Source organism: Polaromonas sp. P1_G1 (assembly GCF_056405595.1).
Genome location: NZ_JBFUBU010000010.1, coordinates 1 through 52,859, shown reverse-complemented (window position 1 = coordinate 52,859; position 52,859 = coordinate 1). Strand labels below are relative to the sequence as shown.

The 52,859-nt window shown below is 63.9% G+C and carries 65 protein-coding genes and 1 riboswitch (1 of these 66 running past the window's edge); of the genes, 26 read left to right on the top strand and 39 right to left on the bottom strand.

What is annotated here, in order from left to right; all coding sequences use genetic code 11:
* The 5 genes in view from AC1D1Y_RS06665 to AC1D1Y_RS06645 are tightly spaced (at most 37 nt apart) and all read left to right on the top strand, a layout consistent with a single transcriptional unit that may run on beyond the window.
* Nucleotides 1-22, top strand: partial view of a D-amino acid aminotransferase gene (locus AC1D1Y_RS06665; protein ID WP_477681644.1) — the final stretch only. 881 nt of this gene lie to the left of the window's left edge; only the last 22 of its 903 coding nucleotides appear in the window; its start codon lies off the left edge, out of view; its stop codon occupies nt 20-22.
* A 14-nt stretch (nt 23-36) separates the two neighbouring features.
* Entirely contained in the window at nt 37-363 is a 327-nt protein-coding gene (locus tag AC1D1Y_RS06660; RefSeq protein WP_477681643.1) for a YbeD family protein, read from the top strand.
* Nucleotides 364-395: 32 nt separating this feature from the next.
* A complete protein-coding gene (lipB, locus tag AC1D1Y_RS06655) occupies nt 396-1,106 on the top strand; it encodes a lipoyl(octanoyl) transferase LipB (RefSeq protein WP_477675929.1) in 711 nt (236 codons plus the stop codon).
* 37 nt (nt 1,107-1,143) lie between these two features.
* The gene (gene lipA, locus AC1D1Y_RS06650; RefSeq protein ID WP_477681642.1) at nt 1,144-2,181 is read left to right on the top strand and encodes a lipoyl synthase; all 1,038 of its coding nucleotides are present in this window, start codon (nt 1,144-1,146) and stop codon (nt 2,179-2,181) included.
* Between the two features lie 10 nt (nt 2,182-2,191).
* A complete protein-coding gene (locus tag AC1D1Y_RS06645; RefSeq protein WP_477681641.1) occupies nt 2,192-2,884 on the top strand; it encodes a helix-turn-helix domain-containing protein in 693 nt (230 codons plus the stop codon).
* On the opposite strand, the gene AC1D1Y_RS06640 is transcribed toward AC1D1Y_RS06645, so the two are convergent.
* A complete protein-coding gene (locus AC1D1Y_RS06640; RefSeq protein WP_477655772.1) occupies nt 2,878-3,078 on the bottom strand; it encodes a hypothetical protein in 201 nt (66 codons plus the stop codon). The genes AC1D1Y_RS06645 and AC1D1Y_RS06640 overlap by 7 nt on opposite strands.
* 213 nt (nt 3,079-3,291) lie before the next feature.
* On the opposite strand from AC1D1Y_RS06640, the gene AC1D1Y_RS06635 reads away from it, so the two are divergent.
* Entirely contained in the window at nt 3,292-4,131 is an 840-nt protein-coding gene (locus AC1D1Y_RS06635) for a DMT family transporter (protein WP_477681640.1), read from the top strand.
* Here AC1D1Y_RS06635 and AC1D1Y_RS06630 read toward each other — a convergent pair.
* Nucleotides 4,128-5,591, bottom strand: a complete 1,464-nt coding sequence (locus AC1D1Y_RS06630) for an MFS transporter (protein ID WP_477681639.1) — start codon at nt 5,589-5,591, stop codon at nt 4,128-4,130. The genes AC1D1Y_RS06635 and AC1D1Y_RS06630 overlap by 4 nt on opposite strands.
* A gap of 144 nt (nt 5,592-5,735) precedes the next feature.
* On the opposite strand from AC1D1Y_RS06630, the gene AC1D1Y_RS06625 reads away from it, so the two are divergent.
* Nucleotides 5,736-6,635: a LysR family transcriptional regulator gene (locus AC1D1Y_RS06625; RefSeq protein ID WP_477681638.1), complete on the top strand. Its 900-nt coding sequence runs from the start codon at nt 5,736-5,738 to the stop codon at nt 6,633-6,635.
* Nucleotides 6,636-6,669: 34 nt separating this feature from the next.
* On the opposite strand, the gene AC1D1Y_RS06620 is transcribed toward AC1D1Y_RS06625, so the two are convergent.
* From AC1D1Y_RS06620 to AC1D1Y_RS06575, 10 genes are all read right to left on the bottom strand, one after another.
* Nucleotides 6,670-7,962, bottom strand: a complete 1,293-nt coding sequence (locus AC1D1Y_RS06620) for a sensor histidine kinase (RefSeq protein WP_477681637.1) — start codon at nt 7,960-7,962, stop codon at nt 6,670-6,672.
* On the bottom strand, nt 7,959-8,642 hold the full coding sequence (locus tag AC1D1Y_RS06615; protein WP_477655777.1) for a response regulator transcription factor: 684 nt from the start codon (nt 8,640-8,642) through the stop codon (nt 7,959-7,961). Before AC1D1Y_RS06615 ends, AC1D1Y_RS06620 begins: the two co-directional genes overlap by 4 nt.
* A gap of 7 nt (nt 8,643-8,649) precedes the next feature.
* On the bottom strand, nt 8,650-9,021 hold the full coding sequence (locus AC1D1Y_RS06610; RefSeq protein WP_477655778.1) for a hypothetical protein: 372 nt from the start codon (nt 9,019-9,021) through the stop codon (nt 8,650-8,652).
* Nucleotides 9,018-9,473 (bottom strand): DUF4260 domain-containing protein, encoded by a 456-nt coding sequence (locus AC1D1Y_RS06605; protein ID WP_477681636.1) that lies wholly within the window; start codon nt 9,471-9,473, stop codon nt 9,018-9,020. Before AC1D1Y_RS06605 ends, AC1D1Y_RS06610 begins: the two co-directional genes overlap by 4 nt.
* On the bottom strand, nt 9,466-9,927 hold the full coding sequence (locus AC1D1Y_RS06600; protein WP_477655780.1) for a Spy/CpxP family protein refolding chaperone: 462 nt from the start codon (nt 9,925-9,927) through the stop codon (nt 9,466-9,468). The genes AC1D1Y_RS06605 and AC1D1Y_RS06600 overlap by 8 nt, the downstream gene beginning before the upstream one ends.
* 113 nt (nt 9,928-10,040) lie before the next feature.
* A complete protein-coding gene (ptsP, locus tag AC1D1Y_RS06595) occupies nt 10,041-11,807 on the bottom strand; it encodes a phosphoenolpyruvate--protein phosphotransferase (protein WP_477681635.1) in 1,767 nt (588 codons plus the stop codon).
* Nucleotides 11,808-11,922: 115 nt separating this feature from the next.
* The gene (locus tag AC1D1Y_RS06590; protein ID WP_477681634.1) at nt 11,923-12,192 is read right to left on the bottom strand and encodes an HPr family phosphocarrier protein; all 270 of its coding nucleotides are present in this window, start codon (nt 12,190-12,192) and stop codon (nt 11,923-11,925) included.
* The gene (locus tag AC1D1Y_RS06585; RefSeq protein ID WP_436155839.1) at nt 12,161-12,604 is read right to left on the bottom strand and encodes a PTS sugar transporter subunit IIA; all 444 of its coding nucleotides are present in this window, start codon (nt 12,602-12,604) and stop codon (nt 12,161-12,163) included. The genes AC1D1Y_RS06590 and AC1D1Y_RS06585 overlap by 32 nt, the downstream gene beginning before the upstream one ends.
* Nucleotides 12,601-13,908 (bottom strand): MFS transporter, encoded by a 1,308-nt coding sequence (locus tag AC1D1Y_RS06580; protein WP_477681633.1) that lies wholly within the window; start codon nt 13,906-13,908, stop codon nt 12,601-12,603. Before AC1D1Y_RS06580 ends, AC1D1Y_RS06585 begins: the two co-directional genes overlap by 4 nt.
* On the bottom strand, nt 13,905-14,447 hold the full coding sequence (locus tag AC1D1Y_RS06575) for a hypothetical protein (RefSeq protein ID WP_477681632.1): 543 nt from the start codon (nt 14,445-14,447) through the stop codon (nt 13,905-13,907). Before AC1D1Y_RS06575 ends, AC1D1Y_RS06580 begins: the two co-directional genes overlap by 4 nt.
* A 241-nt stretch (nt 14,448-14,688) precedes the next feature.
* On the opposite strand from AC1D1Y_RS06575, the gene AC1D1Y_RS06570 reads away from it, so the two are divergent.
* From AC1D1Y_RS06570 to cynS, 8 genes are all read left to right on the top strand, one after another.
* Entirely contained in the window at nt 14,689-15,249 is a 561-nt protein-coding gene (locus AC1D1Y_RS06570; protein ID WP_477681631.1) for a hypothetical protein, read from the top strand.
* 71 nt (nt 15,250-15,320) lie between these two features.
* The gene (locus AC1D1Y_RS06565) at nt 15,321-17,096 is read left to right on the top strand and encodes a heparinase II/III domain-containing protein (protein ID WP_477681630.1); all 1,776 of its coding nucleotides are present in this window, start codon (nt 15,321-15,323) and stop codon (nt 17,094-17,096) included.
* A gap of 118 nt (nt 17,097-17,214) precedes the next feature.
* Nucleotides 17,215-18,432, top strand: coding sequence for a sensor histidine kinase (locus tag AC1D1Y_RS06560; protein WP_477681690.1), 1,218 nt, complete (start codon nt 17,215-17,217; stop codon nt 18,430-18,432).
* The gene (locus AC1D1Y_RS06555) at nt 18,429-19,094 is read left to right on the top strand and encodes a response regulator (protein ID WP_477681629.1); all 666 of its coding nucleotides are present in this window, start codon (nt 18,429-18,431) and stop codon (nt 19,092-19,094) included. The genes AC1D1Y_RS06560 and AC1D1Y_RS06555 overlap by 4 nt, the downstream gene beginning before the upstream one ends.
* Before the next feature lie 117 nt (nt 19,095-19,211).
* Entirely contained in the window at nt 19,212-20,570 is a 1,359-nt protein-coding gene (locus tag AC1D1Y_RS06550) for a CmpA/NrtA family ABC transporter substrate-binding protein (protein ID WP_477681628.1), read from the top strand.
* Entirely contained in the window at nt 20,567-21,430 is an 864-nt protein-coding gene (ntrB, locus tag AC1D1Y_RS06545; RefSeq protein WP_477681627.1) for a nitrate ABC transporter permease, read from the top strand. The genes AC1D1Y_RS06550 and ntrB overlap by 4 nt, the downstream gene beginning before the upstream one ends.
* 46 nt (nt 21,431-21,476) lie before the next feature.
* Nucleotides 21,477-22,274, top strand: a complete 798-nt coding sequence (locus tag AC1D1Y_RS06540) for an ABC transporter ATP-binding protein (protein ID WP_477681626.1) — start codon at nt 21,477-21,479, stop codon at nt 22,272-22,274.
* Between the two features lie 52 nt (nt 22,275-22,326).
* Nucleotides 22,327-22,770, top strand: a complete 444-nt coding sequence (gene cynS, locus AC1D1Y_RS06535; protein ID WP_477648254.1) for a cyanase — start codon at nt 22,327-22,329, stop codon at nt 22,768-22,770.
* Here cynS and AC1D1Y_RS06530 read toward each other — a convergent pair.
* The 8 genes from AC1D1Y_RS06530 to AC1D1Y_RS06495 form a co-directional block, all read right to left on the bottom strand.
* On the bottom strand, nt 22,764-23,210 hold the full coding sequence (locus AC1D1Y_RS06530) for a hypothetical protein (protein WP_477681625.1): 447 nt from the start codon (nt 23,208-23,210) through the stop codon (nt 22,764-22,766). The two genes, cynS and AC1D1Y_RS06530, sit on opposite strands and share 7 nt — an antisense overlap.
* A 272-nt stretch (nt 23,211-23,482) precedes the next feature.
* A complete protein-coding gene (locus AC1D1Y_RS06525; protein WP_477681624.1) occupies nt 23,483-23,866 on the bottom strand; it encodes a DUF1801 domain-containing protein in 384 nt (127 codons plus the stop codon).
* Between the two features lie 34 nt (nt 23,867-23,900).
* Entirely contained in the window at nt 23,901-24,395 is a 495-nt protein-coding gene (locus AC1D1Y_RS06520; protein ID WP_477681623.1) for an HNH endonuclease, read from the bottom strand.
* 82 nt (nt 24,396-24,477) lie between these two features.
* Nucleotides 24,478-24,996, bottom strand: coding sequence for a hypothetical protein (locus AC1D1Y_RS06515; protein ID WP_477681622.1), 519 nt, complete (start codon nt 24,994-24,996; stop codon nt 24,478-24,480).
* Between the two features lie 92 nt (nt 24,997-25,088).
* The gene (locus tag AC1D1Y_RS06510; RefSeq protein WP_477681621.1) at nt 25,089-25,772 is read right to left on the bottom strand and encodes a hypothetical protein; all 684 of its coding nucleotides are present in this window, start codon (nt 25,770-25,772) and stop codon (nt 25,089-25,091) included.
* A gap of 107 nt (nt 25,773-25,879) precedes the next feature.
* Nucleotides 25,880-26,491 carry a hypothetical protein gene (locus AC1D1Y_RS06505; RefSeq protein ID WP_477681620.1) on the bottom strand — a complete coding sequence of 204 codons (612 nt, stop codon included), beginning with the start codon at nt 26,489-26,491 and terminating at the stop codon, nt 25,880-25,882.
* The gene (locus AC1D1Y_RS06500) at nt 26,488-27,024 is read right to left on the bottom strand and encodes a hypothetical protein (RefSeq protein WP_477681619.1); all 537 of its coding nucleotides are present in this window, start codon (nt 27,022-27,024) and stop codon (nt 26,488-26,490) included. Before AC1D1Y_RS06500 ends, AC1D1Y_RS06505 begins: the two co-directional genes overlap by 4 nt.
* A gap of 94 nt (nt 27,025-27,118) precedes the next feature.
* Complete coding sequence (locus AC1D1Y_RS06495; RefSeq protein ID WP_477681618.1) at nt 27,119-27,613, bottom strand: hypothetical protein; 495 nt, start codon at nt 27,611-27,613, stop codon at nt 27,119-27,121.
* A 107-nt stretch (nt 27,614-27,720) separates the two neighbouring features.
* Here AC1D1Y_RS06495 and AC1D1Y_RS06490 point away from each other — a divergent pair, with 107 nt between their 5' ends.
* The 8 genes from AC1D1Y_RS06490 to phnD all read left to right on the top strand — a co-directional run bounded on the left by AC1D1Y_RS06490 (nt 27,721) and on the right by phnD (nt 34,480).
* Nucleotides 27,721-28,953: a CaiB/BaiF CoA transferase family protein gene (locus tag AC1D1Y_RS06490; RefSeq protein ID WP_477681617.1), complete on the top strand. Its 1,233-nt coding sequence runs from the start codon at nt 27,721-27,723 to the stop codon at nt 28,951-28,953.
* Nucleotides 28,954-29,009: 56 nt separating this feature from the next.
* Entirely contained in the window at nt 29,010-29,744 is a 735-nt protein-coding gene (locus tag AC1D1Y_RS06485; RefSeq protein ID WP_477681616.1) for an alpha/beta fold hydrolase, read from the top strand.
* The gene (locus AC1D1Y_RS06480) at nt 29,741-30,223 is read left to right on the top strand and encodes a thioredoxin domain-containing protein (protein ID WP_477681615.1); all 483 of its coding nucleotides are present in this window, start codon (nt 29,741-29,743) and stop codon (nt 30,221-30,223) included. Before AC1D1Y_RS06485 ends, AC1D1Y_RS06480 begins: the two co-directional genes overlap by 4 nt.
* Before the next feature lie 14 nt (nt 30,224-30,237).
* Nucleotides 30,238-30,771, top strand: coding sequence for a GrpB family protein (locus AC1D1Y_RS06475; protein WP_477681614.1), 534 nt, complete (start codon nt 30,238-30,240; stop codon nt 30,769-30,771).
* A 194-nt stretch (nt 30,772-30,965) separates the two neighbouring features.
* Nucleotides 30,966-31,074, top strand: a riboswitch (glycine riboswitch).
* A gap of 92 nt (nt 31,075-31,166) precedes the next feature.
* Nucleotides 31,167-32,498 carry a D-amino acid dehydrogenase gene (locus AC1D1Y_RS06470; protein WP_477681613.1) on the top strand — a complete coding sequence of 444 codons (1,332 nt, stop codon included), beginning with the start codon at nt 31,167-31,169 and terminating at the stop codon, nt 32,496-32,498.
* Nucleotides 32,499-32,568: 70 nt separating this feature from the next.
* On the top strand, nt 32,569-32,778 hold the full coding sequence (locus tag AC1D1Y_RS06465; RefSeq protein WP_477681612.1) for a DUF1737 domain-containing protein: 210 nt from the start codon (nt 32,569-32,571) through the stop codon (nt 32,776-32,778).
* Nucleotides 32,775-33,302 carry a DinB family protein gene (locus AC1D1Y_RS06460; RefSeq protein WP_477681611.1) on the top strand — a complete coding sequence of 176 codons (528 nt, stop codon included), beginning with the start codon at nt 32,775-32,777 and terminating at the stop codon, nt 33,300-33,302. The genes AC1D1Y_RS06465 and AC1D1Y_RS06460 overlap by 4 nt, the downstream gene beginning before the upstream one ends.
* Nucleotides 33,303-33,517: 215 nt before the next feature.
* Nucleotides 33,518-34,480 (top strand): phosphate/phosphite/phosphonate ABC transporter substrate-binding protein, encoded by a 963-nt coding sequence (phnD, locus tag AC1D1Y_RS06455; protein WP_477681610.1) that lies wholly within the window; start codon nt 33,518-33,520, stop codon nt 34,478-34,480.
* 267 nt (nt 34,481-34,747) lie between these two features.
* Here phnD and AC1D1Y_RS06450 read toward each other — a convergent pair whose 3' ends face one another.
* The 5 genes from AC1D1Y_RS06450 to AC1D1Y_RS06430 all read right to left on the bottom strand — a co-directional run bounded on the left by AC1D1Y_RS06450 (nt 34,748) and on the right by AC1D1Y_RS06430 (nt 43,792).
* Nucleotides 34,748-37,513: a DUF6493 family protein gene (locus tag AC1D1Y_RS06450; RefSeq protein WP_477681609.1), complete on the bottom strand. Its 2,766-nt coding sequence runs from the start codon at nt 37,511-37,513 to the stop codon at nt 34,748-34,750.
* Nucleotides 37,500-38,900, bottom strand: a complete 1,401-nt coding sequence (locus tag AC1D1Y_RS06445; RefSeq protein ID WP_477681608.1) for an SWIM zinc finger family protein — start codon at nt 38,898-38,900, stop codon at nt 37,500-37,502. The genes AC1D1Y_RS06450 and AC1D1Y_RS06445 overlap by 14 nt, the downstream gene beginning before the upstream one ends.
* A gap of 68 nt (nt 38,901-38,968) precedes the next feature.
* Complete coding sequence (locus AC1D1Y_RS06440; RefSeq protein ID WP_477681607.1) at nt 38,969-41,830, bottom strand: DAHL domain-containing protein; 2,862 nt, start codon at nt 41,828-41,830, stop codon at nt 38,969-38,971.
* Entirely contained in the window at nt 41,827-42,900 is a 1,074-nt protein-coding gene (locus tag AC1D1Y_RS06435; protein ID WP_477681606.1) for a cytochrome-c peroxidase, read from the bottom strand. Before AC1D1Y_RS06435 ends, AC1D1Y_RS06440 begins: the two co-directional genes overlap by 4 nt.
* Before the next feature lie 178 nt (nt 42,901-43,078).
* Nucleotides 43,079-43,792 (bottom strand): DUF4197 domain-containing protein, encoded by a 714-nt coding sequence (locus AC1D1Y_RS06430; RefSeq protein WP_477681605.1) that lies wholly within the window; start codon nt 43,790-43,792, stop codon nt 43,079-43,081.
* 46 nt (nt 43,793-43,838) lie between these two features.
* Between AC1D1Y_RS06430 and AC1D1Y_RS06425 the strand changes: the two genes are divergently transcribed.
* Nucleotides 43,839-44,321, top strand: a complete 483-nt coding sequence (locus tag AC1D1Y_RS06425) for a TlpA disulfide reductase family protein (RefSeq protein WP_477681689.1) — start codon at nt 43,839-43,841, stop codon at nt 44,319-44,321.
* Nucleotides 44,322-44,504: 183 nt separating this feature from the next.
* Here the strand turns inward: AC1D1Y_RS06425 and AC1D1Y_RS06420 are convergent, their stop codons facing one another.
* On the bottom strand, nt 44,505-44,960 hold the full coding sequence (locus AC1D1Y_RS06420) for a c-type cytochrome (RefSeq protein WP_477681604.1): 456 nt from the start codon (nt 44,958-44,960) through the stop codon (nt 44,505-44,507).
* Between the two features lie 199 nt (nt 44,961-45,159).
* Between AC1D1Y_RS06420 and AC1D1Y_RS06415 the strand changes: the two genes are divergently transcribed.
* Nucleotides 45,160-45,846 carry a cytochrome b/b6 domain-containing protein gene (locus AC1D1Y_RS06415; RefSeq protein WP_477681603.1) on the top strand — a complete coding sequence of 229 codons (687 nt, stop codon included), beginning with the start codon at nt 45,160-45,162 and terminating at the stop codon, nt 45,844-45,846.
* Between the two features lie 91 nt (nt 45,847-45,937).
* Nucleotides 45,938-46,426 carry a GNAT family N-acetyltransferase gene (locus tag AC1D1Y_RS06410; protein ID WP_477681602.1) on the top strand — a complete coding sequence of 163 codons (489 nt, stop codon included), beginning with the start codon at nt 45,938-45,940 and terminating at the stop codon, nt 46,424-46,426.
* A gap of 72 nt (nt 46,427-46,498) precedes the next feature.
* On the opposite strand, the gene AC1D1Y_RS06405 is transcribed toward AC1D1Y_RS06410, so the two are convergent.
* From AC1D1Y_RS06405 to AC1D1Y_RS06345, 13 genes are all read right to left on the bottom strand, one after another.
* Nucleotides 46,499-47,005, bottom strand: coding sequence for a redoxin family protein (locus tag AC1D1Y_RS06405; protein WP_477681601.1), 507 nt, complete (start codon nt 47,003-47,005; stop codon nt 46,499-46,501).
* Between the two features lie 219 nt (nt 47,006-47,224).
* Complete coding sequence (gene rpsQ / locus AC1D1Y_RS06400) at nt 47,225-47,494, bottom strand: 30S ribosomal protein S17 (protein ID WP_092130381.1); 270 nt, start codon at nt 47,492-47,494, stop codon at nt 47,225-47,227.
* Nucleotides 47,491-47,700, bottom strand: a complete 210-nt coding sequence (gene rpmC, locus AC1D1Y_RS06395) for a 50S ribosomal protein L29 (RefSeq protein ID WP_011481236.1) — start codon at nt 47,698-47,700, stop codon at nt 47,491-47,493. The genes rpsQ and rpmC overlap by 4 nt, the downstream gene beginning before the upstream one ends.
* Nucleotides 47,701-47,712: 12 nt before the next feature.
* Nucleotides 47,713-48,129: a 50S ribosomal protein L16 gene (rplP, locus tag AC1D1Y_RS06390; RefSeq protein ID WP_007866520.1), complete on the bottom strand. Its 417-nt coding sequence runs from the start codon at nt 48,127-48,129 to the stop codon at nt 47,713-47,715.
* Between the two features lie 24 nt (nt 48,130-48,153).
* Entirely contained in the window at nt 48,154-49,059 is a 906-nt protein-coding gene (rpsC, locus tag AC1D1Y_RS06385; protein WP_007866518.1) for a 30S ribosomal protein S3, read from the bottom strand.
* A gap of 12 nt (nt 49,060-49,071) precedes the next feature.
* Nucleotides 49,072-49,401 carry a 50S ribosomal protein L22 gene (rplV, locus tag AC1D1Y_RS06380; RefSeq protein ID WP_007866508.1) on the bottom strand — a complete coding sequence of 110 codons (330 nt, stop codon included), beginning with the start codon at nt 49,399-49,401 and terminating at the stop codon, nt 49,072-49,074.
* Between the two features lie 9 nt (nt 49,402-49,410).
* Nucleotides 49,411-49,689 carry a 30S ribosomal protein S19 gene (gene rpsS / locus AC1D1Y_RS06375; RefSeq protein WP_007866503.1) on the bottom strand — a complete coding sequence of 93 codons (279 nt, stop codon included), beginning with the start codon at nt 49,687-49,689 and terminating at the stop codon, nt 49,411-49,413.
* Between the two features lie 9 nt (nt 49,690-49,698).
* Nucleotides 49,699-50,523: a 50S ribosomal protein L2 gene (rplB, locus tag AC1D1Y_RS06370; protein ID WP_092130383.1), complete on the bottom strand. Its 825-nt coding sequence runs from the start codon at nt 50,521-50,523 to the stop codon at nt 49,699-49,701.
* Nucleotides 50,523-50,858 (bottom strand): 50S ribosomal protein L23, encoded by a 336-nt coding sequence (gene rplW, locus AC1D1Y_RS06365; RefSeq protein WP_411881975.1) that lies wholly within the window; start codon nt 50,856-50,858, stop codon nt 50,523-50,525. Before rplW ends, rplB begins: the two co-directional genes overlap by 1 nt.
* Complete coding sequence (gene rplD / locus AC1D1Y_RS06360; protein WP_436155804.1) at nt 50,855-51,475, bottom strand: 50S ribosomal protein L4; 621 nt, start codon at nt 51,473-51,475, stop codon at nt 50,855-50,857. The genes rplW and rplD overlap by 4 nt, the downstream gene beginning before the upstream one ends.
* Nucleotides 51,475-52,158 carry a 50S ribosomal protein L3 gene (gene rplC, locus AC1D1Y_RS06355; RefSeq protein ID WP_436155803.1) on the bottom strand — a complete coding sequence of 228 codons (684 nt, stop codon included), beginning with the start codon at nt 52,156-52,158 and terminating at the stop codon, nt 51,475-51,477. Before rplC ends, rplD begins: the two co-directional genes overlap by 1 nt.
* 215 nt (nt 52,159-52,373) lie before the next feature.
* The gene (rpsJ, locus tag AC1D1Y_RS06350; RefSeq protein WP_007838118.1) at nt 52,374-52,688 is read right to left on the bottom strand and encodes a 30S ribosomal protein S10; all 315 of its coding nucleotides are present in this window, start codon (nt 52,686-52,688) and stop codon (nt 52,374-52,376) included.
* Between the two features lie 25 nt (nt 52,689-52,713).
* On the bottom strand, nt 52,714-52,859 hold a 146-nt coding region (locus AC1D1Y_RS06345), incomplete at its 5' end, for an EF-Tu C-terminal domain-related protein (protein WP_477680957.1).

The following is a 52,859-nucleotide window of genomic DNA, read 5'->3' as shown; positions in this document are numbered from 1 at the left end:
CCAGCGTGCCAAACAGGCCTGAAAGGACCCCTTGCCATGACGACATCTCCCGATACGCCGAACAACCCGAAAATCATCGGAGTCCCCGGCTCCGAGCCTTCGCGCCAGGAGTCGCTGATCGAATATCCCTCGCAGTTCCCCATCAAGGTCATGGGCCACAAGGTCGAAGGCCTGGTCGCCGCCATCACCTCGGTGGCGCACCAGTTCGACCCGGCCTTCGACGCCTCCACCATTGAACTGCGCGAAAGCAAGGGCGGCAACTACCTGGGCGTGACCATCACCGTCACGGCCACCAGCCGCGAGCAGCTCGACGAGCTCTACCGCACGCTGTCGACGCATCCCATGGTCAAAGTGGTTCTCTAAACCCAACCAGCTGAACAAGACGGACAGCGCGGATGCAGGCCGAAACACGCCACCTGGGCCGGGTCGACTACCTGCCCACCTACGAAGCCATGCAGGCCTTCACGGCCGCCCGCCACCCGGCCGGCGCCGCTGAAGGTGGGCTGCAGGCGGCGCAGGGCGAGCCCGACCAGTTGTGGATCTGCGAACACCCGCCGGTCTACACCCAGGGCCTGGCGGGTAAAAGCGACCACGTGCTCAATCCCGGTGCCATCCCGGTGGTGCAGACCAACCGCGGCGGCCAGGTGACGTATCACGGCCCCGGCCAGGTCGTGGCCTACCCGCTGGTAGACCTCAAGCGCGCCGGCTACTACGTCAAGGAATACGTCTACCGGATTGAAGAATCCGTCATCAAGACCCTGGCGCACTTCGGCGTCACCGGCCACCGCGTGGCCGGCTCGCCCGGGATTTATGTGCGCCTGGACGACCCAGCCTCGCACGCCGCGCTGACCGGCCCGCTGAACCCGGCCGACCCGTTTCGCGGCCTCGGCAAGATCGCCGCCCTGGGCATCAAGGTCAGCCGGCATTGCACCTACCACGGCGTGGCGCTCAACGTCGCCATGGACCTGGAACCCTTCTCGCGCATCAACCCTTGCGGCTATGTGGGACTGCAAACCACAGATCTTTCTACAATCGGGGTATCGGCAAGCTGGCAGGAAGCCGCGGATGTGCTGGGCCGCAAGCTCGTCACCTACCTGGCGCCCTAAGGCGCGAAGCCACCTGCCGCCAACACGAAACACATTCATGAGCACACCCGACCCCCTCCAAACCACGGCCAACCCGGTGGTCCGCGAAGTCCAGGCCCTGGAAGGCTACAACCCGCTGGCCAAACAAAAGGCCGCGGCCAAGCTCTCGCGCATCCCCGTCAAGGTGGTGCAGGGCGAAATGCTCAAAAAGCCCGACTGGATTCGCGTCAAGGCCGGCAGCCCGACCACGCGCTTTTACGAGATCAAGCAGATCCTGCGCGAGAACAAGCTCAACACCGTCTGCGAAGAAGCCAGCTGCCCCAACATCGGCGAATGCTTCGGCAAGGGCACGGCCACCTTCATGATCATGGGCGACAAATGCACGCGCCGCTGCCCCTTCTGCGACGTCGGCCACGGCCGGCCCGACCCGCTGGACGTGAACGAGCCGCTGAACCTGGCCAAAACCATCGCGGCCCTGAAATTGAAATACGTCGTGATCACCAGCGTGGACCGCGACGACCTGCGCGAYGGCGGCAGCGGCCATTTTGTCGAGTGCATCCAGAAAATCCGCGAACTCTCGCCCGCCACCACGATTGAAATCCTGGTGCCCGACTTCCGCGGCCGCGACGACCGCGCGCTCGAGATACTGAAGGCCGCGCCGCCCGACGTGATGAACCACAACCTCGAAACCGCGCCGCGCCTCTATAAAGAAGCGCGCCCCGGCAGCGACTACGCCTTCAGCCTGAACCTGCTCAAGAAGTTCAAGGCCCTGCACCCCGATGTGCCGACCAAGAGCGGCATCATGGTGGGCCTGGGCGAGACCGACGAGGAAATCCTGCAGGTGATGCGCGATATGCGCGCCCACAACATCGACATGCTGACCATAGGCCAGTACCTCGCGCCCTCCACCAGCCAYYTGCCGGTGCGCCGCTAYGTGCACCCMGACACCTTCAAGATGTTCGAGGMMGAGGCCTACAAGATGGGCTTCACCCACGCCGCCGTCGGCGCCATGGTGCGCAGCAGCTACCACGCCGACCAGCAGGCCCATGCGGCCGGTGTCGCCGACAAGGCCGACGCGGCCATCGCCACCCTCTGACCCACGGAACATGAACGCGCCGCAAGGCTCCCTGTCGCTGCGCCGCTACGGCGCCTCGCACGGCAGCCATGCGCATGGGCACTTCCAGGTGCTGCTGGGCCTGGACGGTGTGCTCGAACTGGAGGTGCAGGGACGCGGGCGCCGCATCGCGGCCGGCCAGGGCTGCGTGATCGCGCCCGGCGAACACCACGATTTTGAATCGCGCGAAGGCAGCCGCTGCATCGTGCTGGATACCCCGCACGCCGCCTGGGCACGCTGCGCCAATGATCCGCTTAAAACGGCGCAAGCCCTGGCCCTTGGCAACTACCTGGCCCACGCCCTGGAGCAGCGCGGCAGCCTGGCGCAGCACTACGGCCCGGCCTTGCTGCTGGAAGCCTGGCAGCCGCAACCGGCATCGCCTTCACGCTACCTGCGCCCCATCCATTGGGAACGGCTCGCCGGCTGGACACAACAGCGCCTGCACGAACCGCTCAGCGTGGCGCAACTCGCCGCGCAGGTATTTTTAAGCCCGACGCAATTCGCTGTGCGCTGCCGGCGCGAGACCGGCCTCAGCGTCATGCACTGGCTGCGCCGGCAACGCCTGGACCTGGCCCGGCAACTGCGCGGCCGCGGCATGAGCGTCGCCGACACCGCGCTGCATTGCGGCTACAACTCGCCCTCGGCGCTGACCGCCGCCCTCAGGCGGCAGTCACAGACTCAATAGCGGTTGGGATTGTTGGGCCGGCGGTCGTAGCGGTCGCTCACGCCGTCGCCGTCACGGTCGTAGCGCGGGCCGCCGTAGCCAGGGCCGCCGCCGCGGTAATGCGGCCCGTTGTCGTAAGGCACGGGATAGGCCACGCAGCCCGACAAGGCCATAAAGCCGATCACCGACAGCAGAAGAATGGAAAGCTTTTTCATAGGGTCTCCTCGAAGTGGGTCGAAGTGGAATGAGAGCCTTTATTTCAAGCCCGGCCCGTGCCCGCCAGGTGTCCGCCCCGCGCCTGGGAGGTGAAGCTGGTTACCGGATGTAGGCATTCGTGTAGGACACAGACCCCGTTAGGCCCCGCTTGCGCGACGGCAGACCGTGCTTGCGCGACGACGGCGGGCACTGCGGCTTTTATGCTCACGCCCATGCCTGCCAACCTCTATGCGCTGGGTGCCATCGCCCTCTGGGCCCTGCTGGCCTCGCTGGGCGTGTCACTCAAACATGTGCCGCCTTTTTTGCTCACCGGCGTCGCGCTGCTGATCGGCAGCGTGCTGGCCCTGCCCTTTGTTTTGCGTGACCGGACGCAGTGGAAGATTCCTGCCACCACCCTGGCACTGGGCGTGTACGGCCTCTTCGGCTTTCACTTCCTGCTCTTCATCGCGCTACGGCATGCGCCTGCCGTCGAGGCCAACCTCGTCAACTACCTGTGGCCGCTGTTCATGGTGGTGCTGGCGCCGCTGTTCCTGCGCGGCGTGCAGCTGCGCACGGTGCATGTGGCCGCGGCCCTGCTGGGTTTTGCCGGCGCGGCGATCGCCATCCTGGGGGCGTCCAACGGAGCGGCCACGGGCGGCTGGTCATGGGGTTACCTGCCGGCGCTGGGCTCGGCCTTGATCTGGGCCAGCTACTCGCTGCTGACAAAACGCGTCCCGGCTTTTCCCACCGCAGCCATAGGCCTGTTCGGCCTGGTGTCGGGCGGGCTTTCGCTGCTGTGCCACTGGGCGCTGGAACCGGCGGCCGTGCTGTCCGCGCAGGACTGGCTGCTGCTGGCCGTGATGGGCCTGGGCCCGCTGGGCGCGGCATTTTTCCTCTGGGACAAGGCCCTCAAGCTCGGCGACGCCCGGCAGATCGGCATCCTGAGCTACCTCACGCCGCTGGGCTCCACCGCGCTGCTGATGTTGGTCAGCGGCCGCGCGCTGAGCTGGAGCATAGGCCTGGCGGCCGTGATGATCATAGGCGCGGCGGTGCTGGGCACGCGGGCCCGTTAGGCCGCGCTCACACCTTCACGCGGCGCGAACGCCCGGCTTCCCAGCGCCACGGCCAGCGCGGCGGCGGCCAGGACCGCCGCGACCACGAAGGTGGTCCGCATGCCCGCGGCCACCGCCTCGGGGTTTGCCGCCGTGATGTCGCTGGCCGCCGAGGCGAACGCGAACACCGCGCCCATGACAGAAGCGCCGGTGACAAGCCCCAGGTTGCGCGACAAATTGAGCAAGCCGGACACAACGCCGCGCCGCTCCGGCGCGACGTCCACCATGACGGCCGTGTTGTTGGCGGCCTGGAACAGCTGGTAGCCGGGCGTCAGCACGGCGATGGCGGCAAGATAGCCCGCAAGGCCGAACAGCGCCGGCAGCAGAGAAAGCGCGATGGCGCCCGCGACCACGGCAGCCAGCCCCACGACGACCATGGCGGGCGCGCCCAGGCGGTCGACCAGCCGGCCCGCCAGCACCCCGCTCAGCGCGGAGATCGCCGGCCCTGCGGACAGCACCAGCCCCACCAGCGCCGCGTCCAGCCCCAGTGCGCGGGACAGGTAAAAAGGCCCGACCACCAGCGTCGCCATCATCACCGTCGCGACCAGCACGTTCATCACGAGGCTCGCGCTCAGCACACGGTCACGGAACATCGCCAGGCGGACCAGCGGCGACGCGACGCGTGCCTCGACAAACACAAACAGGCTCACGCCCAGGGCCGCCGCCAACAGCAGCACGACATTGAGCCGGCCGAAACTGCCCCGCCCCAGGGTCACGGCCAGCGCATAGGCGGCAAGCGCCAGGGCCAGCAGCAGCGTGCCAGCGATATCGAAACCGGCCTTGCCGTTCTTATCGGTCTTACCGGCTTCGGCCCCGCGATCAGCCGGCAGGTAGCGCCAGGCCATCAGCAGCGCAAGCAGGCCAAGCGGCGCATTGACAAGGAAGAGTGCCTGCCAGCCGAAGCCGGCGATCAGCACACCGCCCAGCGAGGGGCCCAGGGCCGTGCCCACCGCCGACATGGTTCCGAGCAGGCCCATGGCGCCACCCGTCCTGGCCTTGGGGACGGTCTCGCCGACAAAAGCCATGGTCAGCGCCATCATCACGGCGGCGCCCAGGCCCTGCGCCGCGCGGGCAGCGACCAGCAGCCCCAGCGTGGGCGCGGCGGCGCACAAGACCGAGGCCGCCGTGAACAGTCCAATGCCGGCCAGCAGCAGGCGCCGCCGCCCGACCATGTCGCCCAGCCGCCCGGCGCCCACGATCAAGGTGGTGATGGCCAGCAGGTAGGCCAGCACTATCCACTGCACCCCTTGAAACGAGGCGTTAAAGGCCTGCGCCAGCGTGGGCAGGCCGACATTGGCGATGCTGGTGCCCAGCGAGGACAGCAGCATGGACAGCGACAGGCTGGCCAGCGCCCAGCGCACAGCGGGCGGCATGGACGGCACGGCTGCCTCATCGGGTTTGACAGGGATTGGCTTGGACATGGGCTGCGCTTTCTTCATTTGGCAGCTCCCGAAATGGAGCTGTCTAAAGCGTAGGTCTTTGCCTCACATAGCGGAAGACGCAGCATTTGCACTTTATTCGTGCACCAAACGCCATGTCATAGGCAAATGCGCTATGGTTAGTTCATGTCCACCCCCGATTTCAACCTGCTGGCCGTGCTCGACGTGCTGCTCGCGGAAGGCAGCGTGGCCGGCGCGGCCAGGCGCTTGCGGCTCAGTCCCTCGGCCATGAGCCGGGCGCTGGCGCGCCTGCGCGAGACCACCGGCGACCCGCTGCTGGTCCGGGCCGGGCGCGGCCTGGTGCCCACGCCGCGGGCCATCGAATTACGCGAACAGGTCGGGCAACTGGTGCAGGACGCGCAAGCCGTGCTGCGCCCCGCCGAAAAGCTGGAGCTCGCACAGCTGGTGCGCACCTTCACCCTGCGCACCCGCGAAGGGTTTGTCGAGAACTTCGGGCCGGCGCTGCTTGCCCGCGTCGGCCGCGAAGCGCCCGGCGTGCGCCTGTGTTTTGTGCAGAAGCTCGACAAAGACAGCACGCCGCTGCGCGACGGCGCCGTCGACCTGGAAACCGGCGTGATCGGCAAGTCCACGGCGCCGGAGCTGCGTGTGCAGGCCTTGTTCCGCGACCGTTTTATAGGCGCCGTGCGCCTGGGCCACCCGCTGGGTGAGGGCGAGATCACGCCGGCCCGCTATGCGGCCGCCCGGCACATCGCCGTTTCGCGGCGTGGCCTGGGCGCGGAACCGGTCGACGAAGCGCTGGCGCCGCTCGGGCTGCAGAGAGAGGTCGCCGCCATCGTCGGCGGTTTTTCGGCCGCGCTGGCCCTGGCCCGTGAGTCCGAGCTGGTCGCCAGCGTGCCAGAGCGGCATACGGGCAAGCTGCGCGCCGGCATGCTGAGCTTTTCCCTGCCGGTCGCCACACCGGACATCACCGTGTCCCTGATGTGGCACCCGCGGCTGGACGCCGACCCGGCGCACCGCTGGCTGCGCGCCTGCGTGCGCGAGGTGTGCGCCGACCAGCCGGCCTGAGCGCCCGCCGGGCGCTACAGCGAAACGCCGCGCTTCAGCGCCACATCACCTGCACCGCCAGCCCCGGCGCCGCGTTGCGCAGCTCCAGCTGCGTGCCGTGCGCCTGCGCCACCAGCCGGCACAGGTACATGCCCAGGCCGACACCGCCGGTGGCACGCTGGCGTGCGCCGTCGGTGCGGAAAAAAGGCTCGGTCAGGTGCTCCAGCTGCGCCGGCTCCACGCCGGGGCCGAAGTCGCGTACTTCCAGCAGCACGCCGCCGCCCTCCGCCGCCCGCAGCGACACGCGCGGCGGGCTGGCCGCGCCGGCGCTGTAGCGCAGCGCGTTGTCCAGCAGGTTGCGCAGCAGCAGGCGCACGCGCATGCGGTCCAGCGCCAGCGGCGGCAGGTCAGTCGCCAGGTCCAGTTCCACGCCCGCCGCCTGCGGCATGTCGGCCGCCACCTCGCGCGCCAGCGCGGCCAGGTCCACCGTCTCGCGCTGCAGGGCGGCGTGCGGGCTGGCCAGGCGCTCGCTTTCGAGCAGGTCGCTGATCAGGTCGCGCATCTCGCCGAGGTCGCGCAGCAGCGCCTCGCGCTCGCGCGGCGCGCTGCCCTCGCCTTCGACGGGCAACAGCTCGGCATTGAGGCGCGCACGGGTCAGCGGTGAGCGCAGCTCGTGGCTCAGCGCCAGCAGCAGCCCGCGCTTGGCGTCCAGCATGGCCTTGATGTCGTGCGCCATGGTGTTGACGCGCGCGGCCAGGTCGCCGAGTTCGTCGCGCCGGCGCAGCGGGATGGGCGTGTCGAACACGCCGCGGCCGAAGCGCTCGGCCCCGGCGCGTATGTCGTCCAGCGGGCGCAGCAGGCGCCGCACATAGGCGTAGGCGCCCACCAGCAGGCCCAGCAGCAGCGCCAGCGTGATCCAGCCGAACATGCCGTGCGAGGGGATGGTGCCGGGGCCGAAGATCACCTTGTGGCCGTCGGCCGTGGTGCGGCTGAGCCATTCGCCGGTACGGCCCTCGAAGCGATTGCGGTCGGGGTGCGACTGCCAGTTCACCTGCGGACCCTCGATGCGGATCGAGATCGGCAGCCGCGCCGCCAGCGCCTGCGCGCGGCCCAGGTCGGGCGGCGAACCCAGGTCGGCCACCAGCCTGTCCGTGTAGTCGATGATCAGCGGCCTGGCCGCATCGCGCCAGCCGCTGGAAAACGCGCGCTGCATGCCGCCCATGAAAACCGCGCCCATGGCCAGCGCCAGCAGCAGGAACACCGTGATCAGCCGCAGCCGCAGCGAGTGCCCCCAGCGGTGGCGCCAGCGCTCGGGCCGGGATGGGCGGCAGCGCTTGGGCCGCCTCATGGCGCGCCCGCCTTGCCCACCGCCAGCGTGTAGCCGGCGTTGCGCAGCGTCTTGATGCAATCCAGCGGCTCGAGTTTTTTGCGCAGCCGGCTCACCACGATGTCGACCGCGCGCGTGTACAGCTCGGCCTCGTGGCCGCGCAGGCGGTTCAGGATGTCGTCGCGGTTGAACACCTTGCCCGGGTCGGCCGCCAGCAGCGCCAGCAGTTCGAACTCGGTGCCGGTCAGCTCGACCTTCTCGCCCAGGCGCAGCACCTCGCGCGTTTCGGTATTGATCACCAGGCCCTCGAACACACGGCGCGGGCCGGCCGGCGCCACGGCGCGCTGGCGCCGCAGGATGGTCTGCACGCGCGCCACCAGTTCGCGCGGCTCAAAAGGCTTGGGCAGGTAGTCGTCGGCGCCCAGCTCCAGGCCGACCACGCGGTCCATCACGTCGCCGCGCGCCGTCAGCATGATGACCGGAATGTCGCTTTCCTTGCGGATCTCGCGGCACAGCGCGAAGCCGTCCATCTCGGGCAGCATCACGTCCAGGATGGCCGCGTCGTACGTGCCGGCGCGCAGCTTGGCCAGGCCCTCTCCGGGGCGCAGGGCGCTGTCCAGCACGAAGTCAAAACGCGCGAAATAAGCGGCCAGCGGCGCGGCCAGGTGCTCGTCGTCGTCGATCAGGAGGATGCGGGGCATGCGGCCATCATATGAAACTCGCGCGGCGCGCAAAGTACAGGCCCGCCAGCAGCAAGGTCACCAGGGCGAGGTGGAACACCAGGTCGGGCGCTGACTGCGGCCCTATGCCGATGAAGATGGTGAACAGGCCCACCAACGTGCCGATCAGCGCGAAGGACTGCCCCAGCAGCGCCAGCTTGCGCGTGCGCCCGGGCATCACAAAACTGAGCCCCCAGGCCGCCAGCAGCACGGCGGCGATCACCGCCTCGGCGATGCGGGCCTGGCCGTGGGCATGGCCCCGCAGCAGCAGGCCGCTGTGCACCAGCGAGGCGGCCACCAGCAGGCCGGCCTCCAGCAACAGGAAGCCGCGCAGCATGCGCCAGGGGTGGGCCGTTTTCACCACGGATCTTGTGGGCCCAGCCGGCCCAGATGGGTATGGCCAAAACCCGCGCCGTACTTGAGGCCGTAGCCGAGCAGGCGGTCAAAACCGATGTGCGCGCACCAGACCAGCGCCGCCGCCAGCAACATCGGTGAAGCACCGAGCACGCCCGCGGCCAGCAAACCGACCGCACCTAAATAAGAATGCGCCGCGTTATAGGCCAGCGCGCCCCAGCGCGGCCCGGCGAGGTAGGCCAGGAAGGACAGGTCGGGCAGCAGGAACAGCGCCGCGAACCAGCCCCAGCCCGCGCCGAACTGGGCATAGGCCGCCACCGAAGCGGCCAGCACCACCAGCCCTTCGGCGCGCAGCAGCAGGCGCACGCCGCCGCTGGCGCTGCCCGTCTCGGCCACGGTACTCACGTGCCGCACAGCCCGCGCCATGCGGGCGGGCGGAAAGAACAGCGCCTCAGCCATGGTGGCCCCAGCGGCGGCCGCGCTCCATGAAGTCGCGCACTTTCTGTTGCTGCTCGGGGCGCAGGTTGTCGAAGAAATCGGCCGCGGCGGCGATCACCTCGGGGCTGCCGGCCTGCAGGGCCGCGGTTTTTTCATCGATCAGTTTTTTCGCGCCCGCCTGGTCCAGCTTGTTGCCGGCGAACAGGCCGCGAACCGTGTCACGCGGCTCGGTGGCGCCGCGCAGGGCGGTGCGCTGCGCCTGCAGCTTGTCGGCCAGCACCGTGAGCTTCTGTTTTTGCGCGGCATCGAGGTCCAGCCGCGAGCCGATTTTTTCGACCATGCGGGCACGGGCTTCGGGCGAACCCATGTCGCCGTGCATGCCGCCGGGGCCGCGCTGCGCGCAGGCGCCCAGGCTGCCGATGATGAGCGCCCCGCCGAACAGGCCGAGCAGCGTTTTTTTGATGCGGTGTTTCATGAAGAGCCTTGCAGAGGTTGGAAGGTCTTCATGGTGCCCGCGCGGGACGCGAGGGTGTTTTCGCGCCGGTTGCGGGATGTTTCGCTTTGTTTCGACGGGGCGGACCCGTCTGCTCAGGATTGAAGCAAGGCGGCCGGGTCTTCGCTCGCCAAAACCTGTGCCGCCCAAGGCTGCAGCTTGGACGCATCGGCGCGCAGGATCTGCTGCTTGACCRCCAGGATCTGCGAGGGGTGCATGGAAAAGCTGCGCAGGCCCAGGCCCAGCAGCAGCCGCGTCATGCCCACGTCGCCGGCCATTTCGCCGCAGACGCTGACGCCCTTGCCCTGGGCATCGCATTCGGCGATGGTGTCGGCGATCAGGCGCAGCACCGCCGGGTGGCAGGGGTCGTAGAGGTGCGACACCGTCTCGTCGGCGCGGTCTATCGCCAGCGTGTACTGGATCAGGTCGTTGGTGCCTATCGACAGGAAGTCGAAGTACTTCAGGAAGAGCTTGAGCGTGAGCGCGGCCGCCGGGATTTCGATCATCGCGCCCAGCCGCACCGGGCCGTAGGGCGTGCCGCTGTTGTCGAGCATCGCGCGCGCGTGGTCTATCAGCGACATGGTCTGGCGGATTTCCGTGGCGTGCGCCAGCATGGGCACCAGCAGGTTGACCTGGCCGTGCGCGGCGGCGCGCAGGATGGCGCGCAGCTGCGTGAGGAACATCGGCGGGTCCGCCAGGCTCCAGCGTATGGCGCGCAGGCCCAGCGCCGGGTTCAGGTGCGTGTCCTGCGCCTTGGCGTGGCGGTCCAGCGGCTTGTCGGAGCCTATATCCACCGTGCGTATGGTCACCGGCAGGCCGTGCATGCCTTCTATCGCCTTGCGGTAGGCCTGGTATTGCTCTTCCTCGTCGGGCAGCTTGCCGCTGCGCCCCATGAACAGGAACTCGCTGCGAAACAGCCCGACGCCGACCGCACCTGCCGTCACCGCGCCCACGGTGTCCTCGGGCATTTCAATATTGGCCAACAGCTCGATGCGCTGCCCGTCAATCGTCAGCGCGGGCGTGTTCTTCAGGCGGTTCAGGCGCTGGCGCTCGAGCTCGCCCTGGCGCTGCTTGAAGCCGTACTCGGCCAGGATGATGGGTGAAGGGTCGACGATCAGCACGCCGGCATCGCCGTCGATGATGACCCAGTCGTCCTGCTTGATCAGCTGGCTGGCGCTGCGCGCGCCCACCACCGCCGGGATGTCCATGCTGCGCGCCACGATGGCCGTGTGCGAAGTCTTGCCGCCCACGTCGGTGGCGAAGCCCGCGAACAGGCTCTGCTTGAACTGCAACATGTCGGCCGGCGAGATGTCGTGCGCCACCAGCACCAGCGGCACGTCGGTGGTGTCGTCCAGCAGCAGGTCCTGCTGCGAAAGCTTGCGGCCCGCGCCCGCCTGGCCCGCCGGCTGCACCGGCGAGGCCACGCCCTTCATGTGGCGCAGGATGCGCTCCACCACCTGCTCGAGGTCGGCCTTGCGCTCGCGCAGGTACTCGTCCTCCATGTCGTCGAACTGGCGCGCGATGATTTCGTACTGCGTGGTCAGCGCCCACTCGGCGTTGTAGTGCCGGTCGGTGATCCAGTGCTTCACGCCGCTGATCAGCTGCTCGTCCTGCAGCAACATCAGGTGCACGTCCAGCAGCGCGGCGAGCTCGTGCGGCGCGTCCTTGGGCAGGTCCTGCTGCAGGCGCGTGATTTCCTCCATCACCGCATTGCGCGACACCCGCACCCGCGTGATCTCGTCCGCCGTCTTGGCATCGTCGACAAAATAGTGCGCCACGTCGGCGCGGCTGGACGCCACGAGCACGGCACGGCCTATCGCGATCCCTCGCGATACGGCAAGACCGTGGACTGAAAAGGTCATGCAGCCCCCACGGTCGCTCGCCGCGCGTAGCTCCCTGCCCCCCGAGGGGGCCGCTGCGCCTGCGGCCCGGCAAAGCCGGTTCCGCGGCCCCTGCTTGCAAGGAGCGAGCGGGAGGTCATTCACCTTCTCCAAATTTGTCGGTGATCAGCGCGAGGATCGCATCCATGGCCGCCTGCTCGTCATTCCCGTTGGTCTCGACCTCGACGGTGCTGCCCAGGCCGGCGGCCAGCATCATCACGCCCATGATGCTTTTGGCGTTGACGCGGCGCTCGCCCTTGCTCATCCAGACTTCGCAGCCGAAGCTGCCGGCGAGTTTGGTGAGCTTGGCGGAGGCGCGGGCGTGCAGGCCCAGCTTATTGCTGATGGTCGTGCTGGTCTTGATCATGGTTTCGGCGTACCTGGTTCTGCGGTGCGGTGATGGCCACCTGCATCACGCCCTGTGTGGCCCCGATGAGGGCCCGCGCCACCAGGGCGTCGAGTGACTCGTGCCGGTAGGAGATGGTGCGCAGCAGCATGGGCAGGTTGATGCCGGTGATGAGTTTGGAATGAACGCCGTCGACGAGCTTTTGCGCGACGTTGCAGGGCGTGGCGCCGAACACGTCGGCCAGCACCAGCGCATGCGAGGTGCCCAGCTGCGCCAGCATGATGCGCGCCTGGGCCAGGGTTTCCTCGGGCGGCATGTTGGGCTGGACGTCCAGCGCGGCGACGCCGGGGGCGTTGTCGGGGAACACATGCAGCACGCACTGGCGCAGGGCGGAGGCCAGCGGGGCGTGGGCGATGATAAAAATGCCGTTCATGGGTTTGCGGGTTCCACTGAATTATCGGCGCGGACACTGAGGAAATACCCATATGAGGCGATACAACAACACAATAACACCGCCATGGCCGCCTGGAAACTCGCCACCTGCCCCAGGCCTAGGGCCGCGAACACGTCGATCAGCAGGCCTATGCCCCACTGCACGACGAACACGCCGGCAAAAATCATCAGGTTGTAGGCCGACAGCGCCCGGCCCGCCAGCGCGGGCTTGAAAGCCATGCCCACCGCGGGCTGCGCCAGGCCCATCACGCTGCAGCCCATGCAGAACAAGGCCCAGCCCAGCCAGCCGGTGGACGTGCCGCCCGCGATGTTGAAGGCCAGCACCGCAATGCTGACCGGCACGCCCCAGGTGATCAGCCGGGTCGCCGACCAGCCGTGGCGCGACAGCCAGGGATTGACCATGCCCCAGCTCCAGAAGGTCACCAGCATGGTGGCATTGATAGAGAAGAGGCCGGTGGCGGCCTCAAGCGGCGTATAACCCGCGACCTTGACCATCCAGGGGCCGGCCCACAAGGTCTGCACCGCGACCAGGCCGCCGTAGTTGAAAAAGGCCATGGGCGTCATCTTGCGGAAATAGCGGCTGCGCCAGATGGGCGCATACCCGGTCTCGGCCTCGGCTTCGGCCGGCGCCCCCGGCGCGCTGGAGCTGCTCAGCTTCCAGGTCGGCACCACCCAGGCAATGGCCACCATGCACAGCAAAATCATGGCCGCCAGGATCCAGAACAGCGGCCGCCAGCCCGTCACCGGCATCAGCCACTGCACCGGCAGGGTGGAGGCCAGCATGCCCAGTGAGCCCGTCATCAGCATCCAGGAATTGGCGCGCAGCACCGTGCCCGGCTCGAACCAGCGGCGAAAGCCGGTGAGCGGCGCCATCAGGCAGGCGCTCACGCCCATGCCCACCAGCACACGCGCGGCCAGCAGCCAGGCAAAACTCGTGGCCAGCGAAAACGCCAGGCAGCCCAGCACGGCCAGGCTTAAAAAGCTGAGGATCACGCGCTTGGGGCCGTGGCGGTCCAGCCAGGTGCCCAGTGGCAGCTGCGTCGCGGCAAAACCCAGGAAATAGCCGCCCGCCAGCAGCCCCAGGTCGCGCGCATGCAGCGAAAAATCCTGTGTCAGCACCGGCGACAAGGTGGCCGTGATGGCCCGCACCAGCGCCGAGCAGAAGTAGGCCGCGGCAAAGGCCAGGAACACGATCGCGCCGGTCCAGGCATCCAGCCGGCCGGGCTCGGACGCGGCGGATGATGCCCTGTGCGCGGAGGACATGGAGGTTTCGGCGGTCGTCATTCGAATTTGAGGCTGGAGAAAAAGGTCTCGGCGACCTCGGGCGTGATGCGGTCGGCATACAGCACCACCTGGAAGGCCTGCCCGCCCTGGGCAAAGTAGGCCGCCTGCCCGCTCACCGCCGTGCCGTCGGCGCGTTGGCCCTGGGCCTTGACCAGGATGGCATCAGCCGCCCCGGGCAGCTTGAGCGGCGAGACCTGTGCCGGCCCGGCCTTCATATTCGCCAGCGTGAGGTTTTGCCACTGCGCGAGCACAGGCGCGGCCTGGGTCGCATCGCCCAACTGCGCCACTGCCACGGCAAAGGTGGCGCCGCCGGCATCACAGCCCAGCATGGACAGCGGCGTCGCCGGCCCGCCCAGGGGCACGGTTTTTTGCGCCTTGTCGGGCTTGCAAGGCAGCAGCAACGCCAGGCGCGTGCCCTCGGGCCGCACTTCGCGCCAGTTCAGGGTGGGGCTGCAGGCCGCGAGCAGGGCCGTGGCAATCAAAAGAGCGAAGGAGGGCCGCGGCAAGGAGCGTATAGCGGCCCCGGAAATCATAAGCATGCCTTGGACTTTACAGGGATTCCCGCCTGGAGGCGGCGTTTTGCACCGCTTTGGCGCGCAAAAAGCATCCGGCCTTGCACCAAGCTGGGCACCTTGCTTGCTCATGCCTGGCATATGCCCAGAACCCCTATCGAAGAAGTTCAGGACTTCGCGCCATGATGCGGGCCCGCCATCGCGGCCGTCCGGACAGAGCCCTGGCTTGGTAAGCTTGGTCATGGTCAATTTCAAAACACACGCATTCATGGCGGCCATGCTGCTATGCGCTGCAAGCCCTGTCTGGGCTTTGGAGCTGCAAAATCAGAACTTTAGCGACGATGAAATTTTCTCGGCTGTCGTCAACCGGTTCAAGAAGCCGCTTCAACATCGGTTCAACCCTGCCGCTACGGGCGATCGAAAACCTTTGCTGGTGCTGGGCCCGGCACTGAAGTTCGGTAAAAAAATCCAATCCCAGACATTTACCCACCTGACGCAGCAGGAGCTGGTTGAGCAGCAACAGGCGGTTTTTATCCTGATAGAAAATTCAGGGCGGGATGCCGAGCGAAACACACTCTATGTGGACTACGACATTCCGAGCAACGCGTCTTATGGCGTGCTGAAGGTTTACCCCAAAGATGGCGTGCTGGTGGCTGAAAGCCATGACAGCTACCGGTCCTCCTCGGGGGCCAGGGCCACTTACGGCAAGCTGTACAAGGGTGTGGCTTGCCGGGACAACACGGAAATGGCGTACCGCTGGAATTACTACACACGCAATGGCTCAGGCGGGCGTTGCCCTGAAACGATGTTCACTGAATTCACGGACTAGCAAGCAACCCCGCTACTCGGGACTGCAGGACAAAAACGATGCCTTTCAGCCGCCGTGATTTTCTTGCAGCGATGCTTCCAGCCACCGCCCAGTTGACGGGCTGCGCAAGCATGCAGGCGGCGACCGAATCGTCCCAGACAGTTCAGGTCCGCCCAACGCTGCTTGCCAGCGAAAGCGATTGGTCTTCCCTGCCTGATCGATGCAAAGCGGACCCCGATCTTGACCGTTTCACCGCGGCACTGCTGGCACGCGCCCGCAGTGACATCGCCCTGCCTTCGCTGGAGCACAAACCCAAGGGCGGCCACCCTCTCGGTGTCTCGCGCGAGTTCATTCGCCGAAGCCTGCAGTGGGCTTTCGCTTACCGGGTGACGGGGGAGCGGGTTTTTCTGGACCGCGCCCGGCAGGAAATGCTCGCCGTCGCCGCATTCAGTGACTGGCTTCCGGATATCTACCTGCAGCTCGCCGAGATCACCACGGGCATGGCCATTTCCTACAGCTGGCTTTTGAATGACCTGTCGGACTATGACCGTGCCGCCCTGCGCGCCGCGATTGTCGACAAGGGCATTGCCCAGGCGCGCAACGGCCACATCACGTTCAGGTCCACCAACAACTGGAACCAGGTTTGCATAGGCGGTATGGTCCTCGGCGCGCTGGCCGTTGAGGAAGATGAACCCGCACTTGCAGCCGATCTGCTCGCCGCGGCGCGCCAGGGCGTCTTTATCGGGCTCAATGCCTACCGCCCGGATGGGGTCTACCCGGAGGGGCCGGCCTACTGGAGCTACGGAAGCAGCTATACGGTGCTGCTGGCCGCCGCACTGCGCGGCAACAAGGACGGCAACACGGACCGCAATTGGGGCTTGCTGGATGCGCCCGGATTCAAGCGCAGTGCCCAGTTCTATGCCCACACCATCGGCCCGTCCGGGAAGTATTTCAATTTTGCCGACAGCACCGAGGACCAGGGCCTGCCATGCGCCATCGTCTACCTGGCCCGTGAACTGGACCAGCCCGCGTTGTTGACGGCCAAGCGCCGGATGATCCGCAAAGGGCAGGGCCTGTCTGACCTCTTCGCGCCTCTCTCGGTGTTGTGGTGGCCCACACAAACAAGGGAAAATACCGCGCCGACAAATTTCTCGGGCCAGGGGGCGCAGCCGCTCGCCATCTGGCGTTCATCATGGTCCGATCCGGACGCATGGTGGTTTGCCATCAAGGCGGGCGGCGCGGCGCACAGCCATGCGCACATGGATGCAGGCAGTTTTGTGCTCGACCTGGATGGCCTGCGATGGGCCAAGGACCTGGGCGCGCAGGACTACAGCAGTCTGGAATCACGCGGCATAGACCTGTGGAACATGAAAGGGGATTCGTCACGCTGGCGGGTCTTCAGGCTGTCGGCCCAGGCGCACAACACACTGACGCTGGACGGCCAGGTACACAGCGCGCGTGGCATGGCCACGCTGCGCATGGTGGCCGAACGCGAGGCCTTGATAGACCTGACGTCCGCGCTTTTACCGGGCCAGGTCACGCGGGCCACCCGCCGCGCCCGTTTCCTGGATGATGGGGTGCAACTCGACGACGAGCTTCTCGGAGCCGGCCCTGGCAGCACAGTCCGGTGGGCGATGACCACCGAGGCGGAGGTCAGGCTGGAGGGCACGACCGCGTTTCTGACACAAAAGGGCAAGCGCCTGGCCGTGCGGTTTGAAGGCAAGGCCATCCAGCTGGCTGTGCTCGACATTTCCGCGCCCCGCCAGGATTTCGACCAGCCCAATCCCAACGTTCGCCAGCTGGTGGTGTCTGGAAAGCCCGGGGCCGACGGCAGCTGGAAACTCGGGGTCCGCTTTTCGCGGGGCTAGGTTTCCGCACCGCTTTGGCGCGCTTCGCGGGCGTGGGCCCGCACCAAGCTGGGCACGCGGCTTGCTAATGCAGTGCATGTTTGAAGACATCGCCATCCCGGTCATGCCCGTCACGCCGATGACGCCGCCGCCTGCCGCCCCCGCGCCCACTCACCTGCCGGGCGCCGGCCAGGCCGTCTGGCGCGACCGGCTGTCGCAGCTGCTGGAATCCACCGGCGAAGGCATTTTCGGCATCGACATGGACGGCTGCTGCACCTTCATCAACCGGGCCGGCGCCGAGCAGTTGGGTTATGAAGCGGAGCAGGTGCTGGGCCGCAACATGCACGAACTGGCGCACCACTCGCATGCCGGCGGCGCGCACTACCCCGAGCAGCTGTGCCCCATCTTCAACGCCTTCCGCAAGGCCCTGCCCTGCCGCATCGACAGCGAACTGTTCTGGCGCAAAAACGGCAGCGCCTTCGCGGTCGAGTATTCCTCCTACCCCATCGTCGAAGGCGGCGTAGTGCAGGGCGCGGTGGTCACCTTTGTCGACATCTCGGCGCGCCGCCAGGCCGAGGATGCGCTGCGCCAGGCCCATGCGGTGCTGGAGCAGCGCGTCAGCGAACGCACGCACGCGCTCTCGGAAGCGCTGCAGCACCTGCGCGAACTCACGGCCTACACCCACAGCGTGCGCGAGGAGGAGCGCACCCGCATCGCGCGCGAGGTGCACGACGAGCTCGGCAGCCTGCTGGTGGCCCTCAAGATGGACGTGGGCTGGCTGGACAAGCGCCTGGGCGAGCAGCAGCAGCGCGAACCCGAAGCGGCCCAGGCCATGCGCGACACCATGCGCCACAAATGCCAGAACATGGGCCGGCTGATCGAAAGCGCCGTCGACAACGTGGGCCGCATCATCACCGACCTGCGCCCCAGCATCCTGGACCACCAGGGACTCTGGGCCGCGCTCGACTGGCAGGCGCACGAGTTCGTGCAGTCGGCCGAGCTGGCGCTGGACTGGCAGATGGACGTGGCCGGCGCCGCGCCCCTGCCCGAGCCGGGGTCCATCGCCATCTTCCGCATCTTCCAGGAGATGCTCAGCAACGTCGGCCGCCACGCCGCCGCCAGCGAAGTCGCCATACACATACACGCCGACGCGGCCGGCATCAGCATCGCGGTGCAGGACAACGGCCGCGGCGCCGAAGCCGCCGCCTTTGAAGCCGCCGACGCCTATGGCGTGATGGGCATGCGCGAGCGCGCGCGGCATCTGGGCGGCAGCCTGGAGATCAGCAGCGAACCCGGCCGCGGCTCGCTTTTCCACCTGCGCATCGCGCTGCCGGCCGCAGCCGCCACCCCACCATGAATATGCTCAAGATATTGATCGGCGACGACCACCGCATCGTGCGCGAGGGCCTGAAGCAGGTGCTGGCCGACGCCCCTGAAATCGAGGTCGTGGCCGAGGCTGAAACCGGCCCCGACGTCCTGCTGCGCGTCGAAGCCCTCGGCGGCGAGAAGGGCCTGGACGCGGTGCTGCTGGACATCGCCCTGCCCGACCGCGACGGCCTGGACGTGCTGCAGGCCCTCAGGAAACAATGGCCGCGCCTGCCGGTGCTGATGCTCAGCACCTATCCCGAAAAACAATACGCCGTGCGCTGCATCAAGCTGGGCGCGGCCGGCTACCTGAACAAAAGCGCCAACCCCGACGACATGATCGCGGCGGTGCGCAAGGTGGCCGGCGGCGGTATTTATGTGTCGGCGATTGCCGCCGAGGCCCTGGCCAGCGCCATGGGCGGCAGCGCGGCCGGCAGCGGCAGCGGCGGCACAGAATCGCTGTCGCACCGCGAGCACCAGGTGTTCCGCCTGCTCACGGCCGGCAAGTCCGTGGGCGAAATTGGTGCGCAGCTGGGCCTGGCAGCCAACACCGTGAGCACCTACCGCGCGCGCATCCTCGAAAAAACCGGCACCCGCAACGACGTGGAACTCGCGCTGTATGCCGAGCGCCACGCCAAAACGCCGGATTTGTAGGGCTGGCCCTACAGCGCTTAGGGCGGGGCCCGGCGATTTGCAGCGGCGATGCCGCAAACTGCGCCCACAGGCCCGCCCCTTGCATGGAAACCTGCATCTTTGCCAAAGGGGTTTGCCATGTCCAACCGTTTCGATGCCTATGATGCCGACCGTCCGCTGATGCTGCGCTGCGCCTGCGGCGAAAACCACGCGCCCGGCGAACACGGCAGCGCCGCCGCCGACCCGCAGGAACTCTCGCACGGCTTTATGGAAGCCAGCCTGGTGAAAGCGCTGTTTCCGGTCGACAGCGTACGCCGCGGCTTTCTGCGCGCGGTGGGCGCCAGCACGGCGCGCGCCGCGATTGCTTCGGTGCTGCCGCTGGGCGCGCTGCAGGCCATGGCGCAGGAGCGCAAGTCGCTGGAGAAAAAGGACCTCAAGATAGGCTTCATCGCCATCACCTGCGCCAGCCCGCTGATCATGGCCGACCCGCTGGGCTTCTACAAAAAAGAAGGCCTCAACGTGCAGCTCAACAAGACCGCCGGCTGGGCGCTGATACGCGACAAGATGATCAACAAGGAGCATGACGCCTCGCACTTCCTGTCGCCCATGCCGCTGGCCATGACCATGGGCCTGGGCTCCAACCAGGTCAACATGAACGTCGCCAGCATCCAGAACACCAACGGCCAGGCCATCACGCTGCACGTCAAGCACAAGAACAACCGCGACCCGAAAAACTGGAAGGGCTTCAAGTTCGCGATTCCGTTTGAATACAGCATGCACAACTTTTTGTTGCGCTATTACCTCGCCGAGAACGGCCTGAACCCCGACACCGACGTGCAGCTGCGTGTGGTGCCGCCGCCCGAGATGGTGGCCAACCTGCGCGCCGGCAATATCGACGGCTTCCTGGGCCCGGACCCTTTCAACCAGCGCGCGGTGTATGACGAAGTCGGTTTCATCCACATCCTGTCGAAAGAGATCTGGGACGGCCACCCCTGCTGCGCCTTCGGTGTCAGCGACGAGTTCATCAAGCAGAACCCCAACACCTTCGCCGCGCTGTACCGCGCGGTGCTGGGCGCCTCCTTTATGGCCAGCCAGCCCAAGGACCGCGACCTGATTGCCAAGGTCATCGCGCCCACGCAGTACCTGAACCAGCCCGAGGCCGTGCTGCAGCAGGTGCTGACCGGCAAGTTCGCCGACGGCCTGGGCAATATCCGCAACGTGCCCGACCGCGCCAACTTCGACCCCGTTCCCTGGCAGAGCATGGCGGTGTGGATGCTCACGCAGATGAAGCGCTGGGGTTATGTGAAGGGCGAGGTCAATTACAAACAGATCGCCGAGAAGGTCTTCATGTTGACCGACGCCAAGAAGCAGATGGCGCTGGCCGGCTTCAAGCCGCCCGAAGGTGCGTACAAGAAGTTCAAGGTCATGGGCAAAGAGTTTGACCCGGCCAAACCCGAAGACTACGTGAAAAGCTTCACCATCAACAAGCTCTCATGAAGTCCCTGAACCTCAAGGCGGGCCTGGTCTCGCTGCTGATCTTCCTGGCCTTTCTCGCCATCTGGTACACGGCCACGCTGCCCGCGCCGGGCACGGTCGCGGCCAGCACCGCGGGCCTGAGCGCCGAGCAGATCGAGTACCAGAAGATGATGGGCAAGGACCCCGGCAACACCAAGACCACCGGCTTCCCCACGCTGGGCCAGATGGGCACGGCCATCTGGAAGCAGGTCTCCAACCCGCTCTACGACAACGGCCCCAACGACAAGGGCATCCTGATCCAGCTGGGCCATTCGCTGGCGCGTGTGGGCCTGGGCTTTTTGCTGGCCTGCGCGGTCGCCGTGCCCCTGGGCTTTGTGATCGGCATGTCGCCGCTGCTGCGCCGCGCGTTTGACCCCTTCATCCAGGTGCTCAAGCCGATCTCGCCGCTGGCCTGGATGCCGCTGGCGCTCTACACCATCAAGGACTCGTCGATCTCCGGCATCTTTGTGATCTTTATCTGCTCGGTCTGGCCCATGCTGATCAACACGGCTTTCGGCGTGGCGTCCGTCAAGCGCGAATGGCTTAACGTGGCCAGCACGCTCGAAGTCAGCCCCCTGCGCAAGGCCTTCCAGGTCATCCTGCCTGCGGCCGCGCCCACCATATTGACCGGCATGCGCATCTCCATGGGCATCGCCTGGCTGGTCATCGTGGCCGCCGAGATGCTGGTGGGCGGCACCGGCATTGGCTACTTTGTCTGGAACGAGTGGAACAACCTCTCGCTCACCAACGTGATCTTCGCCATCCTGGTCATAGGCATTGTCGGCATGCTGCTGGACCTGGCGTTTGCGCAGTTGCAGAAAGCCGTGACCTATGTGGAGTGAGCCGATAGCGCGCGCCCCTGTCGCCACGCCAAAGAAAGAACACAACATGCAGCAGGGATTTCTCAAAATCGAGGGCCTCAGCAAAAGCTTCACGCCGGGCCGCCCGGTGTTTGCCGATGTGTCCTTCAGCATCAGCAAGGGCGAGTTCGTCTGCATCATCGGCCACTCGGGCTGCGGCAAGACCACCATCCTCAATGTGCTGGCCGGGCTGGACAGCGCCAGCGCCGGCCACGTGTTTATGGACAACCGCGAAATAGGCGGCCCCAGCCTGGAGCGCGGCGTCGTCTTCCAGAGCCACGCGTTGATGCCCTGGCTCACAGTGCGCAAGAACATCGCCTTCGCCGTGGTCTCGCGCTGGCCCGACTGGACGGCCGCGCAGGTCAACACCCATGTCGAAAAATTCGTCGCCATGGTGGGACTCTCCGCCGCCATCGACAAAAAGCCCTCGCAGCTCTCGGGCGGCATGAAACAGCGCGTCGGCATTGCCCGTGCCTTCGCCATCCAGCCCAAGATGCTGCTATTAGACGAACCCTTCGGCGCGCTCGACGCGCTGACACGCGGCACCATCCAGGACGAACTGATGGCCATCGTGCGCGAGACCCAGCAGACGGTTTTCACGATCACCCATGACGTCGACGAAGCGATTTTGCTGGCCGACCGCATCCTGCTGATGAGCAACGGCACCGACAACGAAGGTATCTACGCACCAGGCCGCATCGCCGAAGAAGTCGTCAACCCGCTGCCCCGGGAGCGCACCCGCGCCGGCCTGCACCACCTGCCCGGTTATTACGAACTGCGCAACCACATCGTCGATTTCCTGGTCACGCGCGCCAAGGCGCATTGATCGACCACTTCATTTCTTTTTTTAAACCACCTCAAACACAGGAGCCAAAACCATGAACCGCAACGACATCACCGAAAAAATCATCACCGTCAAAGTCAGCAAAGGCATCACCTGGGAATCCGTCGCCAAAAAGGTAGGCCTCAGCAAGGAATGGGTCACCGCCGGCTGCCTGGGCCAGATGACCTTCGACGCCAAACAGGCGAAAGTGATCGGCAAGATTTTTGGCTTGACGGCCGAAGAGCAGAAATGGCTGCAGGTCGTGCCCTACAAAGGCTCGCTGCCCACGCCCGTGCCCACAGACCCACTGATCTACCGCTGGTATGAAATCGTCAGCGTCTACGGCACGACCATCAAGGAGCTGATCCACGAAGAGTTCGGCGACGGCATCATGAGCGCGATCGACTTCTCCATGGACATCGTGCGGCAGCCGGACCCCAAGGGCGACCGGGTCAATGTGGTGTTGTCGGGGAAGTTTTTGCCGTATAAGACTTATTGATCCGTCTGCGAAGCCTCGGGGCCGCTTGACGAAGTAAGGAGCGCACGGCTTTCTTTGGTGAATCGGCTTATCGGGCGTAACCGGAGCACGGATATTGCAGCCGCACGATCGTAAGTAGCGAGTACTTGAATCGCACCGTTCATAAGCCGCTCAGTTCGCCAGCCTGAACTAACTTTGGCGGTTTCCAGAAGAGGAGACAGGACTTGTTCGCGGAGTTCCGGCACAGGAGCTACTGCATTCAAAATCGCACAAAGTCCGTCAAGACGTCGCAGGCCGTGGTGCTCGTTGGCAATGATGCCAAGCAGCCTCGAAGTGTGCGCCGCTGCGTTGAGTGGATCAAGCTTTGCCAATAACACCAGAGGCCAGAAAGAAACCGAAGCGACGCGATTCGGTTCATCCTGGCTGTATGCGGCGTCGAGCGCTTCATTCAGCAGAGCCACAGCTCCGTGAAAAGAGCGATTCCTTTCGACAACTGAAGTGATAGCCTGGCATCGATACCATGGATGCTGAATCGTTCGAGCAAGTGCCAGAGCCTCCCTTGCGGAGCCTGAAGCAAGCAGAGCAACGTCTGCGCGTGCCGCGACACCTTGCCCCTCAAGCGAGCCTCGAAACGGTGGGAAGTGATCTGCCGAAGACGGAAATGCGGAACCTGCCACCTATCGCCTAACGTTGGTAATGAGCATTGAGGATTCCAGGGTTTCCGGCGTGAATGCTAAAGCTTGGTGGGATCGCCAAGCGTCTTGTTGAGGCGTATCGCTTCCTTGACGAGGCGGCGCGACAGAGCGGCATTGACCTCATCACCCTCGCGAAACTCTCTCGTCGCCATCTCGTACTTGCCACCGGGTTTTAGCAACGAGTCCATCTCACGAAGACGGTGCCCTCGCCAGAAGCCGAACAGCACACGGTTTTCCTCGGCGCGAATGAGTAGCACCGGTCCGTTCGACATATACACCAGGTGGCCCCACTTGATGAGTTCGTCCGGTGCGGCGCAGTCCAGCACGGTGGCCCGCAGCTGCTCAACCAGGGTACGCTGCCAGCCGGACAGGGCGGCGACATAAGCGTCAGGATTGGCAGCGGGGATGGTCTTCTTCATCATGGCAAATATCGGTCCTGTGTTTGTAGCTTAGACGTCATTCGCGCGTCTCCCTCTCTACCTGACGAATAACCCAAGCAATTGTTGATGGATTAAGTTTTCCCTGACCCCAGTGTGTACTTGCCTGCTTCATATATTGTTCGAGAGCCGCTCGTATCCGAGGCAACAGCGATTCAGGATCCTTCGCTCCGATGAAGGGCTTTTCGCCATAGATGAATTCGTACTCCCGAAATCCCCTGTTGTGCCAATACGTCCCGTAGAAACTCACGGCGTGAGCACGCAGCCAAGTCCACATGAACGCCGGATCCGCGACATTTGGAGCCTCGGAGTGGCACTGGCCGCAAAGTAGGACCAGGTTATGCACCTCCTCAGATCCGCCCAAAGCTCGCGGAATGATGTGGCAACGCTGCAGCTTACGCCCCTGAGCGCATCGCCAGCAAAGTTTTTCAGCCTCCGACCAGTCGACCGACAAACCGCACTCGTCCTCGTGGCGTGACCAATAATCCGCAATCTCGGCGTGTGTGGCTTCCATCACGTCTACCGTTTGTCATGAGCGCCTGGCGACAGCAGGCGAAACCTGATGTCGCATGTCCGCTCGATGGAAGGATCAGGTTTCACTCTGCGCACAGTACTGGCCAGCCATGCTTCGAACGCCACATCTGCTCGCCGAGGCGAAGGAGAACTTCATTGCATTGACAGTCGGCAATGAATCGGCGGAGAGTCACGAAGTGGAATATCCATTCGAAGTCAAAGAGTTCTGGATACTTTGCCAGCGCCAACCCACCCGTGCCAGGATCAGCGAAAGTGTGCTCTCTTGCGCGGGATAGAAGCTTGGAGGCCAAGCCAGAATAGACGCCTCTTGTGTTGAAGTAAGGAGCAAGACTATCCGTGAAGCGGCCTGCTCTTTGTTGAATGTCGTAGTTCCTGACCTTGGCCGTCTGCTTGTCCCTCGCCCGCTGATATGTCGAGCTCCACAGTGGCTGGCGTTGCAACAGGTTGATCGGCGCATTCGTGCTGATGTAGTACCACCCAGGAAGACTAGGAACGCCACTTTCACAATGCCATTGATTGTTGTGCAAATCGATCTGCACGCTCGAATGCGTACTGTCGAGATAGTCCGATAGGTCGTTCATGTGAAACAAGCTACTGACGTTGGTAATGGCCGGGGCATGACACTCGCGGCGACAGCGCCTCATGCCGCTGCAGGCCCGTATCGATTGACCTGTCAGGCTTCACGGGCTGCACGCCTGGCTCTGTTATCGATGGACTGAAGAAGTAGCGCCCACCCGCCCAGGATCAACGCAAAAATGTGCCAGAACCGAAACACCAGGAGAACGTCGTACAGCGACCCTTCGTGACGATTGGCAATTGCGGAATGCAGGGAGACCGACACACGCTCGTTCGCAATTGGCGCGCCAACTTCCAGGACCGTCACAGAAAATGTTGTGAAGCCCCATCCGAGTATTGGCATGGACTTTTCATCGGGCGGCCAAGGGACTTTTTTCGGATCACCGTCATCGACAAAAGGCACGATCTGTCGGCGCCAATGATGCATATCAGCAGGTTGCGCCGGCAAAGCTTCGTACACAGTTCGAACACCACCACCTTCAATCAAGAGCCTGACAGACTCTCCCGGCTCCGGGAAGGACCAGTTGTCCTTCTCCGTGGAGTGCGAGGGAAACTTTCCGAGCTCGTTCCTGAGCTCACCGAACCTCCTGTGAAAGTACATCGACATTGTTGCGCTCTGAGGGGTCAAGCGAAACGCGGTGAATGTGATCTTCGCGCCCGGCGCCAATTGGAGATGAGAAGTCGAGTAAGACGCGAAATACCACATTCCGAGCGTGCCAACGGCCACGGTAGCAATAGCAAGGTACAAGACCAACCATCGGAAGTGAAATTTGTAGGTCATCGGCGGGAAACCTGATGCAATTTAGACCGCAAGAACCTGAGGGATAGCTTTGCACAGCTCATGTGCGTAGAAAGCGAGATTACCTCTCGGAGAGGCCAACCCGCCCGCTACTTCAACGGCGGGCATTGCAAATACCCAAGCACAGCCTCTTTCCAGGAAACTTTGGGATTGAAAGACGGAACCAGCGCTGCCTCGCCGTTCTTTGCTCCCGTCACAGCCCCAAGGCCGTGCTGCACCATGTAGGAAGGGAAGTAGGCCGGGGGGCCGATACGTTCAACTTCCGAGCAATAGCCCGCGCGCTTTGCGTCGTTGCCGAGAATCTGACCCACTTGGGCCTTAAAGGCCGCGACCTTTTCCTTGTTCCCCGACTCGAAAGCAAGCATGGGCAAAATCTTGGCGGCTTGATGTGCTGACTCGTCGGCAACCCTGAGTGTGTCGAATCGCCCATACGCACCGGCCATGGCGTACATGAAGACACCCGGTTCAAAATTCTCCTGCTCAATACAACTGGAAATGCCCCTGTAAAGGTCGACGGGAGTCAGTTTGTTGGTGAGTTTTTCTTTTCCGACACAACCGGGCCCCGCGGCATCAAGGGCATTTGATGCGGGTGCGGGTGCGGATCTCGCGGTGCCGGGTTCCTGGGCGTTGACCTGCAATGCCAGCATTGGCGCAAAAAGCATGACACCTGAAACAGCGAGCCTAAGCAATGTCGTAGTCAAGATGATTCCTTGTATGTGGCTGGCTCTGGGAGAAGACTTCCGGGAGGGCCCGAAGAAGGCTTCGAAAAATATCGTTTAGCCTTCGAAGAGAACGCCAGGGCGTAGGCCCACCACCAAAAAAGGAGTGGAAAGATGATGAGGCGGCCCAGGTTCCCGCCTACCCGCTCGGCATCATTGTCATAGGACGTGGTGTCGGGCCTGAAGATAAGGAAGGCGGCAAAACCGACGATGAGAATCACGCCAAGCCAACGGCTCCATGTGTGCCGGTAATAGAGGCTGTATATGGCCGCGAAGAAGACGGCAATGAGCGCCAGGCGCCACGCCAGGGAGCCGACCAGGAGACCAAAGCTTCGAATTTCGCCCCAGTGCGCGAAGGCTGCTCCGACAAACCGGACAACACCTATGACGAAGAACAGGACAAATACCAGAAGCCAGGCGATCATCAGCCAGACCGCCACCGGTCGGGGGGCGGCTTCACGCAAGAGCGGCATCTCCGTCCTGACCTGCGGGGGTGCGTAGGGGTTGTATTCCATTGGAGATGATCCTGTGGTCTTCTTGCGGCCTGAGGTTTGGCGTTTGGGGATGGCTGGAGTTTAGTGGGGTCACCGAGCCCGTCAGCCGCCAAAATTAACGACCGCCCATGGCGATGACAAGCGCCGCAAGGAAAACGATCACAAACAGGGCAATCAGGGCCCCGACCGCTGCCAGCAAAGGCTTGGACCAGCCACGTCGCGGATAGGCCTTCCCGAATTTCCCCAGGACAAATGCCTGCTGCGACTTGCCAATGGCGTAATACCAGGTGATCAGCAGCGCAAAACCGAACGCTCGTCCAAGTGCGTCCACGCCTTTCGATTCCGGCAAGAAGAATGGAATGATGACAAGAAGCAAGGCACAGACGACGCTTCCAATCATCCAGTTCTTCGATCTCGCGGCTTTTTCCGGCTGCCCGAGCGCCTCCCAGTTGCGCATGTGAAGGTAAGCACCAAAAATCGGGGTAAAGAGCAGGCTCCAGCTGGCGGCGGCATTGGGGTTCCAGAGTGCGGGCGCATGCTCGCCAGTCACCAGTTGGTCGATGTCGGCGACTTGCGCCTGGGGTGGGGCATAAGGGTTTTGTTCAGGCATAGGGATGGTTGTTGTGAAGCCAAGCCTGGGATATTAGGCTATGGTCCCGGGCATCGCCTCCTTCAATCAGAGGAAGCTTACCCAGCGCTGAAGGCAAAATGCCACACATGAACTCTCTATCCGGCATCCGCATCCTCGACCTCTCCCGCGTGCTCGCGGGCCCCTGGTGCACCCAGACCCTGGCCGACCTTGGCGCCGACGTGATCAAGATCGAGCGGCCGGGCACGGGCGACGATACGCGGACCTGGGGGCCGCCTTTCCTGAAGGACACGCAGGGCGCGGACACCGAGGCGGCTTATTACCTGGGCACCAACCGCAACAAGCGCTCGGTGACCTGCGACATTGCCCAGCCCGCCGGCCAGGCGCTGGTGCGGGAGCTGGCGGCGCACTGCGATGTGTTTGTGGAGAACTTCAAGGTCGGCGACATGGCGCGTTATGGGCTGGACTATGCCTCGCTGAAAGCCATCAACCCGCGCCTGGTGTATTGCTCGGTCACGGGCTTTGGCCAGAACGGGCCTTATGCCGACCGCGCGGGTTATGACTATGCGATCCAGGGCATGGGCGGGCTCATGAGTGTGACGGGCGAGCGCGACGACCTGGGCGGCGGGCCACAGAAAGTGGGCGTGGCGGTGGCGGATTTGATGACAGGCATGTATGCGACGGTGGCGATTTTGGCTGCGCTGCGCCATGCCGAGAAAACCGGCGAGGGCCAGCAGGTGGACATGGCGCTGCTGGACACGCAGGTGGCGATGCTGGCCAACCTGGGTGCCAACTACCTGGTCAGCGGCAAGGCGCCGGGTCGGGCGGGCAATGCGCACCAGAACATCGTGCCCTACCAGGTGTTTGAAGTCGCACCGGCCGTTGACGGCAGCAAAGACCATTTGATTTTGGCGGTGGGCAATGACTCGCAGTATGCGAAGTTCTGCGCGGTGGCGAATATCCCAGAGCTGGCGACCAACCCGCTGTTCGCGAAGAACCGCGACCGCGTGCTGAACCGCGGCAAGCTGGTGCCGATATTGGAAGCGGTCATGAAGACGCGCGGCAAGGCCGACTGGCTGGCGGCGCTGGAGGCGGCGAAAGTGCCTTGCGGCGCGATCAACAGCCTGGCTGAGGTGTTTGCCGACCCGCAGATTGAAGCGCGCGGCATGGTGACCGAATGGCATCACCCGGTGAAGGACGACTTGAAGCTGGTCTCCAGCCCGATGCGCCTGAGCGCCACGCCGGTGCGCACCGACCTGCCGCCGCCGCTGCTGGGCCAGCACACCGATGAGGTGCTGCGCGAACTGCTGAACTATTCCGACGCGAAGCTGTCGGAGTTAAAGGGCGGCAAGACAATTTGACGCGGCAAGTCCGCACAAAAACCTGATGCAAATACCTGATTCAAAGAGGTGACGCGATGAAACACAATTTTGTTCTGGTGCACGGTGCCTGGCATGGCGGCTGGTGCTGGCGGCGCGTGGCGCAGGTGCTGCAGCTGGACCACCACAAGGCCTTTGCCGTGACGCTGACGGGCCTCGGTGAGCGGGCGCATTTGCTGTCGCCGGCCATCAACCTTGACACCCACATCAACGACGTGATCAACCTGATCGAGGCCGAGGAGCTGCACGAGGTGACGCTGGCCGTGCATTCCTATGCCGGCATGATAGGAACGGCCGTGGCCGACCGCATGGGCGGGCGCCTCAAGCACCTGGTGTATGTGGATGCCGTGGTGCCGCAGCCGGGCGAAAGCTGGAGCAGCACGCACGACGCGGCCACGCAGCAAAAGCGCATGGCGGGGGCGCAGGCCACGGCCAATTTCAGCTTCCCGCCGCCCGACCCCGAGGTGTTCGGCCTGCAGGGCGCGGACCACGACTGGGTGCAGCGCCGGCAGACGCCGCACCCGGGCAACACCTACCAGGCGCCGCTGGACTTTGACGTGAAGCGCGTGGCGGCCGTGCCGCGCACTTTTGTGAGCTGCACAGCACCGGCGCTGGCGACCATCACGCCCAGCCGGCTGCGCGTGCGCGACCCTGCCTTCTGGGGCGGCGCCTGGCTGCCGAATTCACGGGTGGTGGAGCTGGCCACCGGCCATGACCCCATGGTGACCGAGCCGGCGGCGCTGGCGCACATCCTGCTGGAGTGCGCCGAATGAAGGCAGTGGGCAGGCGCGGTTTTACGGCGGCGCTGGCGGGCAGCCTGGCCTGGCCGCTGCAGGCTCAGGCCAAGGACAGCGCGTTGCCGGTGCCGGCGTCGCTGCCCGCGGCGGCCGGGCTGGCCGCCGCGCGCGGCGAGCCGCTGGTGCTGCTGGTCACCCTGCCCGGCTGCCCTTATTGCGAACTGGTGCGGCGCAATTACCTGCTGCCCGCGCGCAAGGAGACCGGGCTGGAGGCCTGGCAGCTCAACGTCACCGACAGCCACACGCCGCTGACGGGTTTTGACGGCAAGGCCACGACCGCGGCCGCGCAGGCCAAGGCCTGGAAGGCGACTTTCACGCCCACGGTGCTGTTCCTGGGCCCGCAGGGGCAGAAGCTGGCCGAACCGCTGGTGGGCGCGGCGATCCCGGATTTTTACGGAGCCTACCTGGACGAGCGCCTGGTGCTGGCGCGCCGGGCGGTGGTGGCGCTGCGTTAGGGCCTGATAACGCCATGACGGACGCCGGGTCGCTGCAGGCCGCCATCCACGAGGAAGTAGCGCTGCGGGCCTATGATCCAGGCTGGCCCGGCCTGTTCGAGGCGGAGCGCGAACGGCTGCTGTCCCTGTTTGCCGATGGTTTCATCGCCATTGAGCACATAGGCAGCACGGCCGTGCCGGGGCTGGTCGCCAAGCCGGTGATCGACATCCTGGCCGGTGTAGCCTCGATGGCGGCGGCCAGGGCGCTGGTGGGGCCGCTGTGCGCCGAGGGCTACACGGCCTCGGCCGAATTTAATGCCTCGCTGGTCGACCGCCAATGGCTGATGCGCTGGGCCGGCGGGCATCGCACACACCACCTGCATCTGGCGGTGCATGGCGGCGGGCTGTGGGCACAGCGCCTGCGTTTTCGCGATGCGCTGCGGGCGGATGCCGCGCTGGCGGCGCGTTATGCGGTGCTCAAGGCGGAGCTGGCGGCCCGGCACCCGCGTGACCGTGAGGCCTATACCGAAGGCAAGGCCGCGTTTGTGCGTTCGGTGTGTGAAGGCTGAACGCCCGCCCTGCTAGCTACTATTAAGCCGCTGAATCAACCCGCTGGACCTGTACTGGACGCCGGATTCGCGCTTGGCAAATGCGGCTTCGGTGGTAAATTCAAAGCGTTCAAGCAGGAGAGCGCTGCCCCCAAAGGGCGGCCACCGAAGGCGCAAACTTCCATAATCGCTCAGGTCCCGTACTGCCCGGAAACACACAGCCGTCTGGAGAGACGCCGCATGCAAGGTGCGGCGCACCGAAGGAGCAAAGCCGTTGCGAAAGCAGCGGCTGAATCTCTCAGGTACCAAGGACAGTGGAAGCGGCCGCAAGCCTGCGATGGCCTGGCGGTTGCCATGACTCTCTTTTGACTCAAGCCCCCCTCAAGGCATTGCACTTGCGCAACTGCCATTTCTGCTTGAAAAAAGGAATTGCCATGAAAGTCATGGTTTTGGGTGCGGGTGTCACGGGGGTCACGACGGCCTGGTATCTGGCGCAGCGCGGGCATGAGGTCACGGTGGTTGAGCGGCGCGGCGCGGCCGCGATGGAAACCAGCTTTGCCAACGGCGGGCAGATTTCCGTAAGCCACGCGGAGCCCTGGGCCAACCCGGGTGCGCCGCTCAAGGTGCTGCAGTGGCTGGCGCGGGAAGACGCGCCGCTGCTGTTCCGGCTGCGGGCCGATGTGAACCAGTGGCTGTGGGGCCTGGAGTTTTTGCGCAACTGCACGCCGGCGCGCACCGCGCAAAACATCCGGCAGATCGTGAACCTGGGCATGTACAGCCGGGGCGCGCTGCAAAAACTGCGCGCCGAACTGGGCCTGCAGTACGACGCGAAGACCCAAGGCATCCTGCATTTCTATACGAGCCAGGCCGAGTACGACGCGGCGCAGGAGCCGGCGCGCATCATGCGCGAGCACGGCTGTGAACTTGACATGAAAACCGCCGACGAATGTGTGGCGATTGAGCCCGCGCTGGCGCAGTGCCGCGCCAGCATTGTGGGCGGCAGCATGACGCCCAGCGACGAGTCGGGCGACGCCCAGGCTTTTACCGCCGCGCTGGCCGCGCGCTGCGAGCAGGCAGGCGTGAAGTTTCTCTACAACACCAACATCCTGGACGTGCTGGCCAGCGGCGGGCAACTGGACGGCGTGCTGGTCGCCGGGGGCCACGGCGAGGCGGGCGGGCGCGTCGAGATGCTGAAGGCCGACGCCTATGTGATGTGCCTGGGCGCTTTCAGCGCGCCGTGGGCGAAGCGGCTGGGAAAGAGCCTGCGCATCTACCCGGCCAAGGGTTATTCGGTGACGCTGCCGGTGATCAACGAGGCGGCTTCCTACCAGGTGAGCCTGACGGACGACGAGTACAAGCTGGTGTTCTCGCGCTTCGGCAATCGCCTGCGCATCGCGGGCACGGCGGAACTCAATGGCTACAACACCGAGCTGAACCTGGTGCGCTGCAACGCCATCGTGCGCCGCGTAAAGCAGCTCTTCCCGGAGATGACGGACGGCGAAGGCGCGCAGTTCTGGACCGGGCTGCGGCCGGCGACGCCCAGCAACGTACCTTACATCGGCAAGAGCAAAACCTCCAATCTCTTCCTCAACACGGGCCACGGCACGCTGGGCTGGACGCATGCCTGCGGCTCGGGCGCGGCGATTGCCGACATCGTGAGCGGGCGTATGCCTGAGGTGGACTTTGCTTTTACCGGCATGCAATCGCCGGGCCGCCCTATGGCCCTGCCGGGCATGGCGAAGGCCTGAGGGCGGGCGCCCATGCAGCGTTTGAACGGACACGGTAATATCGCCCTCCGTTCATTCGCCACCTGTCGCCATGACCTCACCCGCCACCACGCCTCCCGACGGTCTTCCCGCCTACCGCCTCCTCACGGGCCCGGATGACGCGAGTTTCTGCCACCGGGTCAGTGAGATGCTGGCGCTGGGTTATGCACTTTACGGCTCGCCGGCGGCGACCTTCAATGGCGAAAGGGTGATCGTGGCGCAGGCGCTGCTGTGGCCTTCGGTTCGGAGCGACAAACCATGAGCGCTCCCTTGAATACCGCTACCCTGCAGGCGATGGCGGACTTCCCGAACCAGCTCGAGCAGTTTTACGCGGCCATTCCCGAAAGCCACAGCGACTGGACGCCTTCGTCGTGGGAGGGCATCCCGAGCGAGACTTTTTCGGCGCTGGGCCAGGTCTGCCATGTCAGGGACATCGAGATCGACGGCTACCATGTGCGGCTCCAGCGCACGCTTACCGAGACGAACCCGGTGCTGGCATCGCTGGATGGCTATGAGCTTGAGAAGGAGCGCCATTACGCAGCAGCCGACGCGCGGGAAGCCCTGGCGGCGTTCCGGGCGGCCCGCCTCAAAACGATGGCGATGCTGTCGGCTGTCACGCCGCTGCAGCTGGACCGCAGGGCGGAATTCGAAGGCTACGGCGCGCTGACCTTGCGCAGCCTGGTGCACTACCTGTGCAGCCACGACCAGCAGCACCTGGCCGGCCTGCAGTGGCTGCTCGGCAAGATTGACGCGTCCCGCGCGGCGAGCGCCGGGCGAAATTTGTAACACCGGCCCTATCAGGAAAAGGGCTTTTCGCGCTACCTTGGTGCGCCCTTTTTCGGCGAAAAAACCACGGATCGCCCGGGGTATTCCCGCTTTATGTCCCTTCAGCGTCAGTCGGCTTGTAAGTAAAAGTTAACTTGGGCGCACACTGCTTGTACGGCTTCGTGGCCGTGCTGTCCGCGGTTGCGGTTCAAGCAATAACTTTTGGGATGAACGACATGATGACGGTTTATTGGCGTAATGCGGCGGTGCTGGCAGGCACAGCCCTGGCTCTGGGTTCCACCGTGGCGCAGACCGAGAACCCGCGCCCCCCCAAAACAAAAGCTGCCGCCGCGCCGGCAGCCGAAAAGTTTTCAGGCCCGCGCGAAAAAATGGTGGTGGCCATGCCCAAAACCTACGGCAAGACCGAAACCATGGCCTTGTGGGGCGACTACTTCAGCCACCTGTCGCGCTGCGCCAATGTGGAGCTGCAGAACGCCCAGGGCGATTCGCTGGAGCGCACCAGCAACGTGGACATCCTGGGCGAGAAGGAGCTGATCGAGGCCCTTTCGACCGGCAAGGCCCAGATCGGGCAAGTGAACCCCGGCCTGGCCGCGCAGATGGTGACCGCCGGGCAGGCTGCGCCCTTCGCGGTGCCGGGCAACAAGGCGACGGGCCAGCGCAATTCCTACAAGCTGATCCTGATCACGCGCATCGACAGCCCGTACCGGGAACCCAAGGACCTGGTGGGCAAAAAGATCGCGCACACCACGCCGACCTCCAATTCGGGCAACCTGGCGCCGCGCGCGCTGTTCCCGGCCCTGGGCCTGACGCCGGACAAGGACTACGAAGTGGTTTTCTCCAACGGCCATGAGCGCTCGGTGACGGGCGTGATGCACGGCTTCTACCCCGCCGCGGCGGTGGCCAGCGATTTGTACCAGCGCATGGTCGTGAAGGGCGACGTCAAGGGATCGAGCATACGCACGATCTGGGAAAGCCCGCCTTTCATGACGGAAACCTGGACCATGAACAAAGAGGTGTCGCCGGAGCTGCAAGCCCGGGTCAAGAAGTGCTCGTTCAGCTACAGCTTCTCGCCCACGCTGAAGAAGCAGCTGCCCGGCAACGACACTTTCTTGCCGATCAATTTCGACCGCGACTTCGCGACGGTGATGCAGGTCTACCGCTCCACTCAAAAGAAGTAAAAGGCCCCCACGGTCGCTCACTTCGTGTAGCTCCCTGCCCCCCGAGGGGGCCGCTGCGCCTGCGGCCCGGCAAAGCCGGTTCCGCGGCCCCTGCTGGGTTAAAGAGCCCACCTTAACCGTCGCGCCCAGTTCCGCACCAGTTGGGGCCGCGGGACTGGCTTTGCCAGACCGCAGGCGCCGTCCCCTTGAGGGGAGAACAAGCTACACGCAGTGAGCTTGGACAGGGGTGTACCAATTACATGAGCCTGGACGGGGGTGTACCAATGTTTAGCTCAGGATTTCTTTTACGGCGAGTTTGCTTTTGCCGCTCAGGCGCATGGCCTGCAGTGCCGTACGCGTGGTGGCCGGCAAAGCCAGGCCCTGCGCCAGCTTAAGTTCCAGCAACAGCTCCAGTAGTGGCGACAGGTCTTTGCGCGGTGCGTCGGGCTGCACCTCTGCCATGGCGCACAGCAGCGCGAACACGGCGGCGGGCATGGCGGCCTGGGCCTGCGCGGCGGCTGCCAGACTCTTTCCCAGACGCGGGCCTTTGACCAGCGGCGCGGCCCACAAGCGCGCCAAAGTCTTGCCCATGGCCGTCACGTTCAGACGCCCGTCTTGCACGCTGCGCGCCAACGCGTCTACCGCCAGCGCCGTCTGTCCCGGCTCTTTGCCGGCCAGGCCCACAGCCAGCAGCAGGCATGCCATCGGCGTCATGGGCGTGGTGGGCTGCAGCAGTACGTCCAGGTAGGCGCGGTTTTGCCACTCCGCTTCCCACCAATCCATATTGTTGCCCAAGGCACGTGCGCCTTCCGCAAAGAATGGTTCCAGGTTGGCGGGCTGCAGGCTGGCGGCAAAGCGAATGGTCGATGCGTCGAGTTCGGTTTGCCAGCGCTCGTGCGTCAGGTGTTTGGCACACAGGGCAATACCGTAGTGGTGCTGATCTGCCGGCCGCAGCTCGGGCATACAGGTGACATACAGGGTGTGGAACACGTAGCCGGCTTCGCTGGGCTCACTGCTGCTGACATGCCAGTCCAGTTGCGCGGCGGCGGGGCCATTGGGTCCCACGCTGCCGAACGCTGCGAGCGTGAGCGCATCGTCCGTGCCGGGCGAGCGTGTGCGGGCGGCGGCCACGAACAACGTTTGCGCAACGGCATCATGCGGCACGATCACTGTGTCCCCCAGCGCATAGCGCAGGGCTTGCACCACAGGCTGATCCTTCAGCGAACGCGCCTGTTGCAACGCTTCGCGGGCGGCGTCCGGGTCCATGCTGGCGGGCACCAGGCGCATCAATGCAAACACCGGCTCGGACAGAGGCAAGGCCGTGCCCGCCTGCTGGCAGGCCGCGAGGCGTGCCACCAGCTGCCTGGGGTCTATGAAGCCCCCACGGTGTGTGGGTGCTGAAAGAGGTGCCAGGCCCAGGCCGGCAGCCGCTTGCGCCATCAGGCTGAGCGTGCGCTGGGCAATGAAGCGATGTGTGCCGGCCTTGAGGCCAGACTCGGCCGCCCCCGCCGAGGCCATTGGCTCTGTGGCAATGGCCTCGCCGCCCAATGCGCAGGCCATGAGCTGGGCCAGCGCAAAGCCCAGTGGCTTGTTATCCCATTCCAGGCGCCTGGCGCGCTTCTTCAAAGCCAGGAACGCAGCCTGGTCTGCTGCGGGTATCGGGGCCAGGCGCACCAACGCTTCCGCCACGCGCTCCCACTCGTCCACATCGGCCGGGTTTTCCAGCGCGTAGGCCAGGCGCTCGACCAGGTCGGCCACGTGTAACAGGGGTTGCAATGCGCGGCTGGCATCAAGCGGCGAGAGCCTGGCAGGCGCCGAAGGCAATGAAGGGGCGGATAAACCGTCGCCTGCCGGTGCGCTCGTGGTTGTCGTGACAGCGGCTCCCGCACTGCCCACCAGCTTGCCCAGCGCGGCCTGGTTGACGGCCGCCACAAACGGCAGGTAGCCTCGCGCCACTTCCTGGCCTGCAGCGTCCAGTCCCCAGTTTTGCAAACAAGCGATGGTCTTTTTTTGCACGTCCGGCGCCGTGTGAGCCAGGGCGTGCGCGGCCATGGCGCTGATGCTCGCGGCACGCGCGGGCGTGTTCTTCACCACCTGGCCCAACAGCTCCAGCCCCGACAGCACGCGGCCCTTGATTGCGGAGGTCACCACGGGCTGCAGGGCCTCACAAACCTGCGCGTCGTCTATATGGCCGTCCTTGTACAAGCGTGGAAGGGCATCCATGGCCAGGCCCACGGTGGGCGCAATGCGGCTATGGCACAGCGCCAGGTAGCGAGGGGCAAAGACGGCCATTTCGTCCACGGTGGGGGCGAGGCTCTCGTGGAAGCGCGAGAACCAGCCGGACTTGAACTGCGGCCAGTCGCAGGCCAGGGCGCCCAAGGTTTTATCCAGTAACTGGGTCCGTGTATAGACGCCGCGTTCGCACAGGGTCAGGAAGGTCTGGGTCCAGGTCAACAGCGGGTCGTGGCAATATTTTTCAACGGCTGCAAAGCTGCCATCCGATGTGCCCTCATGGTCAAACAATTGCAGCAGATACGGGGCCAAGCCCGGGTCTGCGTCCACATGCTTGAGGACAATGTTGGACTCGGCCCGCAAGTCCCCAAAAAAGAGCGCTTGCACGTACTCATCGGTTTGCGGCCGCTCGATCAGCCCGGCGACGATGGCGCGGTGAACATGGCGCCGGTAGTGCCAGTTGTGCTCGCCGCGCAGTTGCTTCTCAATGGGCTGGCTTGACGGCGCGGGCTTGTAGCGTCGCCTGAAGGCCGCAATGTCCTGCACGCCGATGTGCATCCAGTAGTCTGCCGGTGGATGCTCGGAGGAGCACAGGAAACGGGCCAGGTCAATGGCGCGAAACAAGCGGTTGGCCTGATGCTTGTCCAAGGCCTTGAGCATGCGCCAGCGCGCGTGCACCAGCCGCTCCACCACCCGCAGGTTGACGGCACGTTCGGCGGGGTCCATGGCATCGATCAGGTCCATCACTCCGGTGATGTCGCCGGCCAATATGCGAACTTCGAGCGGCGAATCGCGGGCGGGCTGTGGATCAGTTTCTGGCATCGTTCTGTGGGGACTCGGAAGGGTTCAAGTTCAGCGCGGCCTGCGCGGCCAACACGTGTTTGCACGGGCCGCGTTCACCCTGGTGCCTGGCGAACCAGGGACAGGTGCAGCGCATCAGGCCGTCCACCTCTCGCACGCGGTAGCTCACGTCGGCGCTGCGCACAAGAGCTTCCAGCGGTGCGGCGGACACCAGATGCACCGCCCCCTCACGCAGGAGCGCGCGGGCGTCGGCCAAGCGGGGTGACATGTCTTCCAGGAGGCTCAAGTCAAAGGGCAACACCCGGTGAAAGTAGGCACTGTGCGCCAGGTCAAACCCAACCAGGCCTGCCACGCCCAGCACTTGCAAGGCGTTGTCCACATCGGACACCGGCCATTGCAATTGCTCGGCCAGTGCGCCCGGACGCAAGGCATCTTGCCAGTTGAGTTGCGCACGCACTGCGGAGACGGGACGGCGCTCATCCGCCAGCGCGAGCGCGTGCAGCGCCTGGCCCTCCCCCGAGAACCCTCGCCAGACCTCGGCGCTGAGCACCAGCGTCAGCCGCATGTTTCCAAAGTCCAGGCACCAGGCGTTGGCCTGCTGTTGGGCGTCGGCGTACAAAGTCAAGGTTTTGGCCTTGGGTAACAGGCTTTCCAGCACACGCAAGCGGGTGCTGTCGGTAAAGCGCACACCGGCGCCACCACCCTGCGTGGTGGTTCGCAAGCCTTGCGGGCCGGCCGTCACCCAGAGCGGTGTCTTACTGGTGGAGGCTTTGGGCAGGCCGCGCAAAAAACGCAAGGCAGGGATGGCGTCCACTTCAAACACCTTGTGCATGGCGGCCTGATATGCCTGCACGGCCACCATGCTGCGCAACCAGCGCAGGGGCAGCTCCACTTTTTTCTCCGTCACCGAGGCGCCCGCCGTGCGCAGCGCGAACTCGGTGCTGCCGACCGACAGCGCCAAGCCATCGGCATCCCGTACCTTGGCCAGCGCGGCGCGCATGGGAGCGTTGAAGTCGATATTGGTCGTTCCCCTGCCGACGACGTCTCCTGCATAGGCCTGCGGCTCCAGGTCCACCCGTATGTAAGTGCTGCAACAGGCCGAGAAACCTTCCAGGCGCAACATGCCGCCGCCGGATGTGACCACGGGATCGGCCAGCGCAATCGCCAGGCCCACGCTGTTGGCCGGCGTGAAAAAGCGTGAGCCCACCAGCAGGTGCACAGCGCTGAGCAACTGCGCGGCCAGTTGGGGCTGGTGCAGCACGCCGTCAAAGAAATGAGGGTGGGGGCTTGTGCCAGGGGACGAGGTGGCCAGCCTGATGTGCGCCCCCCTGGAAAAGTCCAGTGACGAAGGTTCGGCGTAGCGGTAGGTATGGGCGAAGTGGGCCATGGAGAGGAATGGTAATGTCATATCCAAGTGGGAGCCGCGGGACTGGCTTTGCCAGACCGCAGGCGCCGCCCCCTTGAGGGGGGAACAGGCTACACGTCAGTGAGCCTGGACGGGGGTGGGTCTATGGTCAGCAGCGGGTGCACCGTGCCCCACAGGCTTTCGTCGAGCACGCGCTGCAAGGTGCGCAGCAGCTGGTTGTTGGAGGTGTAGGCCTTCACCAGCACGGCTTCGACGCGCTGGGTTTCCGTGGCGACCTCGTCGCTCGCGGAAAACACCACCACCGGCGGCGCGGGGTTCAGCGCTTCTATCGTGTCCAGCAGCTCCCAGCCCGAACCGTCTTTCAAGGTCAGGTCCAGCAGCACCAGGTCGTAGTGATGCTTGCCGAGCTGTTCGCGCGCCTCCTGCAGGCTGCCGGCAAATTCAAAGGTCGCGAAGTCCTGGGCGATGGTGGCGGCGATGCGCTGGATGTCCAGGTCGTCCTCGACATGCAGGATGCGCGGCCGGCCTTCGGCCATGTTGGCAATGGCGCGCTGCAGGCTCAGGATCAGCTTGTTTTCGTCGATGGGCTTTTCAAGCCAGGTCGACACCGCGAGCGGCTGGTTGTTGAATTCGAGTTCGCCGGCTTCGGCGTTGGCCGACACCACCACGATGGGCAATTCCCGCGTGCGCTCTTCGAGGCGCAGCGCGCGGATCAGGCTGATGCCGTCCAGGTCCGGCAGGCCCAGGTCGACCGTCATGGCGGCATAAGGCCGTTTCACCACCTGCTCCATGGCCTGCGCGGCGCGGTAGACCATGTCCGAATCGAATCCGCCCTTGTCGAGCATCAGGTTGATCAGGTGGGCGATGTCGGGGTCGTCCTCGCAGACCAAGATCAAGGGCCTGGGCGGCCCGCTGGGCTTGCTTCTGTTGACATCGATGCTGGCTTCCTCCACCCGTGGCGCAAGCGCTTCGGGCAGCTCAAAATAGAAAACGGTTCCCACGCCGGTTTGCGAGGTGAAGCCCACGCTGCCGTTCATGCGCTCGACAATGGCGCGCGAGATGTTCAGGCCCAGGCCGGTGCCGCCCTTTTGCCGGGTGTCCGAGGTGTCGGCCTGTGAGAACTTCTGGAAGATGCGTTTTCGGAACTCTTCGGGAATGCCGGGGCCRCTGTCGGCGACCTCGACCCGGATCCGCCCGCCGCTGCGCAGCAGCCTGACGTACACACAGGATTCCGCCGGTGCGAACTTCACGGCATTGGAGATCAGGTTGGTGAGGGCCTGGGTCAACCGGTCGCTGTCGACGCTGACCTTCACCGCATCGGCCTGGACGTCCAGGGCCAGCTTGACGTTGTGCTGGCCCGCAAAGCCTTCATTGGCCGTCAGGATCTGGGCCAGCAGGGGCTGCAGTTCCACGATCTGCAGGTCGAAGCGCATCTTGCCGGACTCGATTTTTTCGCTGTCCAGGATGTCGTTGATCAGCCGGATGAGCCGCTCGCAATTGCTGGTGGCGATGCCGACGAGGTTCTTGGCCATGGGCGGCAGCTCCCCGGCCACGCCGCCGACGATCAGGCCCAGCGAGCCGCGTATGGAGGTCAAAGGCGTGCGCAGCTCATGGCTGACGGTGGAGACGAACTCGCTCTTCATGCGGTCTATGCGCTTGAGTTCGGTCACATCGGTGCCCAGCGAATAAAAACCGAGCACCTTTCCCTCATCCTCGCCTTCGCCGTAGCGCGGAAAGTACTGCATGACGTAGTCGCGTTGCTTGCCGTCGGCGCTTTCCTGGGTGCGGTCATACTGCGCCGCGTAGCCGTCCAGGGCCTCCTCGATCTTGCCGCGCTCCTTTTCGTAGAGCTCGCGGCCCATCATCTCGCGCATGGTCTTGCCATGGATCTGGTCGCGCTTCAGGCCGAAGCGTTCCTCATAAGCAAGGTTGTAGAACTGGAAGCGCTGTTCGGCGTCGATATAGGCGATCAGGGCTGGCACGGTGTCTGTGATCTGGTGCAGCTGCGTTTCACTGGCGTTCAGCGCGATGGTGCGCTCCTGCACGCGCTGCTCCAGGGTCTCATTGGCGCCCTGGAGTTCCTGGTTGACGCGCTGAATGGTGGAGTGGCTGCTGAGGAGGTCGACCGCCGCGTAGAGGAGCAGCGCCACCAGCACCGCTGAAAAAATCAGCAGGTAGCGGCCGTAACGCTCGCCTTCCGCCCCGGCCTGTTGCTGCTCGGCCGTCAAGGCATCGCTGGCCTCATCGAGCAGTTTTCCGGTCGGTGCCGCGGCAATGCCCACGAGGAGTTCATTGACTGTTTTCTGCTCGCGCAAAATGGTCTGGATGTGCGCGCTGAAGATGCCCAGCCTGTCCCTGATGCCCGGCGGAAAAAGATGCAGGCCGCCCTCCAGCCGGCTTAGCTCGTCCCGTATCTCCGCGCCCCTGTCGCCGGTCGGGCTTTGGCTGTACAGCATGCTCGCGAGCAAAAGCCTGTTCACGCCCGCCGAGATCTGCAGAAACGCCGGCTGTGCGGCGCCGCGGCCCGGCACTAGCGACTGCTTGACGTCTTCCGCCGCGGTGGGAAGAAAGGCCAGCGAGTTGCGCAGCACCGAGTTGTTGGATTTGAATTGCTCGATCAGGACGGCCTTGTCCTGGACGGCGCGTTGCAGCGCCGCCAGCTTGGCGGCCTGCGCAGGGGCATCGTGCTTGTGGGTTTCCGCTTCCGACCGGAGCTGTTCCATGAGCCGGGCCATCTCGCCCTGGTTGTCGGTCAGTGCATCGTAGTGAGTGTTGATGCCTATCCTGGACTTCAGCACGTCCAGCTCCCATTGCGCGTCGAGCTGCTTCAGGTGGCGCAGCACGGCGATATCCTCAAAGTAATGCGACTCGTCGAAGCTCTGGGTTTTGGCGTAAAGAAACACCAGGATGGACAGCAGCACGGCAGTGACCGCCGCCATCGGCAGCCAAGCCAGTCGATTCGGTTTTTTCACGGTTTGACGTCCAGTTCACCGGTGAGGGTGTTGAGGAAACGGATGATGGCCTCCTTGTCCTCTTTGGAGGCGACGCGGCCGAGCTGGTAGCGAAACATGATGTCGACGGCATCGTCCAGGGTTTTCGCCGAGGCATCATGGAAGTAAGGCGCGGTGAGCGCGATGTTGCGCAGGCTGGGCACCTTGAAGACGTACTTGTCGCTTTCGACCTTGGTGACCAGGTAGCGGCCGAGATCGGCTTCCGTGGGATTGCCGCGCTTGGCGAAGTAGTCGCCCATGACGCCGAATTTCTGGAACATGTTGCCGCCCACGTTGACGCCCTGGTGGCAGGCGACACATCCGTACTGCTTGAACTTCGCATAGCCGGCTTTCTCGGGCGCGGAGATCGCATTGGGGTCGCCGCGCAGGTATTTATCAAAGCGCGAGTTGGGCGTGATCAGGGTCCGCTCGAAAGTGGCGATGGCATTCTGGATGTTCACCTTGGTGACGCCGTCTTTGTACGCGGCGGCGAATGCGCTCTTGTATTTGGGATCCTGCGACACCTTCTGGACCACCTCTTCCCACTTCGAGCCCATCTCGACCGGGTTCTGCATGACATGGTCGGCTTGCGCTTCCAGCGACTCGGCGCGGCCGTTCCAGAACTGCTTGAAATTGAGCGCGGCGTTGAGCACCGTGGGGGCGTTGACGCTGGTGAGCCCGCCGTTGAGCCCCACCGAACGATCACGCCCGTCACCGCCGCCCTTGCTGATGTCGTGGCAGCTGGCGCAGGACACGCGGCCATTACCGGAGAGGCGGGTATCGCGAAACAGCTGCCGCCCGATTTCGGCGCGGGCCGGGTCCTGCTTCAGCGTCAGCGGGACCGGCTGTATGGGCTCATCGAGCAAAGGTGCCGCAGTGGCGGCGTGGGATGCGCAGAGCACCGCGGCCGCCAGCAGAAGTCCCGCCAGGCCGGAAGCCCTTGCGGCCCCGCGCGACGTCGCCTGCGCTGCCGCGTGCGCGCTTGCCTTCTGAAGCGGCGCCCATGGCCCGCCGCGATAGCCGCGCGCCAACATCCCTGTTGTTGTTTTCACGGCTGCTGTCCTCCTGATCGTTGCTGCAACCAGCCAACATCAGATCACGTTTATCAGCCGCGCCCCTTAAGGCATTTCCCGTGTGGGCATATTTACCAACACTATGTAAGTAAATGCTTCGTTTTCATCTCAAAGAAAACGCAGGCCCAGCGCTGCCCCGCGCCCAACTTAGAACTTTTTATTTCATCGAGCCAAAGACTTTTTTGAGAATCGCACTGCCGGTGCCAACAGGGTCCTGGCGAATCTTCTTTTCTTCCTCGCCGATGATGAGGTAGAGGCCGTCCAGCGATTTGCCGGTGACGTATTGCTGGATGTTGGCGTCTTCTTTTTTGACCAGGCCGAAACCGGCGGCCTTGCCGGCGAATTCGTTGTATTTGTTGGCCAGCCCGACTTTTTCGGTTGCCTTGGTCACCACGGGCAGGAATTTCACGCCCAGTGGCGTGCGGGTTTTTTCAGCGAAGAAAGTGGTGACCGAGGTCTCGCCGCCGGTCAGGATGTTCTTGGCGTCGTTCACGTTCATGGTGCGCACCGCGTTGACGAGCAGGTCCTTGCCCATGGGCACGGCTGCCTCGGCGGCGCGGTTGATGGAAGTGACCAGCTCGTCGATGCGTTTGCCCTGGCCGAAGTTTTTCAGCAGTTTCGACGCGTCTTCGAGGTAACCGGGCAAAGGAATGCGAACTTTTGGGTTTCCGAGGAATCCATCCGTCTTGCCCAGCAGGGCGACGGCCGCGATGGCGCCCTTTTCGAGGGCGGTTTTGAGGCCGGCGCTGGCATCGGCGTTGCTGATGCCGGACAGGTCTCCCAGCGACAGCGCGTGGGCCTGGTGGTAGGTGGCCAATATCAGTGCGCCCAACGCGCTGACGCCGGCCTGGTTAAAATTGCGACGTTGCATGATGAGGTCTCCCATGAAATTGACATCCAGCCGGACAGTATGCCGCATGGCGCTGGCCGGCGTTTTGGCGCTGGCGGCGCTCGCCAGCCTGCCCGGGTGCACTGGTACGCAGGCAGCGCCTGAATCGACCTTCGTGCTGCTGGACGGCAGCAAAAAAACCACAGCCGACCTGAAAGGCAAGGTCACCCTCGTCAATTTCTGGGCCACCAGCTGCGTGACTTGCGTGGCGGAGATGCCCAAGGTCATTTCCACCTACAACAAATACAAAAGCCAGGGCTACGACACCCTGGCCGTGGCCATGAGCTACGACCCGCCCAGCTACGTCGTCAACTACACCGAAACACGCAAACTGCCCTTCAAGGTGGCCATCGACAACACTGGCGCGGTAGCCAAGGCCTGGGGCGACGTGCAGCTCACGCCCACGACCTACCTGGTCAACAAGCGCGGCGAGATCGTCAAACAGTATGTGGGGGAGCCGGACTTCGCGGCCTTGCATCAGCTGATCGAAAAGCTGCTGGCCGAGACCTGAAGCGTTTTGCCTCCCCCAAAAGAAAAGCCGGTTCAGACGAACCGGCTTTTTTGTTGCTCACCGCCGTGCGGTTGTCCTATCTTTTCAAGCAGGGGCCGCGGGACTGGCTTTGCCAGACCGCAGGCGCAGCGGCCCCCTCGGGGGGCAGCGCATTACACGAAGTGAAAAGCGTGGGGGCTTTTTTTACTGGGCGCGGAAAGAATCGTGGCAAGCCTTGCAGGTGCCGGCGGTCGAAGCGAATGCCGTCTTCAAGGTGTCGAGGTTGCCGGTTTTGGCGGCGGCGGCCAGCTTGGCGGTTTCGGCGACCAGCTTTTCATGGCCTTCCTTGAACTTGGCCTGCTCGGTCCAGATCTCTGGCTTGGCCTTGGTGTTGCCGCCCTTGTCGGTTCCTGGCGCGAAGCCGGCCCACGGGAGCTTGGCCATGTCAGCCACGATGTCGGCATTTTCGGCGGCGACTTTGGCGTCAAAAGGGACACGGCCGTTGGCCATGGCACCGACCCGGCCGAAATGCTGGCTCATGACAAACAGCGCGCTCTGGCGGTATTTGATGGCGTCTTCGGGTTTGGCAAACTGCGCGGAGGCCGGAGCGGCGATAGCCACCAGGGTGGCGGCCGCTGCGATGCAGGCGAAAAGTTTCATGGTTTTCCTCGTGAGGTTTTTTTAGGATATGGTCGGTGACACGCATGGCAACGCGCTGGGCTTGTTGCCATGTGGCTGAGTTTAGCCAGACCTGATAAGTTCCGCAGGAACTTATGCACTACGGGAAAGCACCAAGAGTCGAGCGAGGCGGCCGGAGACAAGCCCGGCATAGAACAACCCACATGAACGAGGAGTGAGCGTGTACACCAACAAGAATTTGCACAAGGTGCGTGTGTGGGACCTGCCCACGCGGTTTTTCCATTGGGCGCTGGTGGCCTGCGTGATCGGCCTTGCCGTCACCGGCACCGTGGGCGGCAATGCCATGGTCTGGCACTTCCGTTTTGGCTACACGGTGCTGGCCTTGCTGCTGTTTCGCATCGTCTGGGGCCTGGTGGGCGGGCGCTGGTCGCGTTTTGGCGCGTTCATCTATGCGCCGCAGAGCGTCATCAACTMTCTCAAGGGCCAGGGCAAGCCGGAACACGGCGTGGGGCACAGCCCGATAGGCGCCGGGTCGGTGTTCGCGATGCTGGGTTTCCTGGTGGCACAGGTCGGCACGGGGCTGCTCAGTGACGACGAGATCGCATTCGCCGGGCCGCTGACGCGCTTTGTCTCCAACGCCACCGTCAGCCTGACGACCAACTATCACAAGAACATCGGCAAATGGGTGCTGCTGGCGCTGGTACTGCTGCACATCGCGGCCATCGTCTACTACCTGAGCCGCAAGCACAACCTCGTGGGCGCCATGCTTCACGGCGACAAGGAACTGGTGGTGCAAGCGCCACCCTCGCGGGACGACACGGTGTCGCGCGTGGCTGCGGCGCTGATCCTGGCGATTTGCGGCGGCGTGGCCTACTGGGTTTCCACCCTGGCGGCGCCGGCGTTCTGAGGCCGTCTGCCCATTGCGGCGGACCGGACGCCGCGGCTGATGGCACTGGCAAACCACGTTAAACTGGTTGCCGACTTTTCATCGCCGATCCGTGCAACGCCCTTCCATCCAGTTCATCACGCCCGACACGCCGGAGCAGCTGGCCGCGACGCGGCTGGTCTTTCGCGAGTATGCGGAGCAGCTGGGCGTGGACCTGTGTTTCCAGAACTTCGAGGCTGAACTGGCCGAGCTGCCCGGTGAATACGATGAACCCGAAGGCACGCTGCTGCTGGCGCTGGTGGACGGCGAAGTCGCCGGTTGCTGCGCATTGCGCGCGCTGGACTCGGTCGATTATCCGAACGCCGGCGAGATGAAGCGCCTCTATGTGCGCAAACCCTTTCGCCGCTTCGGCCTGGGCCGCCAGCTCGCGGAGGCCATCCTGGACGCGGCGCGCGTGGCGGGTTACCACTCGGTGCTGCTGGACACGCTGGACGACATGGAATCGGCGCGTGCGCTGTACGCGGAACTCGGCTTTGCCGAGATCCCGCCCTACTATCACAACCCCATCGCGGGGGCGCATTACCTCAAGGTGGATTTGTAACTTCCCAAAGCGGAAACGAAAAAGCCACCGGGCTCGCGCGCGGTGGCTTTTTTCGTGGCGAAGAATCCGCCCTCAGCCCTTGGCTTGTGCCAGCAGCGTGGCCGCATCGCTGACTTCAAACTTGCCGGGGCCTTCTACATTGAGGCTGGCGACCTTGCCGTCCTTGACCAGCATGGAGTAACGGTTGCTGCGCAGGCCCATGCCGCGCGCCGTCAGGTCCAGTGTCAGGCCGGCGGCTTTCGCGAAATCCGCGCTGCCGTCGGCCAGCATGCGCACCTTGTCGCCGGTCTTCTGGTCGCGCGCCCAGGCGCCCATGACAAAAGCGTCGTTGACGCTGAGGCACCAGATCTCGTCGACACCCGCGGCCTTGAACTCGGCGAATTTTTCGAGGTAGCCGGGCACATGCTTGGCCGAGCAGGTGGGCGTGAACGCACCGGGCAAGGCAAACAGGGCAATGGTCTTGCCGGCAGCGGCCTTGGCCACGTCGACCGGGTTCGGGCCGATGCTGCAGCCATTGCCTTCGACTTCGGAAAATTCCATCAGGGTGGTGGCCGGAAGGGTGTCGCCTACTTTGATCATGGTGTGCTCCTCAAAAATAATGGGTGGGTTGAAAATCAACCCCCGCAGTGTAGTGCGGAGGCGGCTAGCGTGCGCTCACTGTGCAAAAACCGCGGAAGGCTTGAAGGTCATGCCCAGCCGGTACACAGTTGGGCAAACGCCGGCACAAACAAAAACGGCCCACCGAGGTGAGCCGTTTTTAAAGAGTGACTTGACGCCAGCCCCCAGGTAACCTGGGACTTAAACGATCACAGCCTTTTCAACCAGACGGGTCACAACCCAGTTCTTGGTCTTGGAGATCGGGCGGCTCTCGGTGATCTCGATCACGTCACCCGTGTGGTACTCGCCTTTTTCATCATGGGCGTGGTACTTGCTGGACAGGGACACGATCTTGCCGTAGAGCTCGTGCTTCACACGGCGCTCGACCAGAACCGTCACGGTCTTGGCGCGCTTGTCGCTCACCACCTTGCCRATCAAGGTGCGCTTGAGGGATTTTTTAGCTTCCGTCATTTTTTGGCTCCTTGCTTGACGATGGTTTCGGCCAGGATAGTCTTGGCACGAGCGATGCTGCGACGCGTGGAACGCAGCGTGGAAGTGTTGGTCAGTTGCTGCGTGGCTTTTTGCATGCGCAGGCCAAAGTGGGCTTTTTGCAGCTCTTTGACTTCGGTTTTCAGGCCGGCAACGTCTTTTTGGCGCAGTTCAGTAGATTTGGTCATTGTCATTTCCCCTTACTGGCCGATCATGCGGCTGACGAAGGTGGTGCGCAGCGGCAGCTTGGCGGATGCCAGGCGGAACGCTTCGCGGGCCAGCTCTTCAGGCACACCGACGATTTCAAAGACGATCTTGCCGGGCTGGATTTCAGCCACGTAGTACTCTGGATTACCTTTACCGTTACCCATACGCACTTCAGCAGGTTTTTGGGAAATCGGCTTGTCCGGGAAGACACGGATCCAGATACGGCCGCCACGTTTGACGTGACGGGAAATCGCACGGCGTGCGGCTTCAATTTGACGAGCAGTCAGGCGACCACGGTCGGTGCATTTGAGACCGAAGTCACCGAACGCAACCGAGGAACCCCGGGTTGCGACGCCGGTGTTGCGGCCTTTTTGCTCTTTGCGGTATTTTCTGCGAGCGGGTTGCAGCATTTTGATTCTCCGTTAATAGACCGATTACTCGGTCTTGGCACCGTCAGCTGCTGCAGCTGGCGCGGCTTTACGGACGCGCTTAACGGTGGTTTTCGGGGCTTCGCTACCAGGGGTAGCTTCAGCCGGCTTGTCGCTTCCATCCGCAGGTGCGGTGTTGGTCGCGCCGCGCGGTGCGCGAGCACCACGTGGAGCAGGACGGTCGCTGCCTGGACGATCACCAGGACGCGCATCACGGCGTGGGCCGCGCGGCTTGCGTTCTTCGTCAGGCACTTCCACCATCTTGGCGCCGGGCGCATCGTTGCGGCCCAGCGTGTCGCCCTTGTAGACCCAGACCTTGACGCCGATCACACCATAGGTGGTCTTGGCTTCGGAGGTGCCGTAGTCGATGTCGGCGCGCAGGGTGTGGAGGGGCACGCGGCCTTCGCGGTACCACTCGCAGCGAGCGATTTCAATGCCGTTGAGGCGGCCGGACGACATGATCTTGATGCCCAGGGCACCCAGACGCATGGCGTTTTGCATGGCGCGCTTCATCGCACGGCGGAACATGATGCGTTTCTCAAGCTGCTGCGTGATGCTGTCGGCGATAAGCTTGGCATCAATTTCAGGCTTGCGAACTTCTTCGATGTTCACGGCGACCGGCACGCCCAGCTGGCGGCTCAGTTCTTTCTTGAGGTTCTCGATGTCCTCGCCTTTTTTGCCGATCACGACGCCCGGACGTGCCGAGAAAATCGTGATGCGGGCATTCTTGGCGGGGCGCTCGATCAGAACGCGCGAAACCGCGGCGTTCTTGAGCTTGGCCTTGAGGTACTCGCGAACCTTGATGTCTTCGGCCAGCATGCCGGCGAAATCACGGTTGCTTGCGTACCAGCGGCTGGCCCAGTTGCGGCTAACTGCAAGGCGAAACCCGGTTGGGTTGATTTTTTGTCCCATATCCTGCTGCCTTTAGTTGCCAACCACCACGTACACATGGCACGTGGGTTTGCTGATGCTGTTGCCGCGGCCTTTTGCGCGCGCGGAGAAACGCTTGAGCGTGGCGCCTTGTTCGACGTAGATGGTTTTCACCTTCAGTTCGTCGATATCGGCACCATCGTTGTGTTCAGCGTTGGCGATGGCGGACTCCACAACCTTCTTGATGATTCCAGCAGCTTTTTTCTGCGTGAAATTCAGGATGTTGAGGGCTTGATCCACTTTCTTGCCGCGGATCAGGTCAGCGACCAGACGGCCCTTGTCGACCGACAGACGAACGCCCCGGAGGGTTGCACGTGTTTCCATGGTCTTTCCTTACTTTCTCACAACTTTTTTGTCAGCCGGATGACCTTTGAAAGTCCGGGTGAGTGCGAACTCGCCCAGCTTGTGGCCAACCATTTGATCGGTGATGTAGACAGGTACGTGCTGCTTGCCGTTGTGGACGGCGATGGTCAGGCCGATGAACTCGGGCAGGATCATGGAGCGACGCGACCAGGTCTTGATCGGCTTTTTGTCCTTGTTGGTAACGGCCTTGTCGGCTTTTGCTACCAAATGATGGTCGACAAACGGACCTTTTTTGAGTGAACGTGTCATGGGTTAGCCTTACTTCTTGCGACGCGAAACAATCATCACTTGCGTGCGCTTGTTGTTGCGGGTGCGGTAGCCCTTGGTCAGGTTACCCCATGGGTCGACAGGATGGCGGCCTTCGCCGGTCTTGCCTTCACCACCGCCGTGCGGGTGGTCAACCGGGTTCATCACCACACCGCGAACGGTCGGGCGAATACCCATCCAGCGCTTCACACCGGCCTTGCCGAGACGGCGCAGGCTGTGTTCTTCGTTGGCGACTTCACCGATGGTGGCGCGGCACTCGATGTGGATCTTGCGAACCTCACCGGAGCGCATACGCACCTGGGCGTAAGTACCTTCGCGGGCCAGCAGCGTTGCCGAGGTGCCGGCGGAACGGGCGATTTGCGCGCCCTTGCCGATTTGCATCTCGATGCAATGGATGGTGGAACCCACGGGGATGTTGCGGATGGGCAGCGTGTTGCCGACGCGAATCGGCGCTTCCGAACCGCTCACCAGCGTGGCGCCGACTTCAAGGCCGCGGGGGGCGATGATGTAGGTGCGCTCGCCGTCGGCGTAGCAGAGCAGGGCAATGTGGGCCGTGCGGTTGGGGTCGTACTCGATGCGTTCGACCTTGGCCGGAATGGCGTCCTTGTTGCGCTTGAAGTCCACCACACGGTAGTGGTGCTTGTGACCGCCGCCTTTGTGGCGCGTCGTGATGTGCCCGTTGTTGTTACGGCCGGCCTTCTGGAATTGTGGCTCCAGCAGCGGCGCGTAAGGCTCACCCTTGTGCAGGTGATCCCGGGAGATCTTCACCATCCCGCGCATGCCGGGGGAGGTGGGTTTCATTTTAATGACAGCCATTACGCAGACTCCCCACCGAGGTTGAGTTCCTGACCGGGCTTGAGCGTCACATAGGCCTTGCGAATGTTGTCGCGGCGGCCGATGGACTTGCCAAAGCGCTTGGTCTTGCCTTTGATGTTCAGGACGGCGACCGACTGGACGTCCACCTTGAACATCAATTGCACGGCGGCCTTGATTTCAAATTTGGTGGCATCCTGCAGCACCTTGAAGGTCACGGCATTGGTCTTGTCCGCGATCATGGTGGCCTTTTCGGACACGATGGGCGCGACCAGGACCTGCATCAGGCGGCCTTCGTCGAATTTCAGTTTTGGAGAAGATGGGTTACGGGCGCTCATGCGAACATCTCCTTGAGTTGGTCCATGGCAGCCTTGGTGACCAGAACCTTCTTGTAGTGGACCAGCGACACCGGATCGGCGTAACGGGGCTCAACCACGAGGATGTTCACCAGGTTGCGGGAAGCCAGGTACAGGTTTTCATCAACTTCATCAGCGATGACCAGCACCGAGTTGAGGTTCATGGCCTTGAACTTGTCGGCCAGGACCTTGGTCTTGGGCGAGTCCACGGTCAGGGAATCAACCACAGCCAGGCGGCCTTCACGGGCCAGCTGCGAGAAGATGGCGGCCATGCCGGCGCGATACATCTTCTTGTTGATCTTCTGCGTGAAGTTTTCGTCAGGCATGTTCGGGAAGATACGACCGCCGCCGCGCCACAGGGGCGAAGACGTCATACCAGCACGTGCGCGACCGGTGCCCTTTTGTTTGAAAGGCTTCTTGGTCGAGTGGCGGACCTGCTCACGGTCTTTCTGGGCGCGGGTGCCTTGGCGGGCGTTGGCCTGGAAGGCCACGACCACCTGGTGGACCAGGCTTTCGTTGTATTCGCGACCAAACACGGTATCAGGCACGTCCACTTTGGACGAAGCCAGACCTTGGTCATTCAGGAGTTCGACCTGCATCAGTTCGCTCCTTTAGCAGCGTTGGCGGGCTTGGCCTTGATCGCGGCGCGAACCGTGACAAAACCACCTTTGGAACCAGGCACAGCGCCGCGGATCATGAGCAATTGACGGGCTTCGTCGATGCGCACGATGTTCAGGTTTTGCGTGGTCACGGTGACGTCGCCCAGATGGCCCGTCATGCGYTTACCGGGAAACACRCGRCCKGGRTCYTGCGCCATACCGATRGARCCGGGAACGTTGTGCGAACGGCTGTTACCGTGCGACGCGCGTTGCGAGCTCATGTTGTGGCGCTTGATGGTGCCGGCGTAGCCTTTACCGATGGAGGTGCCCTGCACGTCCACCAGCTGGCCCACGGCAAACACATCGGCTGCGGGCACAACGGTGCCGGCGGCGTACTTGCCTGCGACGTCAGCCGTCACGCGGAATTCTTTCAGGATTTCACCAGCTTCAACGCCTGCTTTCGCAAGGTGGCCGGCGGCCGGCTTGGTCACGCGCGATGCTTTGCGTGCGCCAAATGCCACTTGAAGGGCATCGTAGCCGTCATTTGCTTCGGTTTTAACCTGGGTCACGCGGTTGTTCGATACATCCACCACGGTGACAGGAACTGTGTCCCCATCATCCGTGAACAGACGCATCATGCCAACTTTGCGGCCCAGCAACCCGAGGGAGTTGCTCAGACTCATGATGTGTTCTTTCGTAACTTTCACCGCTGCGACTTCAATTGGCCGCAGACGTTTTGATGTGAAAGACAGTTAATAAAACCGCCCAATCCATGCAGGCAAGAAGCCAACATGCAATGGACAGCCCAAGAGTATAGCCCAGGTCGCCAAAAATGGCAAACCCGGGCTAAAACCTGTCGATTTGGGGCCCGGCTTGTGGCCGAAACCCCGTTTTTTGCTTACTGCAACTTGATTTCGACGTCCACGCCGGCCGGCAGGTCGAGCTTCATCAGGGCGTCCACGGTTTTGTCCGTAGGGTCCACGATGTCCATCAGACGCTGGTGCGTGCGGATTTCCAGCTGGTCGCGGCTCGTCTTGTTGACGTGGGGCGAACGCAGGATGTCGAAGCGCTTCATGCGGGTTGGCAGGGGCACGGGGCCCTTGACAATCGCGCCGGTGCGCTTGGCGGTGTCAACGATTTCAGCTGCCGACTGGTCGATCAGCTTGTAGTCAAACGCCTTCAGGCGGATGCGGATTTTTTGCTTGGTGGCCATGGTAATTCCTTAGTGTTTGCGGAAATTACGCAATGATCTTGGCAACGACGCCGGCGCCGACGGTCTTGCCGCCTTCGCGGATGGCGAAGCGCAGACCTTCTTCCATGGCGATCGGGTTGATCAGCTTGACGGTGATCGACACGTTATCGCCTGGCATGACCATTTCCTTGC

What these genes read in the sequence shown, in the direction of transcription:
- AC1D1Y_RS06660 (WP_477681643.1), top strand. Translation starts at nt 37, where the DNA reads ATGACGACATCTCCCGATACGCCGAACAACCCGAAAATCATCGGAGTC.
- lipB (WP_477675929.1), top strand. Translation starts at nt 396, where the DNA reads ATGCAGGCCGAAACACGCCACCTGGGCCGGGTCGACTACCTGCCCACC.
- AC1D1Y_RS06645 (WP_477681641.1), top strand. Translation starts at nt 2,192, where the DNA reads ATGAACGCGCCGCAAGGCTCCCTGTCGCTGCGCCGCTACGGCGCCTCG.
- AC1D1Y_RS06640 (WP_477655772.1), bottom strand. Translation starts at nt 3,078, where the DNA reads ATGAAAAAGCTTTCCATTCTTCTGCTGTCGGTGATCGGCTTTATGGCC.
- AC1D1Y_RS06635 (WP_477681640.1), top strand. Translation starts at nt 3,292, where the DNA reads ATGCCTGCCAACCTCTATGCGCTGGGTGCCATCGCCCTCTGGGCCCTG.
- AC1D1Y_RS06630 (WP_477681639.1), bottom strand. Translation starts at nt 5,591, where the DNA reads ATGTCCAAGCCAATCCCTGTCAAACCCGATGAGGCAGCCGTGCCGTCC.
- AC1D1Y_RS06625 (WP_477681638.1), top strand. Translation starts at nt 5,736, where the DNA reads ATGTCCACCCCCGATTTCAACCTGCTGGCCGTGCTCGACGTGCTGCTC.
- AC1D1Y_RS06620 (WP_477681637.1), bottom strand. Translation starts at nt 7,962, where the DNA reads ATGAGGCGGCCCAAGCGCTGCCGCCCATCCCGGCCCGAGCGCTGGCGC.
- AC1D1Y_RS06615 (WP_477655777.1), bottom strand. Translation starts at nt 8,642, where the DNA reads ATGCCCCGCATCCTCCTGATCGACGACGACGAGCACCTGGCCGCGCCG.
- AC1D1Y_RS06605 (WP_477681636.1), bottom strand. Translation starts at nt 9,473, where the DNA reads ATGGCTGAGGCGCTGTTCTTTCCGCCCGCCCGCATGGCGCGGGCTGTG.
- AC1D1Y_RS06600 (WP_477655780.1), bottom strand. Translation starts at nt 9,927, where the DNA reads ATGAAACACCGCATCAAAAAAACGCTGCTCGGCCTGTTCGGCGGGGCG.
- AC1D1Y_RS06590 (WP_477681634.1), bottom strand. Translation starts at nt 12,192, where the DNA reads ATGATCAAGACCAGCACGACCATCAGCAATAAGCTGGGCCTGCACGCC.
- AC1D1Y_RS06585 (WP_436155839.1), bottom strand. Translation starts at nt 12,604, where the DNA reads ATGAACGGCATTTTTATCATCGCCCACGCCCCGCTGGCCTCCGCCCTG.
- AC1D1Y_RS06580 (WP_477681633.1), bottom strand. Translation starts at nt 13,908, where the DNA reads ATGACGACCGCCGAAACCTCCATGTCCTCCGCGCACAGGGCATCATCC.
- AC1D1Y_RS06575 (WP_477681632.1), bottom strand. Translation starts at nt 14,447, where the DNA reads ATGCTTATGATTTCCGGGGCCGCTATACGCTCCTTGCCGCGGCCCTCC.
- AC1D1Y_RS06570 (WP_477681631.1), top strand. Translation starts at nt 14,689, where the DNA reads ATGGCGGCCATGCTGCTATGCGCTGCAAGCCCTGTCTGGGCTTTGGAG.
- AC1D1Y_RS06565 (WP_477681630.1), top strand. Translation starts at nt 15,321, where the DNA reads ATGCTTCCAGCCACCGCCCAGTTGACGGGCTGCGCAAGCATGCAGGCG.
- AC1D1Y_RS06560 (WP_477681690.1), top strand. Translation starts at nt 17,215, where the DNA reads ATGACGCCGCCGCCTGCCGCCCCCGCGCCCACTCACCTGCCGGGCGCC.
- AC1D1Y_RS06555 (WP_477681629.1), top strand. Translation starts at nt 18,429, where the DNA reads ATGAATATGCTCAAGATATTGATCGGCGACGACCACCGCATCGTGCGC.
- AC1D1Y_RS06550 (WP_477681628.1), top strand. Translation starts at nt 19,212, where the DNA reads ATGTCCAACCGTTTCGATGCCTATGATGCCGACCGTCCGCTGATGCTG.
- ntrB (WP_477681627.1), top strand. Translation starts at nt 20,567, where the DNA reads ATGAAGTCCCTGAACCTCAAGGCGGGCCTGGTCTCGCTGCTGATCTTC.
- AC1D1Y_RS06540 (WP_477681626.1), top strand. Translation starts at nt 21,477, where the DNA reads ATGCAGCAGGGATTTCTCAAAATCGAGGGCCTCAGCAAAAGCTTCACG.
- cynS (WP_477648254.1), top strand. Translation starts at nt 22,327, where the DNA reads ATGAACCGCAACGACATCACCGAAAAAATCATCACCGTCAAAGTCAGC.
- AC1D1Y_RS06525 (WP_477681624.1), bottom strand. Translation starts at nt 23,866, where the DNA reads ATGATGAAGAAGACCATCCCCGCTGCCAATCCTGACGCTTATGTCGCC.
- AC1D1Y_RS06520 (WP_477681623.1), bottom strand. Translation starts at nt 24,395, where the DNA reads ATGGAAGCCACACACGCCGAGATTGCGGATTATTGGTCACGCCACGAG.
- AC1D1Y_RS06515 (WP_477681622.1), bottom strand. Translation starts at nt 24,996, where the DNA reads ATGAACGACCTATCGGACTATCTCGACAGTACGCATTCGAGCGTGCAG.
- AC1D1Y_RS06510 (WP_477681621.1), bottom strand. Translation starts at nt 25,772, where the DNA reads ATGACCTACAAATTTCACTTCCGATGGTTGGTCTTGTACCTTGCTATT.
- AC1D1Y_RS06500 (WP_477681619.1), bottom strand. Translation starts at nt 27,024, where the DNA reads ATGGAATACAACCCCTACGCACCCCCGCAGGTCAGGACGGAGATGCCG.
- AC1D1Y_RS06495 (WP_477681618.1), bottom strand. Translation starts at nt 27,613, where the DNA reads ATGCCTGAACAAAACCCTTATGCCCCACCCCAGGCGCAAGTCGCCGAC.
- AC1D1Y_RS06490 (WP_477681617.1), top strand. Translation starts at nt 27,721, where the DNA reads ATGAACTCTCTATCCGGCATCCGCATCCTCGACCTCTCCCGCGTGCTC.
- AC1D1Y_RS06485 (WP_477681616.1), top strand. Translation starts at nt 29,010, where the DNA reads ATGAAACACAATTTTGTTCTGGTGCACGGTGCCTGGCATGGCGGCTGG.
- AC1D1Y_RS06480 (WP_477681615.1), top strand. Translation starts at nt 29,741, where the DNA reads ATGAAGGCAGTGGGCAGGCGCGGTTTTACGGCGGCGCTGGCGGGCAGC.
- AC1D1Y_RS06475 (WP_477681614.1), top strand. Translation starts at nt 30,238, where the DNA reads ATGACGGACGCCGGGTCGCTGCAGGCCGCCATCCACGAGGAAGTAGCG.
- AC1D1Y_RS06465 (WP_477681612.1), top strand. Translation starts at nt 32,569, where the DNA reads ATGACCTCACCCGCCACCACGCCTCCCGACGGTCTTCCCGCCTACCGC.
- AC1D1Y_RS06460 (WP_477681611.1), top strand. Translation starts at nt 32,775, where the DNA reads ATGAGCGCTCCCTTGAATACCGCTACCCTGCAGGCGATGGCGGACTTC.
- phnD (WP_477681610.1), top strand. Translation starts at nt 33,518, where the DNA reads ATGATGACGGTTTATTGGCGTAATGCGGCGGTGCTGGCAGGCACAGCC.
- AC1D1Y_RS06450 (WP_477681609.1), bottom strand. Translation starts at nt 37,513, where the DNA reads ATGCCAGAAACTGATCCACAGCCCGCCCGCGATTCGCCGCTCGAAGTT.
- AC1D1Y_RS06445 (WP_477681608.1), bottom strand. Translation starts at nt 38,900, where the DNA reads ATGACATTACCATTCCTCTCCATGGCCCACTTCGCCCATACCTACCGC.
- AC1D1Y_RS06430 (WP_477681605.1), bottom strand. Translation starts at nt 43,792, where the DNA reads ATGCAACGTCGCAATTTTAACCAGGCCGGCGTCAGCGCGTTGGGCGCA.
- AC1D1Y_RS06425 (WP_477681689.1), top strand. Translation starts at nt 43,839, where the DNA reads ATGGCGCTGGCCGGCGTTTTGGCGCTGGCGGCGCTCGCCAGCCTGCCC.
- AC1D1Y_RS06420 (WP_477681604.1), bottom strand. Translation starts at nt 44,960, where the DNA reads ATGAAACTTTTCGCCTGCATCGCAGCGGCCGCCACCCTGGTGGCTATC.
- AC1D1Y_RS06405 (WP_477681601.1), bottom strand. Translation starts at nt 47,005, where the DNA reads ATGATCAAAGTAGGCGACACCCTTCCGGCCACCACCCTGATGGAATTT.
- rpmC (WP_011481236.1), bottom strand. Translation starts at nt 47,700, where the DNA reads ATGACCAAATCTACTGAACTGCGCCAAAAAGACGTTGCCGGCCTGAAA.
- rplP (WP_007866520.1), bottom strand. Translation starts at nt 48,129, where the DNA reads ATGCTGCAACCCGCTCGCAGAAAATACCGCAAAGAGCAAAAAGGCCGC.
- rpsC (WP_007866518.1), bottom strand. Translation starts at nt 49,059, where the DNA reads ATGGGACAAAAAATCAACCCAACCGGGTTTCGCCTTGCAGTTAGCCGC.
- rplV (WP_007866508.1), bottom strand. Translation starts at nt 49,401, where the DNA reads ATGGAAACACGTGCAACCCTCCGGGGCGTTCGTCTGTCGGTCGACAAG.
- rpsS (WP_007866503.1), bottom strand. Translation starts at nt 49,689, where the DNA reads ATGACACGTTCACTCAAAAAAGGTCCGTTTGTCGACCATCATTTGGTA.
- rplB (WP_092130383.1), bottom strand. Translation starts at nt 50,523, where the DNA reads ATGGCTGTCATTAAAATGAAACCCACCTCCCCCGGCATGCGCGGGATG.
- rplW (WP_411881975.1), bottom strand. Translation starts at nt 50,858, where the DNA reads ATGAGCGCCCGTAACCCATCTTCTCCAAAACTGAAATTCGACGAAGGC.
- rplD (WP_436155804.1), bottom strand. Translation starts at nt 51,475, where the DNA reads ATGCAGGTCGAACTCCTGAATGACCAAGGTCTGGCTTCGTCCAAAGTG.
- rpsJ (WP_007838118.1), bottom strand. Translation starts at nt 52,688, where the DNA reads ATGGCCACCAAGCAAAAAATCCGCATCCGCCTGAAGGCGTTTGACTAC.